58 protein-coding genes, 1 tRNA gene and 1 other RNA gene (2 of these 60 running past the window's edge) are annotated in these 54,942 nt (G+C 58.7%); 25 read left to right on the top strand and 35 right to left on the bottom strand.

Going from position 1 to position 54,942, the window contains the following annotated elements; all coding sequences use genetic code 11:
* Positions 1-509 carry the final stretch of a GcvT family protein gene (locus ACR0FB_RS07835; protein WP_171630755.1) on the top strand. Its footprint begins 1,999 nt before the window's first position, so the window shows 509 of its 2,508 coding nt (coding positions 2,000-2,508); the start codon falls outside the window, past its left edge; the stop codon is at positions 507-509.
* A 42-nt stretch (positions 510-551) separates the two neighbouring features.
* Here the strand turns inward: ACR0FB_RS07835 and ACR0FB_RS07830 are convergent, their stop codons facing one another.
* The 3 genes from ACR0FB_RS07830 to ACR0FB_RS07820 all read right to left on the bottom strand — a co-directional run bounded on the left by ACR0FB_RS07830 (position 552) and on the right by ACR0FB_RS07820 (position 2,683).
* Positions 552-887, bottom strand: coding sequence for a carboxymuconolactone decarboxylase family protein (locus tag ACR0FB_RS07830; protein WP_152458825.1), 336 nt, complete (start codon positions 885-887; stop codon positions 552-554).
* A 72-nt stretch (positions 888-959) separates the two neighbouring features.
* Positions 960-1,613, bottom strand: coding sequence for a DUF938 domain-containing protein (locus tag ACR0FB_RS07825; RefSeq protein ID WP_480485392.1), 654 nt, complete (start codon positions 1,611-1,613; stop codon positions 960-962).
* On the bottom strand, positions 1,610-2,683 hold the full coding sequence (locus tag ACR0FB_RS07820; RefSeq protein ID WP_209832397.1) for an NAD(P)/FAD-dependent oxidoreductase: 1,074 nt from the start codon (positions 2,681-2,683) through the stop codon (positions 1,610-1,612). Before ACR0FB_RS07820 ends, ACR0FB_RS07825 begins: the two co-directional genes overlap by 4 nt.
* Before the next feature lie 186 nt (positions 2,684-2,869).
* Between ACR0FB_RS07820 and ACR0FB_RS07815 the strand changes: the two genes are divergently transcribed.
* Complete coding sequence (locus ACR0FB_RS07815) at positions 2,870-3,274, top strand: hypothetical protein (RefSeq protein WP_245217997.1); 405 nt, start codon at positions 2,870-2,872, stop codon at positions 3,272-3,274.
* A complete protein-coding gene (locus ACR0FB_RS07810) occupies positions 3,271-4,503 on the top strand; it encodes an HlyD family secretion protein (protein ID WP_171630763.1) in 1,233 nt (410 codons plus the stop codon). Before ACR0FB_RS07815 ends, ACR0FB_RS07810 begins: the two co-directional genes overlap by 4 nt.
* A 60-nt stretch (positions 4,504-4,563) precedes the next feature.
* Here ACR0FB_RS07810 and ACR0FB_RS07805 read toward each other — a convergent pair whose 3' ends face one another.
* The 7 genes from ACR0FB_RS07805 to ACR0FB_RS07775 form a co-directional block, all read right to left on the bottom strand.
* Positions 4,564-5,709 carry an iron-containing alcohol dehydrogenase gene (locus ACR0FB_RS07805; RefSeq protein ID WP_480619969.1) on the bottom strand — a complete coding sequence of 382 codons (1,146 nt, stop codon included), beginning with the start codon at positions 5,707-5,709 and terminating at the stop codon, positions 4,564-4,566.
* A 67-nt stretch (positions 5,710-5,776) separates the two neighbouring features.
* Positions 5,777-7,159, bottom strand: a complete 1,383-nt coding sequence (locus ACR0FB_RS07800) for an aldehyde dehydrogenase family protein (RefSeq protein WP_480619967.1) — start codon at positions 7,157-7,159, stop codon at positions 5,777-5,779.
* Positions 7,160-7,253: 94 nt separating this feature from the next.
* Positions 7,254-8,606: a glutamine synthetase family protein gene (locus ACR0FB_RS07795; protein ID WP_171205338.1), complete on the bottom strand. Its 1,353-nt coding sequence runs from the start codon at positions 8,604-8,606 to the stop codon at positions 7,254-7,256.
* 90 nt (positions 8,607-8,696) lie between these two features.
* Positions 8,697-9,728, bottom strand: a complete 1,032-nt coding sequence (locus tag ACR0FB_RS07790; protein WP_170343589.1) for a TRAP transporter substrate-binding protein — start codon at positions 9,726-9,728, stop codon at positions 8,697-8,699.
* A 67-nt stretch (positions 9,729-9,795) separates the two neighbouring features.
* Positions 9,796-11,121: a TRAP transporter large permease gene (locus ACR0FB_RS07785; RefSeq protein WP_171205339.1), complete on the bottom strand. Its 1,326-nt coding sequence runs from the start codon at positions 11,119-11,121 to the stop codon at positions 9,796-9,798.
* Complete coding sequence (locus ACR0FB_RS07780) at positions 11,121-11,639, bottom strand: TRAP transporter small permease subunit (protein WP_152458809.1); 519 nt, start codon at positions 11,637-11,639, stop codon at positions 11,121-11,123. The genes ACR0FB_RS07785 and ACR0FB_RS07780 overlap by 1 nt, the downstream gene beginning before the upstream one ends.
* Positions 11,640-11,655: 16 nt before the next feature.
* Positions 11,656-12,417, bottom strand: a complete 762-nt coding sequence (locus tag ACR0FB_RS07775) for an N-formylglutamate amidohydrolase (RefSeq protein ID WP_480490724.1) — start codon at positions 12,415-12,417, stop codon at positions 11,656-11,658.
* Positions 12,418-12,544: 127 nt separating this feature from the next.
* Between ACR0FB_RS07775 and ACR0FB_RS07770 the strand changes: the two genes are divergently transcribed.
* From ACR0FB_RS07770 to ACR0FB_RS07745, 6 genes are all read left to right on the top strand, one after another.
* Positions 12,545-13,417: a MurR/RpiR family transcriptional regulator gene (locus tag ACR0FB_RS07770; protein ID WP_171630773.1), complete on the top strand. Its 873-nt coding sequence runs from the start codon at positions 12,545-12,547 to the stop codon at positions 13,415-13,417.
* Between the two features lie 93 nt (positions 13,418-13,510).
* Positions 13,511-13,584, top strand: a tRNA-Gly gene (locus ACR0FB_RS07765).
* Between the two features lie 129 nt (positions 13,585-13,713).
* Positions 13,714-15,534 carry an ABC transporter transmembrane domain-containing protein gene (locus tag ACR0FB_RS07760; RefSeq protein WP_480619965.1) on the top strand — a complete coding sequence of 607 codons (1,821 nt, stop codon included), beginning with the start codon at positions 13,714-13,716 and terminating at the stop codon, positions 15,532-15,534.
* 160 nt (positions 15,535-15,694) lie between these two features.
* Complete coding sequence (locus ACR0FB_RS07755) at positions 15,695-17,584, top strand: acyl-CoA synthetase (protein ID WP_171630777.1); 1,890 nt, start codon at positions 15,695-15,697, stop codon at positions 17,582-17,584.
* A gap of 12 nt (positions 17,585-17,596) precedes the next feature.
* Positions 17,597-18,520 (top strand): alpha/beta hydrolase, encoded by a 924-nt coding sequence (locus ACR0FB_RS07750; RefSeq protein WP_480485382.1) that lies wholly within the window; start codon positions 17,597-17,599, stop codon positions 18,518-18,520.
* Between the two features lie 98 nt (positions 18,521-18,618).
* Complete coding sequence (locus ACR0FB_RS07745) at positions 18,619-19,422, top strand: class I SAM-dependent methyltransferase (RefSeq protein ID WP_210092672.1); 804 nt, start codon at positions 18,619-18,621, stop codon at positions 19,420-19,422.
* A 23-nt stretch (positions 19,423-19,445) separates the two neighbouring features.
* Here the strand turns inward: ACR0FB_RS07745 and ACR0FB_RS07740 are convergent, their stop codons facing one another.
* The 15 genes from ACR0FB_RS07740 to ACR0FB_RS07670 form a co-directional block, all read right to left on the bottom strand.
* Positions 19,446-20,282, bottom strand: coding sequence for an alkaline phosphatase family protein (locus ACR0FB_RS07740; RefSeq protein WP_480619963.1), 837 nt, complete (start codon positions 20,280-20,282; stop codon positions 19,446-19,448).
* Positions 20,283-20,436: 154 nt separating this feature from the next.
* Positions 20,437-22,074 (bottom strand): ABC transporter ATP-binding protein, encoded by a 1,638-nt coding sequence (locus tag ACR0FB_RS07735; RefSeq protein WP_480619961.1) that lies wholly within the window; start codon positions 22,072-22,074, stop codon positions 20,437-20,439.
* Positions 22,071-22,886 (bottom strand): ABC transporter permease, encoded by an 816-nt coding sequence (locus ACR0FB_RS07730; RefSeq protein ID WP_171630787.1) that lies wholly within the window; start codon positions 22,884-22,886, stop codon positions 22,071-22,073. The genes ACR0FB_RS07735 and ACR0FB_RS07730 overlap by 4 nt, the downstream gene beginning before the upstream one ends.
* Complete coding sequence (locus ACR0FB_RS07725) at positions 22,883-23,839, bottom strand: ABC transporter permease (protein WP_152458791.1); 957 nt, start codon at positions 23,837-23,839, stop codon at positions 22,883-22,885. The genes ACR0FB_RS07730 and ACR0FB_RS07725 overlap by 4 nt, the downstream gene beginning before the upstream one ends.
* A 15-nt stretch (positions 23,840-23,854) precedes the next feature.
* Entirely contained in the window at positions 23,855-25,441 is a 1,587-nt protein-coding gene (locus ACR0FB_RS07720; protein WP_171167064.1) for an ABC transporter substrate-binding protein, read from the bottom strand.
* 237 nt (positions 25,442-25,678) lie between these two features.
* Entirely contained in the window at positions 25,679-26,782 is a 1,104-nt protein-coding gene (locus ACR0FB_RS07715; RefSeq protein WP_480619959.1) for a glycerate kinase type-2 family protein, read from the bottom strand.
* Entirely contained in the window at positions 26,782-27,219 is a 438-nt protein-coding gene (gene dtd, locus ACR0FB_RS07710) for a D-aminoacyl-tRNA deacylase (protein WP_209832422.1), read from the bottom strand. The genes ACR0FB_RS07715 and dtd overlap by 1 nt, the downstream gene beginning before the upstream one ends.
* 42 nt (positions 27,220-27,261) lie before the next feature.
* Complete coding sequence (locus ACR0FB_RS07705; protein ID WP_171630793.1) at positions 27,262-27,930, bottom strand: nitroreductase; 669 nt, start codon at positions 27,928-27,930, stop codon at positions 27,262-27,264.
* Between the two features lie 99 nt (positions 27,931-28,029).
* A complete protein-coding gene (locus ACR0FB_RS07700) occupies positions 28,030-29,145 on the bottom strand; it encodes a TFIIB-type zinc finger domain-containing protein (protein ID WP_480490711.1) in 1,116 nt (371 codons plus the stop codon).
* A gap of 7 nt (positions 29,146-29,152) precedes the next feature.
* Positions 29,153-29,470 carry a CPCC family cysteine-rich protein gene (locus ACR0FB_RS07695; RefSeq protein WP_171722854.1) on the bottom strand — a complete coding sequence of 106 codons (318 nt, stop codon included), beginning with the start codon at positions 29,468-29,470 and terminating at the stop codon, positions 29,153-29,155.
* A gap of 9 nt (positions 29,471-29,479) precedes the next feature.
* Positions 29,480-30,628 carry an SPFH domain-containing protein gene (locus ACR0FB_RS07690; protein ID WP_171630798.1) on the bottom strand — a complete coding sequence of 383 codons (1,149 nt, stop codon included), beginning with the start codon at positions 30,626-30,628 and terminating at the stop codon, positions 29,480-29,482.
* A 22-nt stretch (positions 30,629-30,650) separates the two neighbouring features.
* The gene (locus ACR0FB_RS07685) at positions 30,651-31,571 is read right to left on the bottom strand and encodes a DUF2927 domain-containing protein (RefSeq protein ID WP_480485372.1); all 921 of its coding nucleotides are present in this window, start codon (positions 31,569-31,571) and stop codon (positions 30,651-30,653) included.
* 49 nt (positions 31,572-31,620) lie between these two features.
* On the bottom strand, positions 31,621-32,811 hold the full coding sequence (locus tag ACR0FB_RS07680) for a toxic anion resistance protein (protein ID WP_171630802.1): 1,191 nt from the start codon (positions 32,809-32,811) through the stop codon (positions 31,621-31,623).
* A 30-nt stretch (positions 32,812-32,841) separates the two neighbouring features.
* Positions 32,842-33,756 (bottom strand): 5-bromo-4-chloroindolyl phosphate hydrolysis family protein, encoded by a 915-nt coding sequence (locus tag ACR0FB_RS07675; protein ID WP_480619957.1) that lies wholly within the window; start codon positions 33,754-33,756, stop codon positions 32,842-32,844.
* Positions 33,757-33,931: 175 nt separating this feature from the next.
* Complete coding sequence (locus tag ACR0FB_RS07670) at positions 33,932-34,747, bottom strand: pseudouridine synthase (protein ID WP_171630806.1); 816 nt, start codon at positions 34,745-34,747, stop codon at positions 33,932-33,934.
* Between the two features lie 62 nt (positions 34,748-34,809).
* Between ACR0FB_RS07670 and ACR0FB_RS07665 the strand changes: the two genes are divergently transcribed.
* Positions 34,810-35,274 carry a nucleoside deaminase gene (locus tag ACR0FB_RS07665; protein WP_480619955.1) on the top strand — a complete coding sequence of 155 codons (465 nt, stop codon included), beginning with the start codon at positions 34,810-34,812 and terminating at the stop codon, positions 35,272-35,274.
* Between the two features lie 15 nt (positions 35,275-35,289).
* Here ACR0FB_RS07665 and ACR0FB_RS07660 read toward each other — a convergent pair whose 3' ends face one another.
* Positions 35,290-35,982, bottom strand: coding sequence for a metal-dependent hydrolase (locus tag ACR0FB_RS07660; RefSeq protein WP_480619953.1), 693 nt, complete (start codon positions 35,980-35,982; stop codon positions 35,290-35,292).
* A 60-nt stretch (positions 35,983-36,042) separates the two neighbouring features.
* Here ACR0FB_RS07660 and ACR0FB_RS07655 point away from each other — a divergent pair, with 60 nt between their 5' ends.
* Positions 36,043-36,714, top strand: coding sequence for a ceramidase domain-containing protein (locus ACR0FB_RS07655; RefSeq protein ID WP_480619951.1), 672 nt, complete (start codon positions 36,043-36,045; stop codon positions 36,712-36,714).
* A 70-nt stretch (positions 36,715-36,784) separates the two neighbouring features.
* Here the strand turns inward: ACR0FB_RS07655 and ACR0FB_RS07650 are convergent, their stop codons facing one another.
* Positions 36,785-37,348, bottom strand: a complete 564-nt coding sequence (locus ACR0FB_RS07650; RefSeq protein ID WP_480619949.1) for a DUF4202 domain-containing protein — start codon at positions 37,346-37,348, stop codon at positions 36,785-36,787.
* Positions 37,349-37,504: 156 nt separating this feature from the next.
* Positions 37,505-37,663: a hypothetical protein gene (locus tag ACR0FB_RS07645; protein ID WP_170343617.1), complete on the bottom strand. Its 159-nt coding sequence runs from the start codon at positions 37,661-37,663 to the stop codon at positions 37,505-37,507.
* Between the two features lie 227 nt (positions 37,664-37,890).
* Here ACR0FB_RS07645 and gatC point away from each other — a divergent pair, with 227 nt between their 5' ends.
* The 5 genes from gatC to rnpB all read left to right on the top strand — a co-directional run bounded on the left by gatC (position 37,891) and on the right by rnpB (position 41,597).
* A complete protein-coding gene (gene gatC / locus ACR0FB_RS07640) occupies positions 37,891-38,178 on the top strand; it encodes an Asp-tRNA(Asn)/Glu-tRNA(Gln) amidotransferase subunit GatC (protein WP_117868236.1) in 288 nt (95 codons plus the stop codon).
* A 3-nt stretch (positions 38,179-38,181) separates the two neighbouring features.
* Entirely contained in the window at positions 38,182-39,669 is a 1,488-nt protein-coding gene (gatA, locus tag ACR0FB_RS07635) for an Asp-tRNA(Asn)/Glu-tRNA(Gln) amidotransferase subunit GatA (RefSeq protein WP_171630817.1), read from the top strand.
* 38 nt (positions 39,670-39,707) lie between these two features.
* Positions 39,708-40,412, top strand: coding sequence for a hypothetical protein (locus ACR0FB_RS07630; protein WP_171722861.1), 705 nt, complete (start codon positions 39,708-39,710; stop codon positions 40,410-40,412).
* The gene (locus ACR0FB_RS07625; protein WP_480619947.1) at positions 40,363-41,073 is read left to right on the top strand and encodes an N-acetylmuramoyl-L-alanine amidase; all 711 of its coding nucleotides are present in this window, start codon (positions 40,363-40,365) and stop codon (positions 41,071-41,073) included. The genes ACR0FB_RS07630 and ACR0FB_RS07625 overlap by 50 nt, the downstream gene beginning before the upstream one ends.
* A 124-nt stretch (positions 41,074-41,197) precedes the next feature.
* Positions 41,198-41,597, top strand: an RNA gene (gene rnpB / locus ACR0FB_RS07620) — RNase P RNA component class A.
* Positions 41,598-41,603: 6 nt separating this feature from the next.
* Here the strand turns inward: rnpB and ACR0FB_RS07615 are convergent.
* The 3 genes from ACR0FB_RS07615 to ACR0FB_RS07605 form a co-directional block, all read right to left on the bottom strand.
* The gene (locus ACR0FB_RS07615) at positions 41,604-41,936 is read right to left on the bottom strand and encodes a GYD domain-containing protein (protein ID WP_480619945.1); all 333 of its coding nucleotides are present in this window, start codon (positions 41,934-41,936) and stop codon (positions 41,604-41,606) included.
* Positions 41,937-42,003: 67 nt separating this feature from the next.
* On the bottom strand, positions 42,004-42,846 hold the full coding sequence (locus ACR0FB_RS07610; RefSeq protein ID WP_210092664.1) for a DUF2182 domain-containing protein: 843 nt from the start codon (positions 42,844-42,846) through the stop codon (positions 42,004-42,006).
* Between the two features lie 13 nt (positions 42,847-42,859).
* Positions 42,860-43,495 (bottom strand): DUF1326 domain-containing protein, encoded by a 636-nt coding sequence (locus tag ACR0FB_RS07605; RefSeq protein ID WP_210092663.1) that lies wholly within the window; start codon positions 43,493-43,495, stop codon positions 42,860-42,862.
* A gap of 278 nt (positions 43,496-43,773) precedes the next feature.
* Here ACR0FB_RS07605 and ACR0FB_RS07600 point away from each other — a divergent pair, with 278 nt between their 5' ends.
* The 3 genes from ACR0FB_RS07600 to ACR0FB_RS07590 all read left to right on the top strand — a co-directional run bounded on the left by ACR0FB_RS07600 (position 43,774) and on the right by ACR0FB_RS07590 (position 45,491).
* The gene (locus ACR0FB_RS07600) at positions 43,774-44,481 is read left to right on the top strand and encodes a DUF533 domain-containing protein (RefSeq protein WP_480619943.1); all 708 of its coding nucleotides are present in this window, start codon (positions 43,774-43,776) and stop codon (positions 44,479-44,481) included.
* A gap of 127 nt (positions 44,482-44,608) precedes the next feature.
* Positions 44,609-44,776 (top strand): 50S ribosomal protein L33, encoded by a 168-nt coding sequence (gene rpmG / locus ACR0FB_RS07595; RefSeq protein ID WP_037309480.1) that lies wholly within the window; start codon positions 44,609-44,611, stop codon positions 44,774-44,776.
* A 208-nt stretch (positions 44,777-44,984) separates the two neighbouring features.
* A complete protein-coding gene (locus ACR0FB_RS07590) occupies positions 44,985-45,491 on the top strand; it encodes a hypothetical protein (protein ID WP_171630828.1) in 507 nt (168 codons plus the stop codon).
* A 120-nt stretch (positions 45,492-45,611) separates the two neighbouring features.
* Here the strand turns inward: ACR0FB_RS07590 and ACR0FB_RS07585 are convergent, their stop codons facing one another.
* Entirely contained in the window at positions 45,612-46,388 is a 777-nt protein-coding gene (locus ACR0FB_RS07585) for a Bax inhibitor-1/YccA family protein (RefSeq protein ID WP_171630830.1), read from the bottom strand.
* Between the two features lie 184 nt (positions 46,389-46,572).
* On the bottom strand, positions 46,573-46,782 hold the full coding sequence (locus ACR0FB_RS07580) for a DUF1127 domain-containing protein (protein WP_171630833.1): 210 nt from the start codon (positions 46,780-46,782) through the stop codon (positions 46,573-46,575).
* 124 nt (positions 46,783-46,906) lie between these two features.
* Between ACR0FB_RS07580 and ACR0FB_RS07575 the strand changes: the two genes are divergently transcribed.
* Positions 46,907-47,788: a LysR family transcriptional regulator gene (locus ACR0FB_RS07575; protein WP_171630835.1), complete on the top strand. Its 882-nt coding sequence runs from the start codon at positions 46,907-46,909 to the stop codon at positions 47,786-47,788.
* A 6-nt stretch (positions 47,789-47,794) separates the two neighbouring features.
* On the opposite strand, the gene ACR0FB_RS07570 is transcribed toward ACR0FB_RS07575, so the two are convergent.
* Complete coding sequence (locus ACR0FB_RS07570; RefSeq protein ID WP_480619941.1) at positions 47,795-48,751, bottom strand: NADPH:quinone oxidoreductase family protein; 957 nt, start codon at positions 48,749-48,751, stop codon at positions 47,795-47,797.
* Positions 48,752-49,090: 339 nt separating this feature from the next.
* Here ACR0FB_RS07570 and ACR0FB_RS07565 point away from each other — a divergent pair, with 339 nt between their 5' ends.
* The 3 genes from ACR0FB_RS07565 to ACR0FB_RS07555 all read left to right on the top strand — a co-directional run bounded on the left by ACR0FB_RS07565 (position 49,091) and on the right by ACR0FB_RS07555 (position 51,743).
* Positions 49,091-49,462, top strand: a complete 372-nt coding sequence (locus tag ACR0FB_RS07565) for a helix-turn-helix domain-containing protein (RefSeq protein WP_152458749.1) — start codon at positions 49,091-49,093, stop codon at positions 49,460-49,462.
* A gap of 40 nt (positions 49,463-49,502) precedes the next feature.
* Complete coding sequence (gene hisN, locus ACR0FB_RS07560) at positions 49,503-50,294, top strand: histidinol-phosphatase (protein WP_171205361.1); 792 nt, start codon at positions 49,503-49,505, stop codon at positions 50,292-50,294.
* A gap of 114 nt (positions 50,295-50,408) precedes the next feature.
* Entirely contained in the window at positions 50,409-51,743 is a 1,335-nt protein-coding gene (locus ACR0FB_RS07555) for an 8-oxoguanine deaminase (protein ID WP_480490695.1), read from the top strand.
* On the opposite strand, the gene guaD is transcribed toward ACR0FB_RS07555, so the two are convergent.
* The gene (gene guaD / locus ACR0FB_RS07550; protein ID WP_171630843.1) at positions 51,740-53,026 is read right to left on the bottom strand and encodes a guanine deaminase; all 1,287 of its coding nucleotides are present in this window, start codon (positions 53,024-53,026) and stop codon (positions 51,740-51,742) included. The two genes, ACR0FB_RS07555 and guaD, sit on opposite strands and share 4 nt — an antisense overlap.
* 136 nt (positions 53,027-53,162) lie before the next feature.
* Here guaD and mgtE point away from each other — a divergent pair, with 136 nt between their 5' ends.
* Both mgtE and ACR0FB_RS07540 read left to right on the top strand, forming a co-directional pair.
* On the top strand, positions 53,163-54,557 hold the full coding sequence (mgtE, locus tag ACR0FB_RS07545; protein WP_171630845.1) for a magnesium transporter: 1,395 nt from the start codon (positions 53,163-53,165) through the stop codon (positions 54,555-54,557).
* Positions 54,554-54,942, top strand: partial view of a 5-formyltetrahydrofolate cyclo-ligase gene (locus tag ACR0FB_RS07540; RefSeq protein ID WP_480490691.1) — the 5' portion only. The gene runs 169 nt beyond the window's last position; only the first 389 of its 558 coding nucleotides appear in the window; its start codon is at positions 54,554-54,556; its stop codon lies beyond the right edge, outside the window. Before mgtE ends, ACR0FB_RS07540 begins: the two co-directional genes overlap by 4 nt.

Below are 54,942 nucleotides of genomic sequence, written 5' to 3'. Positions count from 1 at the left end.
TCGAGATGCAGAACTACCTGTTCGACCTGCTTGAAAAGGCCGGTGAGAAGCATGGTATGAAGCTGGTTGGCGCGCGAGCCCAGAACTGGCTGCGTCAGGAGAAATCCTATCGCGCATTCGGCACCGAACTGGGCCGCGACGCGACACCGCTGGAAGCCGACCTGCCGCGTTTTGTCGACCTGTCCAAGGACTTCTACGGTAAGGCCAAGCTGGAAGAGACCGGCGTGCGCGTCAAATGCTGCACCCTGCTGATCGACGGGCCGGACGATGCAGATCCGTGGGGCCGCGAGGCGCTGTACACACCGGAAGGTGAGCGCGTGGGTCGATTGACCTCGGGCGGCTACTCGGTGGCGTTCGAGAAATCCATTGGCATGGGTTACGTGAAGCCCGAAATGGCGGTCGAAGGCACCAAGCTGCAGGTCAAAATTCAGGACAAGCTGTGGGATGCGGTCGTCACCTGCGACAGCCCCTACGATCCGAAAAACGAAACCATCCGCAAGGACGGTTGATCGAAGAAAGGCCCCGGAAACCTTCGGGGCCATTTCTTTTTGTCATCCAGACAGTTCGTCGAAGCATTCCAGCGCCTTGGCCGCGTACATCATGGCTGGGCCGCCGCCCATCTGGATCGCCATGGCCAACACGTCGGACACTTCTTCCCGTGTCGCACCGGCCTTGATCAAAGCTTCGGTGTGCAAGGTGATGCAGGGTTCGCATCGCAGGGTGACTGACATGCCCAACGCAATGAATTCCTTGGTCTTGTAGTCGAGCGTCCCGCCCTCTTTGACGGCTTTGCCAAGCGCTCCGAATGCGCGTGTCGTATCGGGAATGGATCCGTTCAGGTTTCGCAAACTCTTTCGTGTTGCCGAGAGTTTTTCTTGCCATGCCATTGCTGAGTGCCCTTCTTCATATCTAGCAACTGGAATATGAATTGGGTTGCGGCTGTTTGACTTTGATCTCGATCAGACGTCAGGGCGTTCGGCAATGAACGCTAGATTGTTGGCAGGCATTTCGACCGGTGCCAGCGCGAGCAGGCCGACGTTTTCGAACAGGTTCAGAATGTCCACGTCGTTTTTATAGCCGATTTGCGGGTCTTGCTGGATCAAAGCCTTATGAAAGTGGACATCCCCGTCACTGATGAGTTTGCCCGAACGTTTGAACGGGCCGTACAAGATGAACCGGCCCATTGGTGACAGGGATTGTGCGACCTCTGAAATGATGGTTCTGGTTTCCTGCCAACTGATCAAGTGAATCAAGTTTATCAAAACGATCAGATCCTGGCCGAAAAACCGCCTGTGCCAGCCTGATGTCGCTGCATCCAGTTCTGCGACCCGCGCGACATTGGGCAGGTTGCGGGTATAGGCATCGATGCTCACGCGCCGCTCAGGGTCAACTTCCGAAGGCTGCCAGGTCAGCCCGGGCAGCACTTCGGCGAAGGCCCTGACATGCTGACCAGTCCCGCTTGCGATTTCCAATGCGTGGCCCTGGGGCGGGCCCCATTCTTGCAACACAGCACACAGGGCGTCCGTGTTCCGGGATGCTGCCGGGGCCACCAGCTTGCCATCTTCAGACGCATTGGCGACGCTTGCAGACGAGGGGAGGCTGCGTTTGATCATCGTTCCAGCCTGTCAGGGGTCAACATGCCTATTATGTCAGGTTCTAGCTCGGGTGTGTTTCCGACAACAAGATCGCACAGCAGTTGCGAGGCCGCCGGTGAGGTTTGAAAACCATACCCGCCCTGACCGCCACACCAGACAAACGAAGGGTCCAGCGGGTCGCGCCCAAGCACCAAGGTCCCGTCCGGGGCAAAACTGCGCAAGCCCGCCCAATTCGTTTCCACCCTTGTGACAGGCTCGGTCATCAGTTCCTCATACCGTGCCAGACCTTCTGCAAGCACCATATCATCGGCATAAGCATCCTGTGGCGGAACTGGATCGGCTTCGGATGGTGAAACCAGCAACTTGCCCGCATCCGGTTTGGCGTACCATGTTTCGCCGGCGCCCAGCATCATCGGCCAGATGGAAACGTCATGCCCTCCGGGGGCGGGAAGACGCGCCATCGACCGACGGCGAGGTGTGAGGCCGATACCGGGCAGCCCCGCAAGCTGTGCAACCTCATCCACCCAGGCCCCTGCTGCGTTGATCAGAGTGCGGGCTTCAAAGATCTCACCGGCCTCAACCACCCAGTGCTTTTCTTTTCGAATGCCGGTGACTCTGCTTTTCGTCGAAACCGTTCCATCGTTTTGCCGGATGGTCCGGGCGAAATCCTGCAACAGGCGATCCGTATCGATGTCAAAGGCCGCTTCGCTGATGGCTGCAAACCCGACCTTGTCCGGATCCAGAATCGGAACGCGCGATATCGCCTGATCCATCGGTATTTTCACCATGTTCAGATCGGCGCAATCGGCTTCGAACATGTCGGGCTGGTCAATTGCCCCGACCAGCATCAATCCGCGCGGGGTCAGGTAACCGCCATTCTGCGTATGAAGAAAGGCAGCCCCCGCTTTGTTCAATGCGACGACCGAAGGCGGTCCATAGCTTTCTTCGAACAACGCCGCTGACCGGCCCGAGGCGTGATAGCCCAGGGCATCTTCCGCTTCCAGAACCATCACGGTTCCGTGCTGCGACAGGCGCGCACCGGCGCTCAGCCCGGCGATGCCGCCTCCGATTATCAGGAAATCAATCATGACTTGCGATCCATCCTGTAAAGAGACGCTACAGGTTCCTTGAGTTTCATGCTGACGCCAAAGCTCCTCATTCGCCACGCGTTTGGTTTTCCGGACTATAAGCAGCCTTGAAATTGTGCTTCAACCCGGTCAAAGAAGTATCAAAATAAACAGGAGGGTAAGGTGACCGCAGCAGACGTTCATCCAATGGCCACAGGGCATATTCCAGGATATGTTGTCGCAGCTGACGGAAGCGATTACCTTTTCTCCGCCATGGTCGTTTTTTTCGTCGTTCTGGTGGTGCTGATCGGTGTCGGATACCTGACGCTGCATTCGGTTCCTGAAAAAATGGCCCACGAAAACAATCACCCGCAATTTCAGTTGGTGGGTATTCTGGCGCTGCTGGCGCTATTTACCCATAATGGGCTTTTCTGGGTTGCTGCAATATTGGTCGCAGGGTTTCAGTTTCCGGATTTTGCCACCCCGCTTCGAAACATTGCCGATGCCATTCGTTCTCTGGGTCGGTCACCTGTTCTGGAACCAGTGCCTGAAACAACGGTGCCGGCATCGTCAGAATCCGAACCCAGCGACGCGCAGGAGCAAGCCATATGATCGAGACCATGCTCTGCGCCCTGATAACGGTGCTGCCCGACTATCTGTTCCGCCGTTTTGTACAGGGCAAGCGGATCGGTCACGAGATTACCTTGTTCACCATGTGGTACGAACTGCGGTGGGGTTTGACCACCTGTGCCATTCTGGCGCTGACCGTCATTACCACACTGTTTTATTTTCATCCGGCCAGCAAAACCGCGGCATCCTATTTCCGAACGGTGACCATTCTGCCGCAATTGGGCGGTCGTGTTTCCGAGGTTTTCGTCAAGAACAACGAACTGGTAACCGCAGGACAACCGATCTTCCGGATCGAGGATTTCAGCCAGACTGCTCAGGTTCAGGCGGCAAATGCGCAGATTGCACAGGTGCAGGCCTCGCTTAAGGTTGCGGAAACCGATTTGGCCGAGGCGGAAGCTGGAATTGCAGGTGCCAAGGCAGCGCTTGCGCAGTCTCTGGAGGATCTTGAGCGCAACACAACCTTGCGAGATGAGGGTTCAAGCGCCGTAAGACTGGCCGAGATTGAGAGGCTGGAAAACCTTGTCGCCGAGCGAGAGGCCCAGGTTCTTGCAGCGGAATCCAAACGTGCTGCGGTTGAGCAGCAGATCGAAGAACTGATCCCCGCGCAGCTGGCCAGTGCCATTGCGCAACTGGATGCTGCGCAGACCGAGTTGGACAAGACGGTGATCACCGCGGGCGTCACAGGGCGGGTCGAACAGTTCGGCCTTCAGGTCGGTGACTACGTAAGCCCATTGTTGCGCCCCGCGGGCATTCTTGTGCCATCGCACACAGGGCATGATCGTTTTCAGGCCGCTTTCAACCAGCTCTCTGCCCAGGTTATCAAGCCGGGCATGATTGGTGAATTGGGCTGCATGACAAAGCCATTCACCGTGATCCCCACCGTGGTGGTCGAGGTGCAGGATGTCATCCCGTCGGGCCAGATCCGCCCATCGGACGAATTGCGGGACGTGCAGACCAACAACAATCCGGGCTCGATTCTGGTCTATATGGAGCCGCTATACAAAGGTATGGCCGATGACATTCCGCCGGGCAGCAATTGTCTGGCTAATGTCTACACAGACAACCACGAGCGGCTGGAGCACGAGGATCTGGGCTTTTGGGAGGCGGCCTTTCTGCACGTGGTCGACACGATCGGCGTGGTACATGCCGCGGGTCTGCGCCTGCGTTTGATCCTGATGCCGGTGAACACTCTGGTTTTGACCGGGCATTGATCTGATCTTGGCAATCCGAACGCGAAGGGCTCGGCAAGTTTTGCCGGGCCTTTTGGTTTCTTAAAGCGCTGCTTTGAACAGCTGCGTCAGGTTGTCTTTCGTCAACTCAATCGGGTTGCCGCCGCATGACGGATCGATGATCGCCCCTTCGACAAGCTCTGGGATAGAAGCTTCGGTCACACCCAATTCGGACAATGTGCGGGGGATGCCAAGGCTGTCGTTGAAATTCTGCACGAAGGCGCGGAAACCATCGAAGCCGCCGTCGATGCCCAGATATGCCGCAGCTTGCTGGAACCGGTCTGCAATGGCCGGGGCGTTGAAGTCCAGCACAGCGGGCATGCAGACGGCGTTCGTGGTGCCGTGATGGGTGTTGAATACCGCACCTATTGGGTGGCTCATCGCGTGGATCGCGCCAAGGCCCTTCTGGAAAGCCGTTGCGCCCATGGCAGCGGCGCTCATCATCTGGGCGCGGGCCTCGATATCGGTGCCGTCTGCATAGGCACGGGGCAAATACTCCTTCACCAGTCGCATACCCTCCAGCGCGATGCCCTGGCTCATCGGGTGATAATGTGGGCTCGAGAAGGCTTCGACACAATGCGCGAAGGCGTCCAGGCCAGTTCCTGCCGTGATGAACTTGGGCATCCCGACGGTCAGCTCCGGGTCGCAAATCACCACGGTCGGCAGAACCTTGGGATGAAAGATGATCTTCTTGGCATGGGTCTCGGAATTGGTGATGACGCTCGCGCGGCCCACTTCCGATCCTGTCCCTGCGGTGGTCGGAACGGCAATGATTGGCGCGATCACATCGGCATCGGCTCGTGTCCACCAGTCGCCGATATCCTCGAAATCCCAAACGGGGCGCGTCTGACCGGCCATGAAGGCGACCATCTTGCCCAGATCCAGACCAGAGCCGCCGCCAAAGGCGATCACCCCGTCATGACCACCTGCGTTATAGGCCGCAACTCCGGCTTCAAGGTTCTTCTCATTCGGGTTGGGGTCCACATCGCTGAACAGGCCGCGGCCCAGTCCCGCGGCTTCCATGATGTCCAGTGTCGCGCTGGTGATGGGCAGATCGGCCAGCCCCTTGTCCGTGACCAGCAATGGTTTCTTCATTCCGGCGGCGGCGCAGGCTTCGGGCAATTCCCTGATGCGCCCGGCTCCGAATTTGATGGCGGTCGGATAGGACCAGTTTCCAACAAGTGTCATGTCAGGTTTCCTTTGCAAAATAAGGCCTGCTTCGGCGAGGGGGTGGGTCCGAAGCAGGCCGTCGTCCTTAGCCCGTTACCTTTTTGAGGTGGTAGGATTTGGGACGTGTCAGGTTGTGATATCCGATGACGGACAAACCGCCGCCGCGCCCGGTATTCTTGCAGCCCGTCCAGCACAGGCCGGGGTCCAGATAATCGGCGCGGTTCATGAACACGGTCCCTGTTTCGATCCGGTCACCTACCCGCGCTGCACGATCCACATCGCGGGTCCACAGGCTGGCAGTCAGGCCAAACTCACTGTCATTCATCAAGGCGATGGCCTCCTCATCCGAGAACACTTTCATGATGCCCACCACGGGCCCAAAGCTTTCGTCCCGCATCACGCGCATGTCATGAGTGACATTGGTCAGGACTTGCGGTGTCAGGTACGCGCCACCATCGTCTTCTGCGAAGGTGTCGATATGCGCGACCGCACCGGCTGCAACCGCCTCGGCGATCTGGGCTCGCACCTCATCGGCCAACCGCACATTGGCCATCGGGCCAATCGTTGTCTCGGCATCCAGCGGATTGCCCAGCTTGTAACCCTTCACAATGTCCACGGCCTTGGCGACAAAGTCATCATAAAGGCTCTCGTGAACATAGATCCGCTCGATTCCGCAACAACACTGGCCCGAATTGAACATCGCACCGTCAATCAGCGTGTCGACCGCGGCATTCAGGTCGGCGTCGTCCATGACATAGCCGGGATCCTTGCCGCCCAGCTCGGTGCCGACGCCGGTAAACGTGCCCGCCGCGGCACGTTCCATCGCCTGACCGCCGCCGACTGATCCGGTGAAGTTCACGAAGTCAAATGCGTTGCCCGCGATCAGGTCGTTGGTCACGTCATGGCTCAGGAACACATTCTGGAACACGTCCTCGGGCACACCTGCCGAATGGAACGCCTTTGCCATACGCTCGCCCACCAGCAGCGTCTGTGTCGCGTGTTTCAGGACGACCGTATTGCCCGCGATCAGCGCCGGTGCGACCGTGTTGATCGCCGTCATATAGGGATAGTTCCAGGGCGCCACCACAAAGACCACCCCATGAGGAATGCGCTTAATGTAGCGTTTGAACGTTTCGTCTTCGCCGACGGCGATATCTGCCAGGGACGTCTCGGCAATCTCCGCCATATGGCTGGCGCGTTCGTTGAATCCACCGGACTCGCCGCCATAACGCACCGGGCGTCCCATCATATGGGCCAGTTCCGGCACGATCTCATCGTTCATGGCGCCAACGGCGGCCACACCCGCCATCACAAGATCGATCCGCTCCTGCAACGGACGGGCTGCCCATTCCGCCTGAGCAGCCCGAGCACGCGCCGCGGCCCCGAACGCGGCCTCTCGCGACAACACTTCACGTTCGGCAAAAACCGATCCGTCGATCGGCGAGACACATTTCAACATCTGCCCCATTTTCACTCCATTTCCGAAAGAAACAGGATCCCTGCTTCATCTGGCCCAAAATATCCCGGGGGTCTGGGGGCAGAGCCCCCAGCGTGACCCGACCTCACGCCCGCTCGAACCCGCGGGCAATTTCCCAATCCGTGACCACGCGTTCGAACTCCTCGATCTCGACCTCTGCGGCACGGGTATAGTGGTCGACGACGTCATCGCCCATGGCCGCGCGCAACATGACCGATCCGTGCAGCGCATCCCGCGCCGCACGAAGGTTGCCCGGGATCATGGCAGTCTCACCCTGATAAACGTCGCCCTTGGTCGGCGGTTGCAGATCCAGCCCTTCCTCGATGCCCGCGATCCCTGCCGCCAGCATGCCAGCCATCGCCAGATAGGGGTTCATATCTGAGCCCGGAATTCGGCACTCGACGCGTACGGCCTTGGTGCCGTCACCGCACAGGCGGAACCCGGCGGTGCGGTTGTCCACAGACCAGATGATCCGCGTTGGCGCGAAGGTGCCTTTCATGAAGCGTTTGTAACTGTTGATGTAAGGTGCCATGAAATAAGTGTAATCAGGGGCATATTTCAGCAGCCCAGCCATATAGCTTTTCATCAGCGCCGACATGCCCAGATCGTCCCCGGCGTCATAGAAGGCAGGCTGTCCATCCGCCCACAGTGACTGGTGCACGTGGGATGAACTGCCGACTTTCTCGTGGTGCCATTTCGGCAGGAACGTCGCTGCGTGACCATGTTGCCACGCGATCTCTTTCACAGCGTTCTTGGCGATCGAATGATACTCGGCCGTTTCCATCGCGGGCGCGTATTTGATGTTCAGCTCTTCCTGTCCGGTCTCGGCCTCACCTTTGGAGTTCTCAACCGGAATGCCCGCATCCCACAGATGGTTGCGGATCGGACGCATCACATGCTCTTCCTTGGTGGTCTGAAGGATGTGATAGTCTTCGTTATAGCCCGAGATCGGCTCCAGATCCCGAAATCCTTCCTTGCGGATCTGGTCAAAGCTTTTCTCGAACAGGAAAAACTCAAGCTCGGTCGCCGTCATGGCGTCATAACCCATGGCTTTCAAACGGCTGACCTGTTTTTTCAGGATTGAACGCGGCGCGTGCGGCACTTCCTCGTGCGTGTGATGATCCAGCACGTCACACATCACCATCACCGTGCCTTCAAGCCACGGCACCGGGCGCAGGGTGCTGAGGTCCGGTTTCATGACATAATCGCCATAGCCCCGTTCCCAACTGGTCGAGGCGTAGCCATCGGGTGTCGCCATCTCCAGATCGGTGGCCAGAAGGTAGTTGCAGCAATGGGTCTCTTCCCATGCGCCAGCCACGAAATGGCCCGCGTGAAAACGCTTGCCCATCAACCGGCCCTGCATGTCCACCATGCAGACCAAAACCGTATCAACCGAACCTTCGGATACCTGCGTTTTCAGATGTTCGAACGTGAGCATGTGCCACCTTTGTCTTTGCCGAAATCCTTCATCGGCCTTTCGTTCTTTCAGACCCGCCCCCACGCAAGGGGCGGGTCGCTTGGCCAATTCTTAGCCGTAGCGGTAGGGCCGTCCAGCCTTGAGCATGTCGGCGTTGTACTGTTTGAAGATTTCAACAACCTTCGCCTTGGTTTCGGATTCGGCTGCGATCTCGTCCCAGAAGGCAACGGCCGCGGCTTCGACGGTTGCCCATTCTTCGTCCGGAATCGACGTCAGCTGCATCTTGTCTCCGTTGACGCGCAGGCTGGCTTCGCCGCCCCAGTACCACCACTGACGATAATAGTGTGACTGATCGGTGCAGACGCGGAACAGGGTCTGCAAATCTTCGGGCAGCTCGTTCCAGCGATCCATGTTGGCAAAGAACGAACCGGCCCAGGCGCCCGAGATGTTGTTGGTCAGGAAGTAGTTGGTTACATCCGCCCAGCCGACTGTGTAGTCTTCGGTGATGCCGGACCACGCGATGCCGTCCAGCTCTCCGGTTTGAACCGCGACTTCGATGTCTTCCCAGGGCAGGGTGACCGGCACAACGCCGAACTGAGACAGGAAGCGGCCCGCGGTCGGGAAGGTAAACACACGTTTGCCCTGAAGGTCTGCCAGGCTGTTGATCGGGTCCTTCGTTGCAAAGTGGCACGGGTCCCAGGCACCGGCCGAGATGTGCTTGACGCCGACTTTCGAGTATTCCTCGTCCCAGATCTCGTTCAGCCCGTACTGGTTGAACAGAACCGGCACGTCCAGCGAGTAGCGCGAGGCAAAGGGGAAATAGCCGCCGAACACGGTGACCTCGGTGGGCGACGCCATCGAGTCATCATCCGACTGCACGGCATCAATCGTGCCGCGCTGCATGGCACGGAACAGCTCGCCCGTCGGAACCAGCTGGTCGGCATAGAACAGCTCGATCTGCATCCGGTCTCCGGCGATCGTGTTGAACATCTTGATGGCCGGGTCGATCACGTGTTCGGCCAGCGCCGGGCCGGCATAGGTCTGCATCCGCCATCTGATGGTCGATTGCGCCAGTGCAGGCGTCGCCAGAGCAGCGGCGGGAGCGGCCGCAGCACCTTTCAGAAATGTACGTCTGTTCGTCATTCTCTCTCTCCGTTGGTCAGTTTCGATTGTGCGGGGATTGCCCGCGAAGCCCCGGTTTGATCCGGGATCATTTGTTGTAGATGTATTCAGGCAGCCACAGCGCGATCTGCGGGAATGTCATGATGATCGCCAGCGCCAGCGTCATCACCATCACGAAGGGCAGGATCGAACCGTAGATGTCGCGCAGCGATATCTCTGGCGGCGCCATCGCGCGCATCAGGAACAGGTTGTAGCCGAAGGGCGGCGTCATATAGGCGATCTGGGTGGTGATCGTGTACAGAACCCCATACCAGATCAGGTCGAACCCCAATGCACCCACGAGCGGCACGTACAAAGGCGCGACGATCACCAGCATGGCCGTATCGTCCAGAAACGTGCCCATCAGAATAAAGCTGAGCTGCATCAAGATCAGGATCACCCACGGGTTGAGGCCCAGCCGTTCGGTAAACAGGTTCTCGATTGCCCGAACGGCGCCCAAACCGTCGAAAACAGCGCCAAAGGCAAGCGCAGCCAGAATGATCCACATGAACATACAGGTGATGCCCAGCGTTGACCGTACAGACGTCTCGAAAACCTCACGTGTCATACGGCCCTTGAGGATGGCCGCGGCGAACGCCGTCAACGCACCGATGGCCGAGCTTTCAACAAGCGAGGTCCAGCCGTTGACGAAGGGCACCATCATCGCGGCAAAAATACCCAGGGGCAGCAGGCCCGCGCGCAACAGGCGCAGTTTCTCTGCCATGGGCACGTCGCGCTCCTCGGCTGACAAGGCGGGCCCTAACGCCGGGTTGATGCGGCAGCGGATCACGATGTAAAGGATGAACATTGCGGCCATCATCAGCCCGGGAAGCAGCCCTGCAAGCCAGAGCTGCCCGACAGGCTGGCGCGCGATCATCGCGTAAAGAACCAGCACGACGGAGGGTGGCACAAGAATACCTAATGACGATCCGGCTTGTATCACCCCGGTCACCATTTTCTTGTCATAGCCGCGTTTCAGCAGTTCCGGCAGCGCAATGGTCGCGCCGATGGCCATGCCTGCGACACTCAGCCCGTTCATGGCCGAGATCAGCACCATAAGACCGATCGTACCAATCGCGAGCCCGCCGTTCAGGCCCCCCATCCAGACGTGGAACATCTTGTACAGATCGTCTGCAATTTTGGATTCGGCCAGAACATAGCCCATGAAGATGAACATCGGCAGGGTCAGCAGCGGGTACCATTTCATCAGCTTCATGGCGGCCGAAAAGCCAATGTCATAGCCGCCGCGATCCCCCCACAGAAACAGGGCGGCCATCACGGCGACAAATCCAATCGCGCCAAAAACGCGCTGACCGGTCAGCAGCATCAACATCATGGTCGAAAACATCAGGATGGCGATCAATTCGTAAGACATCAGATCACCTCGCGCGGGATGTCATCGCCCCTGAGGCGCAGAATATCTTTAAACAGTTCCGAGATCGCCTGAAGCAACATCAGGAACAGACCCACGACCATGATGACCTTGATTGGCCACAGATATGGACGCCACGCGGTCGGGCTGCGTTCGCCATATTGCAGCGAATAGCTCAGAGAGTCGTATCCGCCGTAGATCATCACGCCCAGGTAGATGATTAGAAAAAGGACGGTGATCGCATCCGTCCACGCGCGACGACGGTCGGACCATTCGCCGTACAGAAGGTCCATGCGGACGTTGGACCCCATCTGGATCGAATAGGGGCCGCCCAGAATGTAATAGGCGACCATTGCGAACTGGGCCATTTCCAGGGTCCAAAGCGATGGCAGGAAAAAGGTTTTTGAAATCGAGGACCAGAGCAGAATGCCCATCATGACGAAGATGCCGTACATGACGAAGCGTCCGATCCAGCGGTTTGTGCGGTCAATGACCGCCACATATCCCCGCATGAAATTCATCCCGATACCTCTGCTCTCATGGTTTCGCCTCTGCGTGCGATAAGTCTTGGATGACCGATTGCAGAATTGGCGTCAGCAATCCCGCAATGCGGTTCACGCCGTCTACTGTGTCGATCAGATCGTTTCGAACTTCGATCATGACATTTGGAAGCCCGCGCCGGACCGCGTGTTCGCGCAACGTGTGCGTGACGCCATCCGTGGCCGAGTAAGGTTCGTTCAAAGCCACGCGCAATCCCGAGCTTTCCGCGTGGCTCAGCATCAGCTGCGCGGCGCGGTCGTCTTCGTCATGAAGAATCCCCAGCTCTACCGTTCGGGGGGTTCCCTTGTAGACGGGCGTGAAACTGTGGATCGTGATGACAACCGGAGGTTTGGGCCGTTCGTCCAAAGTGGATGAAACCAGTGTTTTGAAAGGTTCATACACGTCGCGAACCCGCTGGGCGCGCTGAGCATCTGTCAGGTTCATGTTTCCGGGAATGGAAAACACTTCGCTGACCTGCGGCATGGCATCGTCGCGTTCGGGCGGGCGGTTGCAGTCATAAACAAGGCGACTGACGCGCGAGTGGACCAGCGGCGCATCCAAAGCGCCCATCAGCTCCACCGACAGGTCCAGCGCGCCGATGTCCCAGGCCGCGTGTGAGCTGGCCGCCGCCTCATCCAGCCCCAATCCATCCAGCGCGGCCGGAATAAACCGGCTTGCATGTTCGCATATCAGCACGGCAGGCGCGCAACCGTGCGCATTGAGCACGCGGGCTGCCGGGGCTTCGGTCGGCAAAAGCAATGATGACTCGGTCTCGTGACACATAGGTAGCATTTGTTACAGCAACTTCTCACCTGTCAAGAAAATTTCTGTAGACAAAATTTCAAACGAACATATTCTGTAACAAATTCAAGAAACGAGGGCGCCGATGGCCACCGTTGCCAAACTTGTCAAACAGCGGATTCAGGATGAACTGGACGATCTGACACGGTCTGAACGTCAATTGGCCTCGGTCCTGTTGCAGGATTATCCCATGGCCGGTTTGCAATCGATCACCAAGCTGGCCGCTGCGGCGCAGGTTTCGACCCCGACCGTCATTCGCATGGCGCGCAAGCTTGGGTTTGACGGGTTCCCCGACTTGCAGGATGCGCTGCGCGAAGAGGTTGCGGCGCAGATCAAAAAGCCGATCTCGAAACGGGACGCCTGGGTTGTGGATGATGAGGCAGAACATCCGACAACGCGCTTTGCCCAGGCCGTATGGACCAACATGCGCCACACGCTGGAACGTTTGGACAAAGAGATGTTCGACGCCGTCGCGCGTCTTTTGGCCGAGACAGAGCGCCATCTTTATGTCGTTGGTGGCCGCATCACGCGGTCAAATGCGGATTATCTGTTCAATCACATGCAGATCATCCGGCCCAACGTGACGATGCTGGGCAATTCGGCGAATGTCTGGCCGCAATACCTTTTGGATATGGATAAATCATCCGTTCTGGTGATCTTCGACATCCGCCGCTACGAGGCGCATCTGGAGAAGCTGGCACAGGTTGCCTCGGGCCGCGGCGTCACCGTTGTTCTGTTTACGGACCAATGGGGATCGCCGATCGGAAAGACCGCCAATTATTCCTTCCACGCATTGGTCGAGGCGCCATCCAGTTGGGATTCGACCATTGCCTTGCAGTTGATCTCGGAAACGCTGATTGCCGAAGTGCAGGAGGCGCGTTGGGAAGAAAGCAAGGAGCGGATCGAAGAACTGGAGCGGTTCTTTTCCTCGACCCGGATATTTCGCAATCAGGACTGACGGGCCGAGCCGTGTCGGAAAAATTGCGCCACTAAATTTGCCACTTCCGGCTTGACGATCCCGAAAGCATGACTTAACCAGCGCAAACCATTTGCGGGTATAGCTTAATGGTAAAGCCCCTGCCTTCCAAGCAGGCTATGTCGGTTCGATTCCGTCTACCCGCTCCACGCCTTCCCTGAAATTCTGCGTCAAATGGCCCTTTCGACCTGCCGATTGCGGTTGTGATGCTTGACCATACCTGCCGCTACCTCCAAGAAAGCGGTCACTCAGTACGGTTCAGGACACAAGGGCCAGACATGGCAAGACAAGCCGCCAGCAAGCCAACGCATACCGCCGCGCCCGGAGCTTCCGAGGAACGCGCCCGTTCAAAGAGGATTGGGGTTCTGGCCTCGCTTTGGCCGTTCATGAAACCCTACAAATTCCTGATGATCGGCGCGACGCTGGCGTTGATTCTGACGGCCAGCATGACCCTCACGCTGCCATTGGCGGTGCGGCGCGTGGTCGACAATTTCCGAATTCAGGATGGAGAGCTTCTGGATTGGTATTTTCTGGCAGCGCTGGTCATCGCTGCCGTTCTGGCCGTGGGCACCGGTATTCGGTATGCGCTTGTGACCCGTCTGGGCGAACGGGTGGTGGCCGATATCCGCAAGGCGGTGTTTGATCGGGTCATCGGTATGAGCCCGGAATTCTATGAGCGAATCATGACCGGAGAGGTGCTAAGCCGGATCACCACTGACACGACGCTGATCCAATCTGTTCTCGGCTCGTCCGTGTCCATTGCCCTGCGAAACATGCTGATGTTCATTGGCGGACTGGTTCTGATGCTGCTGACATCCGCCAAGCTGACCGGGTTGGTGTTGTTGCTGATCCCAGTGGTCATCGTGCCGATCCTTGTACTTGGCCGCCGTCTGCGCGTGATCAGCCGCGAGAATCAGGACTGGATCGCGGCCTCGTCCGGCAACGCGGGTGAGGCATTGGGCGCGGTACAGACCGTTCAGGCATTTTCTCATGAACTGGCCAGCCGCCAGCAGTTCAGCGAGATGACCGAGACATCTTACGCCGTCTCGCTGCGCCGTATTCAAACCCGCGCGGTGCTGACTGTCATCGTAATTTTTCTGGTCTTTTCCGGCATTGTCGGCGTTCTGTGGATGGGTGCCAATGACGTACGCAATGGCGTGATGACCGAAGGTGTTCTGATCCAGTTCGTCATCTATTCGATCATCATGGCGGGTTCGGTCGCCGCCCTGTCCGAAATCTGGAGCGAACTTCAGCGTGCCGCGGGGGCCACCGAACGTCTGGTCGAGCTACTGCATGCAGAAGATACCGTGACCGACCCTGCCAATCCCAAAGCGCTTCCCAAGAACATTCAGGGCGAAATCCGGTTTGAAGATGTCAGCTTCCGCTATCCCGCGCGGCCCGATACGGTTGCACTGGATCATCTGTCGCTTCTGGTGAAACCTGGCGAGACGGTCGCATTCGTCGGGCCATCCGGGGCGGGAAAAACAACCGTGATCCAACTGATCCAACGGTTCTATGATCCGAACTCGGGCCGCGTGACGCTGGACGGTCTTGATCTGCGCGACATCAACCGGTCTGATTTCCGCCGCCACATGGCTCTGGTGCCTCAGGATCCTGTGATCTTTGCCGCATCCGCGCGGGAAAACATCCGCTTTGGCCGTCTGGACGCCTCGGATGCAGAAGTCGAGGCCGCCGCGCGGGCCGCTGCCGCGCATGATTTTATCGCGGCCTTGCCGCAAGGATATGACAGCTTTGTCGGCGAACGCGGTGTCATGCTGTCTGGGGGGCAGAAGCAGCGTATTGCCATTGCCCGCGCAATCCTGCGCGACGCGCCGGTTCTACTGCTGGACGAGGCGACTTCGGCGCTGGATGCGGAAAGCGAACGCGCAGTGCAGGGCGCGGTGGACAAGATGCGCGCCGGCCGCACGACCCTAATCGTCGCGCACAGATTGGCGACGGTTAAGAAAGCCGACCGCATCGTCGTGCTGGAGGAAGGCCGCATCGTGGCACAAGGCCGCCATGAGGATCTGGTGTCTCAGGACGGGCTGTATGCACGCCTTGCCCGGTTGCAGTTCACCGATGGTGTCGCCGCAGAATAAGAGTGACGCTCCGGCACTTGCGAATTCGCCGTAGCGTCATTCTACATTTTACTCCCCTTGAAGGCTAAGGCCTCGCTTGCGCGAGGTTCGTTTTGCTTCCATCTTGGTTGCGAACAACAAGCCCGCGCAAAACGCGGGAGAATAATACGGGAGGAACCACATGGCCTTTGTGGGTTTGGAAGACAAGAAGCGCATGGAACAGGAAATGCCGTGGGAGGATCGGGATTTGCCTGTCACCTTCCACCAGCTTTTGTCGCGCACCGCAGGGAAGTTCCCCAACCACAATGCCATGAGCTTCCAACTGTTCTCGGGCCCGAAGGACAAGGCCGAGACCCTGACCTGGTCGCAACTTCTGGCTCAGGTCAACCAGGCGGCGAACCTGTTCCGCTCGCTGGGTGTGGGTGAAAAGGACGTGGTCGCCTATGTGCTGCCCAACTGCAACGAGACACTGGTCACGATGATGGGCGGCGCGGTTGCGGGGATCGTGAACCCGATCAACCCCTTGCTTGAACCGGAACAGATTGCCGCGATCCTGCGCGAGACCGGTGCCAAGGTCGTGGTGACGCTGAAATCTTTCCCGAAAACAGATGTCGCGCAGAAGGTCGAAGAGGCGGTGCGCCACGCACCCAAGGTCAATACCATTCTGGAAATCGACCTGAACCGGTATCTGACCCCGCCCAAATCATGGCTGGTGCCGTTTCTGCGCCCCAAGATGGGCGACAAGGAAAAGCTTGCCCATGCGGATTACAAGAACTTCCACACGGAACTGGCCAAGCAACCGACGAAGCTGACGTTTGAAGACAGCAAGGAAGATCGTGTCGCCTGTTATTTCCATACCGGCGGTACCACGGGTATGCCGAAGGTGGCGCAGCACAAGTATTCCGGCCTGATCTACAACGGCTGGTTGGGGAACACGCTTCTGTTTGACGAAAACGACGTCATCATGTGCCCGCTGCCCATGTTCCACGTTTTTGCGGTGCATGTGATTGTGATGGCGGCCGTATCATCCGGTGCCCATGTGGTTTTCCCGACGCCACAGGGATATCGCGGCGACGGGGTGTTCGACAATTTCTGGAAGCTGATCGAGCGTTGGAAGGTGAGCTTCATCATCACCGTGCCAACCGCGATTTCAGCCAAGATGCAGCGCCCGGTCGATGCCGATATCTCAAGCGTAAAAACGGCCTTCTCGGGCTCGGCTCCGCTGCCCGTGGAACTGTTCCGCCGCTTTGAAGAAGCGACCGGCGTCACCATTGTCGAAGGGTACGGTCTGACAGAGGCCACGTGTCTGGTTTCGTGCAACCCGGTGGATGGTGAGAAAAAGATTGGATCGATCGGTATTCCGTTCCCCTATACAGACGTCAAGATCTTGCAGGATGGGCCAGATGGACCGACCGAGTGCGACACTGATCAAATCGGTGAGATCTGCATCTCGAACCCTGGTGTCTATGCGGGCAATACTTACACTGAGGCCGACAAGAACGTTAACCTGTATCACTTCGACAAGTACCTGCGCACGGGCGATCTGGGGCGCTTCGACGAAGATGGATATCTGTGGATCACCGGTCGCGCCAAGGACCTGATCATTCGTGGCGGTCACAACATCGACCCTGCCGAGATCGAAGAGGCTTTGCTGGGTCACGAGGCCGTTGCTTTTGCCGGTGCCATCGGCCAGCCGGATGCGCATTCCGGTGAAGTTCCCTGCGCCTTTGTCGAGCTGGTCGAGGGCGCGTCTGTCACCGAGAAAGAGCTGATGGATTACTGCAAGGTTCACGTGCATGAACGCGCGGCGCAACCCAAGCACATGACCATTCTGGATGAGCTGCCCAAAACGGCCGTTGGCAAGGTGTTCAAGCCTGATCTGCGGAAACAGGCCATCACTCGTATCTACAACGGTGCCCTCGAGGATGCCGGTTTGGCGGCGCGAGTGGTTTCTGTCATTGATGATAAGAAACGCGGCCTCGTCGCGCAGCTTGACGCGAACGGATCTTCGGAAGACGATGTTGCAAAAGTGCTGGGCGTATACACCCGGCCATGGGAGTGGTCTGAATAAGCCGGAGGGACAATGGACTATGAACGCCTGATCGACGAAGAAACCTGGGCGTTCATACGTCGCACGGCCGAAAGCTATCCCGATGACGCTGTCGAGCTGTCGATCGAGGATCAGCGCCGTGTCTATGACTCCATGTGTCAGGACTTTCGCCAACCACGCCCGGCTGGCGTGGAAACAGAAGACCGGGCGGCCGATGGTGTTCCGGTTCGAATTTACTCTGCCGGGCAACCAACCCGAACCGTCATCTATTTTCATGGTGGCGGGTTCGTTGTTGGTGGTCTGGAAAGTCACGACGATGTTTGCGCTGAATTATGCGCCCAAACCGGGTATCGGGTCGTCGCCGTCGATTACCGGCTGTGCCCTGAACATGTGCACCCGGCACAGTTTGACGACTGTTGGAGCGCTGCGAACTGGGCCGCAAACGAATTCGGAGACCCTTTGATTTTGGCCGGTGACAGCGCCGGTGGAAATCTGGCTGCTGCTGTATCCCACTACGCGCGCGGGCGTTTGGACGGGATTCTTGGGCAGGTGCTGATCTATCCGGGCCTCGGAGGGGACCGCAGTCAGGGGTCCTACCAGGAACATGCCCAGGCCCCCTTGCTGACGCTGGACGAAATCAGGTTCTATGAAACCATCCGATGCGCGGGCGATCCGCCCCAGGGCGATCCGACCTATGCGCCATTGCAGGACAGTGACTATTCAAACCTGCCACCGACCGTGGTTGTAACGGCTGATTGCGATCCGCTGCGTGACGACGGGCAAGTTTATTGCAGTCGGATCAATGCGGCGGGCGGGCAGGCCCACTGGATCAATGAATTCGGTCTTGTGCACGGATATCTGCGCGCACGAACTGCGGTGAAACGTGCGGCCGACAGTTTTGAGCGTATTTCGGTTGCGATAGAAGCGCTGGGGCAGGGGATCTGGTCCTACGACTGATGCAATGATTTGAAGGCTCAGGTCCTTTTGAGGCCTGTATGCCGAAAATCGGCTGGCTGTGGTAAGCTCACTCAAAATTTCCAAGGAGATCTTACCTTATGGCCGACCCCTTTCAGAACGTCGATGCCGCAGGGCCGGAATTCATCAAGCTGTTTGCGGATTCGATGGACCAGCGGCAAGCGGACCCGACGATGGAACAGATCGTTGCCGCGTATCTGGGCCACCTGAACGTCACGGATGCATCGACGGTTGTTGAGGTTGGCGCCGGTGCAGGCGCCGTCACACGTCGCATCGCATCACACTGCCACCCGGCGAACGTCATAGGTTTCGAGCCTTCAAAAGGATTTGTCTCGGAAGCCAGCACGCGGGCCAAGGAATATTCGAACCTGACTTTCAAGGTTGCCGACGGTGCCGCGCTTCCGCTGGAGGATGATGCCGTCGATGCGGTCATCATGCACACGGTGCTCACGCATGTAGAAGACCCCAAATCGTTGGTTGTCGAGGCCTTCAGAGTGCTGAAACCCGATGGGATCTTGATCGTCTGTGACGCTGATTTCTCAAAAGCGACCTTCAGTGCTTTTCCGAATGATCCACTGGATATGTGTGCAAAGGAATTTGTACGCGAGTTTGTGACCGATCCTTTTGTCGTCGCAAAACTCAGGTCAATGATTTCCGATGCCGGACTTTCCGTGCAACATTTCGACGTGCAGAGCAGAGTTGTCTCGACACCCGAGCAGATGTTGCCTTGGGTCGACCTGACCACCAAGCAAATGTACGAGCGGGGTGATATCGGAAAAGAACTGGCAGAGGGGCTTGTAGCCGAGCACGAAAGACGTGCTCGAAACGGGTCACTTTATGGATATCAGGTGTTTGCGACAGTGGTGGCTGCGAAGGCCGCATAAGTGACCCCGAAGCTGCGTGCGCATTACCGCAGAAACGGTTCGGCCTTCATTGTCTCAGCAATGGGGGCACCCATTCGGCTCAGGATGGTCGGGGCCAATTGCAACTGGCTTATGACGGTATCTGAGTCTGGCCCTTCGGCGTCGCCGAAATAGTACAGCGCCGTTTCCTGTTGCAGCGGGCCGCGCCCGCCGTGGTGCCCACGCTCGTCCTGGCCGTGATCCGCGGTGACGATCACTTCATATCCCAACTGGCGCCAGCGGGGGATGAAAGGGGCGAGCATTTCGTCGGCGACAAAGCAAGCGTGATCCATTTCTTCACAATCGTGGAAGAAACGGTGGCCCATACTGTCCAGCGTGCAGGTGTGCAGAATGCCATAGCCCAGCCCGAAACGCAGGCACAGATTGGTCAGAGTGGCATACAGGTCGACATCGGATGGCGTCATCTGGTTGGCTTTGCCATAGCCCGTCATGCTGTGAAAACGGCCATGGTTGATCGTCGCGCTTTCGGGTTCGTCATATTCGATGTCGCGGACGTAATCGAAGGGATGACGGTTGAAGAATTGCGACCAATAGCTGTGTGTGACCGCCCCGGTCACACCACCGGCTTCACGCACCTGGCTGAACACGTCCTTATGGTTCAGCCGGAAGACGTTTCCATTTCCGGTGCAGCCATGCTCTTGCGGCGTCACGCCGGTGTGGATCGACGCATAGCAACTGGCCGATATCGAGGGCAGCACGGCATGCAGTTTCCAGACGCGTGCTTCTCCGCTGTCGACCCAGCCTTCGAGATTGCCGAACAGGCGGCGAAAGTTGCGATAGGGGACACCGTCCAGAATGATAAGGAGTAGCTTGCGGTCCATGTCGAGGCCCTTTGAGAGACATTGCATTCCGGCGACCCTAAGAGATTCGACGTCCTCGGGCTGCCACTTTGCGCCCCCAATAGCAAAATCCCGACACCTGTCTTCACACAAGGTGCCGGGATTTCAAACCTTCATCGAAATGTCACGAACCGGATCAGTTGCCGGCGCTTTCCATCTTGCGATGGGCGACAACCTCTTCCAGCCAGCCCAGGTGCATTTCAGGCACCGAACTGAGCAGCAGGTCGGTATAATCGTCGAAGGGCGGGCTCAGCACCTGGCTCTTCGAGCCATAACGGGCCACGCGACCCTGATACATCACCGCGATGCTGTCGCTGATCGCGCGGACCGTCGCCAGATCATGGGTGATGAACAGATAGGCCACATCTTCGATCTTTTGCAGGTCCAGCAGCAGCTTGAGGATCCCGTCTGCCACCAGCGGATCCAGAGCCGAAGTGACCTCGTCACAGATGATCATCTTGGGCTTGGCTGCCAGTGACCGGGCGATACAGACACGCTGTTTCTGACCTCCGGACAGTTCCGCAGGATAGCGGTCGATGAACTTTTCGCCCAACTCGATCTCATCCAACAGCTCGATGATCCGCTTGCGCTTTTCAGCGCCACGCATGTTGAAATAGAACTCCAACGGGCGGCCGATGATGGTGCCGACGGTCTGACGTGGGTTCATTGCCACGTCTGCCATCTGATAGATCATCTGCAACTCGCGCAGATCCTCCCGAGAACGCCCCGCAAGGTCCGGCGACAGCGTGCGACCGGCAAAACGGATCTCGCCATCGCGCGGCGGCAACAGGCCGGTGATCACCCGGGCCAGCGTGGATTTGCCCGAACCGGATTCGCCCACGACCGCCAGCGTTTGCCCCGGATGAAGCTCGACATTGACGTTGTGCAGCACGTCGAAGTTCAGCCCCTTGTAGCGCGCGGTGATCCCGTCAACGGTAAGCAGCGGTTCCGGTGTGGGCTGCTTTTCTTCGTGCTCGATCGAACGCACCGAGACCAAAGCCTGAGTATATTCTTCCTGAGGGTTGTTGATGATCTGATCGGTGCTGCCGTATTCGACTGTGTCACCCATCCGCAAAACCATGATATCGTCGCTGACCTGCGCAACCACGGCCAGGTCATGGGTGATGTACAAAGCGGCAACGCCGGTGTCGCGTATGGCATCCTTGATCGCCATAAGAACATCGATCTGGGTGGTAACATCCAGCGCCGTGGTCGGTTCGTCGAACACCACCAGATCGGGTTCAGGACACAGTGCCAATGCGGTCATACAACGCTGCAACTGACCGCCCGAAACCTGGTGCGGATAACGGTTGCCGATGTTGTCAGGGTCAGGCAAACCCAGCTTTGCGAACAGCTCGCGCGCGCGGGCCTCGGCCTCTTTGCGCGAAAACTTCTTGTGCTCGACAGCCGCTTCGACAACCTGATCCATGATCTTCTTGGCCGGGTTGAACGACGCGGCGGCAGATTGCGAGACATAGGCAACCTCGCCCCCGCGCAGATTCCGAATATCGACATGCGATGATTTCAGGATGTCGCGCCCGTTGACCCAGACTTCGCCGCCGGTGATTTCAACGCCACCCCGGCCATAGGCCATCGAGGCAAGACCGATGGTGGATTTCCCAGCGCCGGATTCACCGATCAGACCCAATACCTTGCCGCGCTCGAGGTCAAAGCTGACCCCGTGCACGATTTCGATGTCATGGGGTTTCTCACCCGGTGGGTAAACGGTTGCACCGATCTTGAGGTCACGGACCTTGAGAAGGGAATCACTCATCCCCGACCTCCTTTCAGCGATGTAGTACGGTTCAGGATCCAGTCAGCCACAAGGTTGACCGAGATCGCGAGCGTCGCGATGGCCACCGCGGGGTACAGGGCCGCGCCAATGCCATACACGATGCCGTCCTTGTTTTCCTTCACGATGCCACCCCAGTCGGCCAGCGGCGGTTGAACGCCAAGACCCAAGAAAGACAGGGTAGAGATGAACAGCACCATGAAGATGAACCGCAGGCCGAACTCGGCCACCAGCGGTGACAATGCGTTCGGCAGGATTTCCCGGAAGATGATCCATGTCCGCCCCTCACCACGCAGTTTCGCGGCTTCGACATAATCCATCACGTTGATGTCCACGGCGACGGAGCGCGAAAGGCGATAAGGGCGTGTCGCATCCAGAAGGCCCATGACGAGGATCAGGATCGGGACAGTTACCGGAACGATGGCCAGAATGACCAGCGCAAGGATCAGGGTTGGGATCGACATGATCAGATCGACCGTCCGGCTAAGCGCCTGATCCGCCCAACCGCCCAGAACGGCGGCCAGAAGACCAAGCGATGTACCGGTCAAGAAGCTGAGCAATGTCGCGGCGGCGGCAATGAAGATCGTCGTGCGCCCGCCATAGATCATGCGGGTCAGCAGGTCGCGGCCGATATTGTCGGTGCCCAGCAGGTGTTCGGCGCTGGCCGGCTCCCATACATCGCCGACCACTTCTGCCATCCCGTAAGGCGCGATCAACGGGGCAGCAATGGCCACGAAGAAATAGGCGCCGGTGAATATGAGGCCAATCAGAGCCGAAAGAGGGATGTTTTTCATTTCGGATGCCTCAGTCTTGGGTTGGCGAGGATCGAGACGATATCCGCGACCATGTTCAGGCCGATGTAAACAGCCGCGAATACCACGCCGCAGGCCAGAACAACCGGCACGTCACGCTTGGTCACGGCGTCCACAAGGTACTGCCCCATGCCGGGATAGACGAACACCACTTCAACCACGACGACGCCAACAACGAGGTAGGCGAGGTTCAGCATGACAACGTTCACGATGGGTGAGATTGCGTTGGGAAAGGCATGCCGCGCGATGACCTGAAATGTGCTCAGGCCCTTGAGTTCGGCCGTTTCGATATAGGCTGATTGCATGAGGTTCAGAATTGCAGCGCGGGTCATCCGCATCATCTGCGCGAGGACCACCAGTGTCAGAACGAAGGCCGGCAGCGCAATCGCGTTCAGCTTTTGCCAGAACGACATCGAGTCGTTGATCATCGCAAGCGAGGAAAACCATCCCAGTTTGACCGAGATATAGTAGATCACGACGTAGCCGATCAGGAACTCGGGGATGGAAACCGTTGTCAGCGTGACGGCGGAAATCAGTTTGTCGGGCCAGCGATTGCGGAACCGGACAGCCAGCAGACCCAGAAAGATCGCAAGCGGGACGGATACGATTGCCGCGACACAAGCCAGGAACAACGTGTTTCCGAGGCGTTTTCCGATGCTCTCGGCAATATCAAGCTTGTTGGTCAGCGATTGGCCAAGGTCGCCCTGAACGATGCCGCCCAGCCATTCAAAATAACGGGTCAGGGCCGGGCGGTTCAGGCCCATTTCTTCGCGAAGGTTGGCCAAGGCCTCGGGGGTTGCGGACTGCCCCAGGACGGCTTGCGCGGCGTCTCCGGGAAGAGCTTCGGTCAGGCCAAAAATCAAGGCCGAAGCGCCGAACAGCAATAGAATTCCCAGCGCGAGGCGCTGGGAAACCAGTTTTATGATAGGATGCATTATCCGATGCCCGTATCAGACGAACCACATTTTGCGGGACATGTTGCCGTTCATCATTTCCTGTGTCGGGTCGCTTTCCCAACCATCCAGTTGGTTGCTGACACCTTCAACAAAATCGTTGAACATCGGGCAAATCAGACCGCCTTCATCACGGACCATGCGGCCCATCTGGCTATAGATGCCCTTGCGTTTCTCGACATCCAGTTCTGCACGAGCCGCGAACAGCAGGTCGTCAAATGCCTGAACTTTGAAACGTGTATCGTTCCAGTCAGCCGTCGACAGATACGCGGTCGAGTACATCTGGTCCTGCACCGGACGACCGCCCCAGTAAGAGGCGCAGAAGGGCTGCACATTCCAAACCTCGGACCAGTAGCCATCATTCGGCTCGCGCTTGATTTCCAGCGGAATTCCAGCCTGGGCCGCTGTCTGTTGGAACAGGGCTGCAGCATCCACCGCGCCCGGGAAGGCGCCGTCTGCAACACGAAGGACAATCGGCGAGCCGTCATGACCGGACTTCTTGTAGTGCTCGGCTGCTTTTTCCACGCTGAACTCGCGCTGTTCGATTGTCTCATCAAACAGTGGATAGGCTGCGTTAATCGGCATGTCGTTACCGATCGAGCCATAACCGCGCAGTACTTTGTCCACCAGATCCGCACGGTTGATGGCATACTTCAGGGCCGTGCGCAGTTCGTTGTTGTCGAACGGTGCGGTATCGCAGTGCATGATAAAGACATAGTGGCCGCGGCCAGCGGTCGAGTGCACGGTCAGATTGGGTGCGCGCCCCAGCAGGTCCGCGACCTTTGGTTCAACACGGTTGATGGCGTGGACCTGACCCGATTGCAATGCAGCGGTACGCGCAGTTGCGTCATTGATAACCACGACTTCAACACTGTCGAAGTTACCAAAATCAGAGTTCCAGTGATTCTCGTATTTTGTGAACAAGTGGCGCACACCGGGTTCGTCCACTTCCACCTTGTACGGTCCGGTTCCGATACCTGCTCCGGGATTGTCCATGCCGCCATCGGGCTGAATGATCAGGTGGTAGTCGGCCATCAGATACGGAAGGTCAGCGTTTGGCTCGGACAGAGTGACCTGGAAATTGTCGCCATCGGCTTTCATTGACTCGATGCCCTTCATGATACCAAGGGCACCGGACTTGGAGTCTTCGTTCGAGTGGCGCTGCATTGTCTTCAGCACGTCCTCGCTGGTCATGGTTTTGCCGTTGTGGAATTCGACACCCTGACGCAGTTTGAAGGTCCAGACCTTGGCATCCGCGCTGCCTTCGACGCTTTCCGCCAGGCGCGGTTCGATGGACCCATCGGGTGCAACTTCTACAAGCTGGTCGCCAAACTGCTTGCCGTTCTGGAACGGAACCGAGCTGGCATAGGTCGCCGGATCCAGCGAGTTGGTCGACTCACCGCCTTGCAGACCGAACTTCAGATCACCACCCTTTTTCGGGCCTGCTGCGCGTGCTGCGTCCGCGAACATCGTGCTGGCCACGGCAGCCGAAACGCCCAGGGCCGCGGCTTTCCCCATGAATTCGCGGCGAGTCATCTTCCCGGCTGTGACCTGACCGGCCATATGCGTTATTTGTTCATTCATTGAGTGTTCTCCCTATTGAGTGGTTCCAGCCCCTTTGGGGGCTTTTTGTTGACGCATGAGTCAACGTTGGCTTATTTCCGCGAACCGGGCAAGGTTATTTCTCTTAAATACCGAAGGCCAAAGCCATCGCTTTGTTGTCCGGTGTGCGGCAATTGCTGAGTGGGTGTTCAGGTACATTCTGCATTTTCGGGTAGTTTCCGGTCGATTGCGGGCCAAAGCGGCATGATAAGCGTCAAATCATCCACGTATCGCGACAACCAGGTCCATGACGTTGGTGCCGGTTGGTCCGGTTGTCAGCAGGCCGTGCGCTTTTTCCAGGAATGATCCGCTGTCGGCTTTGTGAAGAGCGCGTTCGGCGCCATCACTCCAAGTCTTTCCTGTTATGATTCCACCCGCCGCATTTGTCGGGCCATCCGTGCCGTCGGTGCCGCCCACGATCACCGCGAGATCCGTCTGCCCCGCGATCTCTTTTGCCAAAGCAAGCGCAAGGGCTTGATTTCTGCCGCCACGTCCCGGGTGATCAGGCAAGACCACGGTCGGTTCTCCGCCAAAGATCATCACGCCCTTTTCCATTCCACGCAGCAAGGGCCCAAGACGCGCCGCGACCTGCAAATAGTCGTCGTGCAGAGCCTCATCATTGATCAAGACCCTCAGCCCCATTGTTTCCGCTGCTTTGGCAGCGGCACTGCGGGCATGCGCGTTCGAAGCAACGATCCGGGTGCTGGCGGCAAAGGAATGATTGTCGGGCAATGCTCCGATTCCCGAACCGATGACGTTCAGATCGTCTCCGGGCACATCCGATATCGCCAGAACAGTGGCGCGGTCTCCGGCGAAATGGGACAGCAGGCCGCCGCCCTTGATGCGCGACAGCTTGCGCCGCTCGGCATTCATTGCGCGGATATCCAGCCCTTTGGACAGCAGTTCGCGGTTCAACGCCTCGAGATCCGCCAGCGATGTTCCGGGAAGCAGGTCTTCGGCCAGGGATGACGCGCCGCCCGAGACCAGCAGCAGAACATGTGATCCGGGCCCCATCTGATCCATGGCCAGGCGCAGCGCCCGCCCGCCCGCCACGCTGCGGTCGTCCGGAACGGGGTGTGATGCTTCGATCACCTCGACCCCAGCCGGCAGGTCGTGGCCATGCCCGTCTTTGGTGACCACAAGCGTGGGGATGGCGCCGAAATGTTCCAGCGCAGCCCACGCCATGGCTGCGGCGGGTTTGCCCACGGCCAGAATACGGTCTGGTTTCGGGACATCAGGCAAGGCGGCCAGGGTGGCCTTATACCCGCCGACGGCATCAACACCGGCCTGCCACAACCTGACAGCTTGCTTTTCAATATCCATCAATTCTCCACCCAGATCGTGACCGGCCCGTCATTTACAAGCTCAACCGCCATGTCCGCGCCGAACTGTCCGGTTTCCACCGCGATCCCCTGCGCGGCAAGGTGCTCTGCGAAGACCTTGTACAATTGCTCTCCCAACTCGGGCGGGGCCGCGTTTGAAAATCCGGGACGATTGCCGCTGGAGGTGTCCGCCGCCAGTGTGAACTGGCTTACCACCAAAGCAGAGCCTTCAACATCCAGAAGCGAGCGGTTCATCTTGCCGGCGTCATCCTTGAAAATCCGCAGTTTTGCGGCTTTCTCGGCCAATTTTTCTGCCTGTGCCTTGCTATCGCCCTGCATGGCGCAGACAAGAATCATGAGCCCGGGACCAGTTTTGCCGATGACGGTGCCTTCGACCGACACTTTGGCCTGTGTCACCCTTTGCAGCAATGCGCGCACTTGGTTCCTCCCCCGAAACGTTGAGCCTGCCTGAGCGACGGTTTAGCCGCGCCAGTCCACAAAGTCACCCAATGCCGCGCGTTCCGTACGGAAGCTGTTTGCAGGATGATCCATATCCGAATAGCCAAAGGAAATTGCGCACAGGATCAACCGGTCATCGGGGATCTGAAAATACTGATGCAAAAACGGGCTGTACGCCGCCAATGCCGCTTGCGGGATGGTCGCCACGCCCAAAGCCTGAGCGGCGAGCGCAAAAGCCGTGACAAAGCCGCCGCAATCCATTGCACCATAAGGTCCCAGCTCTGCCGGGCTTGAGATGATGGCACAATGTGGTGCGCCAAAAAGGGCGAAGTTCTGCATCATTTGCTGCGCCGATCCTTTACGGTCCCCCCGTTCTACGCCAACCGCGCGGTAGAGCGCCCAGCCGCACGTCCGGCGGCGGTCTTGATACACGCCGGAGTAGGAAACGGGAAAAGGAAGATCGGGGGCCGGCGTGCCGTTCCTGGCTTCGTTTGACATCGCGTCGCGGAACCTGTCGGTTTCGTCTCCGCTGGTGATGACCAATTGCCAAGGTTGCGCATTGCACCAGCTCGGCACCCGGGACGCGCTGGTCACGATCTGTTCGATGTCACCACGCGGCACCGGGTCAGGCCGAAAGGCGCGGCAGGAATGGCGCGCAGTCAGAAGCGTGTTCAGATCAGCCAGGGTCACGTCGTCTTCTCCTCCGGGGCAGCCGGCGGCAGGATGGGTGAGAAGCCGGGGATGTTCAAGGGGTTCCGCCGCACAGATTTTGGCTGCGGCCCCCGAAGGTCATTGCTGTCCGGTCGCCATGAGGTATCCGATGCCTGCCGCAACCAGCAGGCCAAGCACAACGGCGATCGTGACCTTGATTGCCGACCAGGGGCGTTCTCCCTGAACCCGGCCGGTCCGGCCGTTCACCACGAAACGATAGGTCTGACCGCGATACTTGTACGCCGCCAACCAGACCGGCAGCAGGATATGCTTGAACGTGACATCGCGCACATCGGTGTCCACTGCATGGATGCGTTGCCTGTCGCCCCCAATATCAAACCGCACGTCCCGCTCGATCACGCGGGCCATATAAGCGCGTGCCTCGGCATATCCATCTTTCAGCTCGACCGTATAGGCCTCGGCCCGAAAACCGGCGAGGTACTCTGGCTGGTAGGGTTCCAGAGCCGGGAGATCCCAAGGCTCCAGAGCATCCGTGTAAGCCTTGGGCAGGGACCTTGAGGCCAACACCAACACGTCGTCAAAAAACCGCGCCACCCGGCCGGACTTGGGCGTCCAGCGGACCTTGGGCACCTGTTGTTGCACCCGTTTGCCATCCCGCATGACGGTGCGGGTTTCATAGTAGACTATTCCGCGCTCTCCGCGATAGGCCGACTTCGTATCGGCGTCGAAGGTCCAGTACGGCACATAGATGCCCTGCATCCTGCGGCCCTTGCGGGCATAATCCTTCAACCCGTTCGGCGCGAACCACAGCCGCCCCAGCCAGTCGCTCATGGCTTTGTGGGCGGCGCGTTCGTCCAGCGCAAAAGGCAGAACGCCCTTCGGTTTGATATGCCGGTTCATCCCGGTGTCCGTCACGACCGGGGTGGCGCAGAACGGGCATTCCGAAGCATGGGTGTTGGGATCGAATTCAACCTGCGCTGCACAGTTCGGGCAGGACAGAACCCGCGTCTCTTCGATTTCGCTGTCGGGCAGGCGGTCGGCGATGGCAGCGTCGAAATCCAGCTCGCGCAGGCTGGCGCCGCCCCAGGGGCCGGCACCGATCGGTTCGGAATGGCCACAGTGATCGCAGATCAGCGTGCCGGATTTTGGATCGAACCGATAATCGGCGCCGCACTGGTCACACGGGAAACGATGTTCCGCGAAATCAGGCGATGGGGCAGGGGCATCCGTCATGCTACGCTCAGTCCTTGAGAGGGAAGTAGAGATAGTCCGCGCGGTCTTCCGCAGGCAGGACATGCGGCAGCATCGCGGCCTCGCAGGCCCCGATCGTCTTGAAGTTTTTACGCCCCTCAGCCAATGTCAGGCCGTGATTGGCCGCCGAAGGCTCGCGCAGGTTCGTGTCATATTGGATGTCCTCGTCCTCCCAGAAACAGATCGGGCAGATCAGGTACTGTCCACGTTCCGAAAGGGTGACATAGTCGCAGCAGGGGCAGACGAAATGCGGTTCGGGCCGCGTTCTGCGCCTGCCCTTTTTCGAACGCTTTCCAAGGCCGGCCATGCGGTGCCCTCATGCGCCGGGCGGGGGCGGAGGCAGAATGGTGAACAGCTGCGCCAGTTCCTGCACCTCACCCGCCTTCTTCCAGCCGTCCTGACCGGGCGTCCACACGTAGGTGTCGCGCGTGATCTCGCCCTCACTGGCCATGCGGCCCATCTTGGCCTTCGAGAACGGGCCGCTGGTCTGTCCGTCCACCGCAATGTGCCAGACATGCTCGACCGGCGGCGGAGGCGGCGGGGCCACATGTGCGGCCGGTTGCGGGGCAGCGGGCGCGGGCGCGCCCCACGGGCCTGACGACTGACCCGCTGCCATGTTCGACATCTGGTTCGCCATCGCCATGCCCATTCCCATACCAAGGCCAGCGCCCATGCCGCCGCCTCCGCCCGGGGAACTGGCTGCCGCCGTCATCGCCTCGGCCGCGGAATACTGGGTGAACTTGCCCAGATCCCCCGCCAGACCCATCGAGGTGCGCTTGTCCAGCGCCGCCTCGACCGCCGGCGGCAACGAGATGTTCTCGATGTAGAATTCCGGCATCTCCAGCCCATAGCCGTCCAGTACGGGCGAGACCTCGGCCGCGATCAGCTTGCCCAGATCGGCGGTGTTTGCAGCCATGTCCAGAACCGGGATGCCCGAGCCCGCGATCACTCGGCTGAATTCCTGCACGATGATGTTGCGGATCTGAAAGCTAATCTCGTCCATGGTGAACTCACCGTCGGTGCCCACGATCTCGACCAGGAAACGGGCCGGGTCCTTCACCCGGATCGTGTAGGTGCCATAGGCGCGGATCCGGGTGGGGCCGAATTCGGGATCGCGCAGCATGATCGGGTTCTTGGTGCCCCATTTCAGGTCGTTGAACCGGGTCGTGTTGACGAAATAGATCTCGGACTTGAACGGCGACTGGAACCCGTGATCCCAATGTTGCAGCGTCGTCATGATCGGCATGTTGTTGGTTTCAAGCATGTATAGGCCCGGCGTGAACACATCGGCCAGCTGGCCTTCATGCACGAATACGGCCGCCTGGCCCTCGCGCACGGTCAGCTTGGCGCCATACTTGATCTCGTGGCCCTCACGTTCGAACCGCCAGACCATCGTGTCACGGGTGTCGTCCACCCAATGAATGACATCAATAAATTCTCCGGTCAGAAAATCGAAAATTCCCATCTGGGTTCTCCTGTCATCGGGGTCAGAGCGGCTGCCCCATCAATTCATGTGCGATTATTCGTACAATGGGTCGCGCTTCATCGACGTCTATGCCGGGCTGCAACCGTGGGTCATACAACATCGTCAGCAGCTTTTCGTCGTGACTGGTCAGCAGGGCAAATTCGTCATCATCATTGAAAATCGAAGGCCGCGCTGCCGGGCTGTCATTGGACAGGCCAAGACCCTGAGCTATTTCTTCGTGAATGCAGCTTTGGCGGCCCAGATCCGTCAATTCGGCCCGGATAAGGGAAACGGCACGCACGTATCTGTGTGGTGAAGACGTCGTTGCCGATGCAATCACCAGGCAATCGAAATTGGCGCGTGGATTGGCCACCAGATTCAGCGAGTCCTGACTGATATTTGGGATCAGCTGTTTCAGGCGGGATACGATATAGGCGCTGTCGTCCTTGCCTGCAATAAAGACATGGAAATTGGCGTTGCGAGAGACGACGGAAACCGGATGATCCGTCAATCTGGCCAGTCGGGTGGCAAAGGACCGAACCTGATCCGCATCATGCTGCCGTGCAGAAGGAAGCACGGAGGGCCCGAACTCGGTCTGTATGCGGACAGAGCCGGACCACCGGCTGAGTTGCCCGTCGGTCTGACGCGAGCCAGCCGAGACGCTTTGCGTCGGATATTCGCTGTAGAACGCAATCGCTTCGAAATTCCGCGCTAGATCATCGGCATCATAGGGAGTGTCCGGACCGCCCCCATCGGTGCGTAAAAGCCCTCGCACCAGCAAATCCCGTTCAACCCGCTGATAAAAACGCGCCAGATCCTGACTTGCGGCTGACGGTGGCACATAGGCATTGGCTGCCACGGGTGCGGGTGTCGGGCGAGGTTGCGGAACAACAGATGACGTCAGGGTTTCATCGCAATTGGCCAGAGCCAAAAGCGACACCATCCCCAAGGTTCCTTTCAAGTAACCGAAGGCCCGCACGCCGATCCCGCCCTCAGCCGGGAACCGCCGTACCGGCATTGTCGCCGGTTCCGTCGCGGCGCGCTTTGGCGGCCGCCAAAGTGTCGCGCAGTTCCTTTTCCATCTTCTGCAACTCAGCCTCGGCTGCGGCGCGTTTGGCTTTGCCTTCGTCCGCAATGGCAAGGCTTTCGTTGATGGTGCCAATCAGGTCGGCATTGGCCTGCTTGACCGCTTCGATGTCGAACACGCCGCGCTCCATCTCTTGGCGGATCATCTTGTTCGATTCGCGCAGGTTGGCCGCATTCGAAGTCAAAAGCTCGTTCGTCAGGTCGTTGGCGTCCCGCACCGCGGCGGCGGCTTCGGCGCTGCGTTGTATCGTAACCGCCTGGGCCAGCTGCGTTTCCCACAGCGGTACCGTGTTTACCAGCGTCGAGTTGATCTTGGTGACCAGCGATTTGTCGTTTTCCTGAACCAAACGGATCGACGGCAGCGACTGCATCGTGACCTGTCGTGTCAGTTTCAGGTCATGAACCCGGCGTTCTAGGTCGTCACGCGCCGCACGGATGTCACGCAGTTCCTGTGCCTTCATCACTTGCTGGTCTTCCGGAGCGGCCTGAACTTCGGCTTCCTTTTCAGGGATGTCGTGGCTGTCCAGCTCGGTCAGCTTCTCTTCGCCCGCAGCGATGTACAGCGCCAGTTCGTCATAAAAGCCCAAGGTCTTCTCATACAGCAGATCCAGAGATTTGATATCCTTGAGCAGCGTATGCTCATGCCCCAGAAGATCGTCGGTAATGCGATCGATCTGGCCCTGAACCTCTTCGTACTGGGCGGTAAATTTGGCAAAAGGCGCAGCCCTGCCCAACAGTTTCTCCCACCAGCTGCGCTCGCGCCGCACGTCAAGTTCACTGACCGAGAAACCGCGGATCGTAGTTACGATATTGCGCAGGCTGTCACCGGCCGGGCCGACATCCTTGTTGCGCACATCCGCAAGCATGGCCTGGCTGATCTCCTGCAACTCGGCCTGCGCGGACGAGCCGAACGCGACAATCGAATTGGTGTTGCCCATGTCGATTTCATCCATCCGCTTGCGGATTTCGGCGCTGACGGGTTCGTCGGCTTCCTCCAACGACACGACCTCGGCCTGCGGTTCGGGCAGGGCAACTGCGGTGACTTCCTGTACCAGTGTTTCGGCCTGAACTGCCTTGTTCTTGATCTCATCGGACATGGGTATGTTCCTCGCTCAAATAATGGCCGGTCAGTCCAACCGGACGCCTTCGCGCTGCAGTCTTTCACGCAACACGTCAATTTCGACCGTCAGATCACTGCGGTCATCCAAAAGCATTTTCCGCGTTCGCGCGGCGAAATTCTGTTCCAGATCGTCCAGCAAAGCAGAGTAATCCGCAAGCGCCTGCGCATCGCGGGTTCGGGCGTAGACATCAGCAAACTTAACGGTCGCGTCGCGTGCGCCCTGCAAGTACACGGTCAGGTACTTTCTAGCACCGGCCAGATCTCGCGGGTCTTCCTCGACCGTGCGAAACAAATCCCGCGCGGTGTTCTGAAACCGTTCGACGCGGGCTTCGACCCTGCGGTCACCAGCGCGTTTTATGGCATTCGTCATTTCCGACAGATGCTTCTCGGCATCATCGACCACGCGGGCCACGCGGTCCTGCTGAAAAGTGTCGACCCCCTCCATGCCCTTGTTCTTCATCGGATCAAGCCCGAATGAGACAGAATGCAGAACGGTCGCTGCAACACCAAACAGCACGGGGGCCAACAAACTGACCTGCGCTGCCGCTTCAGCGTCCAGAAACTCGGACCTGTAAGACGCAAGGCCAGCGCCAAGGCCGGTGAGAACACTGGCAAATATCTTCCGCGGAAAAGCAGGACTTCGGGCGGTTTTGCGGGCATTGTACGCGGCCTCAGCTCTCAGACCTTCTCGCAGCAAAAATGCGGCCGCCGTCAGAAAACCAGCGGCGACCAGCCCCAGTGTCATGCCAATCGCGCCGTCGTTCAGGGACAGAAACACCAATGGAATGGCGGGTAGAAACAGAATATTCGCACGTGCGCCAGCGGGCTCGACCCGTGCGCCGTCAAACTGACCCCTCGGCAGTGGGGTGTTTTCCGATTCATCTCCCTGTGGGCTGTATTTGCCGCCGAACCGCTTTGCCATGGCTTACAGACCTCCGAGCAAACCAGTGCAGACGCCAAACAACAGCACCAACAGCACAGCGTAGGCCAGTTTTTGCACTCCGCTTCCGGACATCACGCCCCCCAAATAGCAGCTTTCACTGAAAATTTAGGGTATGCGCGGGCTTAGCGCTAGGGGGAAGGTTGCCGAACCCACATCACTTACGGGGATTCTTGCCGATCAGAGGCCGTTTTCTTTTGGGCCGTGACGGGCGTTTGGGCGCGTTGCCGGGTTTGTCTTCGGCGTCCAGACCCAGCTGGTCCCGCATGACCCGGCGACGGACTTCTTCGACCTCGCCCTGTTTCAGCGTCCCAAGCTGGAAGGGGCCGTAGGACACGCGCAACAGACGATTCACGGTAAAGCCGATATCTTCCATCGCGCGGCGGATTTCGCGGTTCTTGCCTTCGCGCAAGCCGATCGTCAGCCATGCATTTGCGCCCTGCTGGCGATCCAGTGTGACGGTCATTGGCTGGAACCGTTCTCCCTCGATCACCAGCCCCTTGCGCAGCGGTTCGAAATCCTCGTCCTTCGGGCGACCGTTCACCCGCACGCGGTACTTCCGCAACCACCCGGTCGAGGGCAGTTCCAGCTTGCGCTTGATGCCGCCATCGTTGGTCAACAGCAGCAATCCTTCGGAATTCAGGTCCAACCGACCAACGCTCATCACTCGTGGCATGTCGTCGGGCAGCTTGTCGAATATTGTATCTCGTCCTTTTTCGTCGCGGGTCGTCGTCACCAACCCGGCGGGCTTGTGATACAACCACAGACGCGACGGTTCCGGTTCCGAGACCGGCTTGCCGTCGACTGCGATCTTGTCTTTCGCGGTCACGTTCAGGGCGGGGCTGTCGATGGTCTTGCCATTCACTGCCACGCGGCCTGCTTCTATCATGCGTTCAGCCTCGCGCCGGGATGCTACGCCAGCGCGGGCCAGGACTTTGGCGATCCGATCGCCGGGGGGTGGGGTCTTGTTCATGTCAGGGCCATACCGCATCCCGGGCGCTTGCGAAAGGCGGGTTTCTGCGGCAGTCAGGGGGCATGGTGTTCAAATCGCATATGCAACAGGCCCTGGCCGAGGCGCGCGCAGCCGTTGACCGCGGCGAGGTGCCCGTGGGGGCCGTCGTCGTCGGACCGGACGGAACGGTCGTGGCCGCGGCCGGGAACCGGACGCGCGAGTTGAATGACCCCACGGCCCATGCGGAAATCATGGCCTTGCGTGCCGCCTGTGCGCAGGCGGGCTCTGAACGGCTGCCGGATCATGATCTCTACGTCACGTTGGAGCCTTGCGCGATGTGCGCCGCGGCCTTGGCGGCCGCGCGCATCCGGCGGATCTATTACGGTGCGGCAGACCCCAAATCCGGGGGCGTGGCGCATGGCGCGCGCGTGTTTTCGCATGCCCAGGCGCATCACGTGCCCGAAGTCTATGACGGGATTGCAGGCGAAGAGGCTGCCGCGCTTTTGAAGGCCTTCTTCGAAGCGCGCCGCCAGGACAAGCCGGGCTGACGCGCTGCGCTGTCGTCAAACGGTGATGGCTTTCATGACTTCAGGTTCGATCACGTCGACCCCGGGCAACCCGTCGATCAATGCCTGTGCGGATTGTTCCAGAATAGGGAACGTCTTGTAGTGACATGGGATGACCGTCTTGAAGTCAAAGTACCGTTTCGCGGCATAAGCGGTGGCTTTCATATCCATGGTGAAATGCCCGCCAGCCGAAAGGATGCCGATATCGGGTTTGTAGTAATCCCCCATCCATTCCATGTCGGCCATGATGTCGGTATCGCCCGAGACGTAGAGCATACGCCCCTCGGCCGCGATCATGAAGCCGACCTCACTGCCACCAGTGCGCAGACCGTCCGGTGTTGAAAAAGTCGAGCTGTGAGAGGCCGGTACCATTGTCACCATGACGCCGTTCAGGTCGACGGTGCCGCCTTTGTTGAAACCGATGGTCTCAATGCCTTCCGCTTCGCTCCAGTATCCCATCAGGTCATACTGTCCGACAACGGGGATTTTCAGGTGCTTTGCCAGAGGAAGTACATCGGCCACGTGGTCAAAATGCGTATGGGTCAAAAGAATGTGGGTCGCCCCTTCCAGCACGGCATCATGCCGATCTTCGGGCAAGACCGGGTTGCCGGTCAGCCACGGGTCGATCAACAGAACCTGCCCCTGAGTTTCTATGCGAAAACTGCCATGGCCCAGCCAGATAATGTTCATTCCGGAATTCCTCTCAAGTCTTGTCTTGGCTCCAGCCTAGCATTGGCTATGTAAATTTCCATGGACTGGATTCGAGAAATTGATGGCTATTGCGAACGCGTGTCGCCGGAGTATTGGGCCGAGCCGATCAACGCGATCACAAATGCGGCTTTTCTGATTTCCGCATGGGTCATTTGGCAGCGCGTGCGCGATCAGGACATGCCGCTGGCCAAAGGTCTGGTCGTGATTTTGGCCATGATCGGGGTTGGAAGCTATCTGTTTCACACCCATGCCCGGGTTTGGGCGGCATTGGCGGATGTGGCGCCGATCCTGCTGTTCATATTGGTCTATATATTTGCGGTGAACCGGAACATCTGTCGCATGTCGTCCGGAATGGCGATCTGCGGTACGCTTCTGTTTCTTCCCTTTGCGGCACTTGTTGCGCCTTTGTTCCAGCTTGTGCCGGGGTTTGGCGGGTCGGCGGTTTACGCGCCGGTTCCTTTGTTGATCCTGATCTATGCGTTCCTGCTGCGGGGCCAATACATGATCCTGGCCAAAGGGATGACAATCGGGGCCTTGATCCTGATTCTGTCGATCACGTTCCGGGCGCTGGATTTGCCATTTTGCGGGCAATGGCCGGTGGGGACGCATTTCATGTGGCATATCCTGAATGCCATCATGCTGGGATGGATGATCGAGGTGTATCGCGCAGCTCTTGTCAGGGGCCGTTTTAGCAAAGGCCCGGCGCCTTGAGGCGCGGAAGGATCGCGTGTGTCTTCCGAGCCTCATGGCAAGAAGCCAACGAAACCGCCCCGGTCCGATTCTAGTTCTGAAAGGCTGCGGCCAGATGGTCGGGCAGATCAAATTCGCTCAACACCCGAGCGCGGCCTTCGGGCGACATCTTGCGGGCCGTTTTTTCAACGATGTTCTGGATTTTCTCGGCCGAGTGTTTTGCGGCAAAGGGCTGGAAATACCATTTCAGAAACACAAAGCAGATCACGTCTTCCAACGCCTGCACTTCCGCGTCGCGCTTGATGCCTTGTTTGCGCAACATGCGCCCTGCGGCCTCGATCTGTTCTGAATCGTAACCTTCGCGGGCCATCAACCCCATGACCACGTCGGAATGGTGTTCGCCCTGCGCCTTGCGCCATGACAGATATCCAACCCGGCCTTCGGGGTATTCACTGCGGGCAAGTTTCCAACGTTCCACATGCTGCCCGCGCGCGGCGATTTGAAGGGCGTCGGAAGCATCCGGAAACAGGCGGCCCAGCTCGGCACTCATGCGTTCGCCATACAACAGTGCCGCGGGGCGGCCCTCGTCTTGGTTGGGGTCATTTGCATTGGCTGCGTCGATTGCGTCCAGAACCGCTTGTTTTTGCGCGCTCATCATCTGCTCCACTGGCTTGCCTGAACTACGAAACCTCGGCGCAGTTCTGTTCTGTATTCGACGTCATGCTAGCGGCTTGCTCAGGGATGTGCATCCTCGAAAATGCAAAACAGCCGGGTCAGAGAGGGGATATCTGACCCGGCTTGGACCTGCGCGTTACTTGGCAGGTTTAACCTGATCCTGCGTGACCGGTTCCGCGATAGGGGACGGGAAGGTCAACGTGCGTGTCAGGTTGCTTGTGTCGATACCCAAAGCCATGGCCGGTGCGGCCAAAATCGTGGCGGACAAGACTGCGGCTGTTATCAGGGGTTTCATGTTTTTCTCCGGTTTGCGTTATGTCGCATAAATAAAATGAACAGTACAGTACAGTTTTCAAGATCGATAATGAACTATTCGGTTTACTTTTTTGCATACCAGTCATTCAGTTTTGAATAGCCTCAGAAGAGGGGGGAATTCCAAACTCGGACCTGCCCAAGGCACCCCGGTCTTGCGACTGCCGCTGCAGACGGGTAAACGCCCCCTAACGTAGATGAGGGAAGCCGATGTCGATTGACCAAAGCACCGCCGCCAAAGTGGCCAAACTGGCCCGGATCAAGGTCGAGGATGACGCGCTGCCGGCGCTGGCATCCGAGTTCAACACCATCCTTGGGTTCATCGAACAGCTGAACGAAGTGGATGTGGAAGGTGTCGAGCCGATGGTTTCGGTCACACCCATGCGCCTCAAGCGTCGTCAGGACGAAGTCACCGATGGCAATCAGCAGGACAAGATTCTGGCCAACGCCCCCGACGCCCGCGAAGGGTTCTTCGCAGTCCCCAAAGTGGTGGAGTAAGACATGAGCGATCTGAACAAATTGGGCCTGGCCGAGGCCCGCGACGCGTTGCGAGCCGGCGACGTCACCTCTGTTGAGCTGACAGAAGCCTGCTTGAAAGCCATTGATGAAGCAGATGCGCTGAACGCATTCGTCCACAAGACGCCCGAGATCGCGATGGAGCGCGCCAAGGCTGCGGATGAACGGATCAAGGGCGGGGACGCTCCGTCAATGTGTGGCCTGCCGATCGGCATCAAGGACCTGTTCTGCACCAAGGGCGTGCCGTCACAAGCCGCGTCGGGCATTCTTGAAGGCTTCAAGCCGGAATACGAATCCACCGTGTCACAGCAACTGGCCGACGCAGGCGCAGTCATGCTGGGCAAGCTGAACATGGACGAATTCGCCATGGGCTCGTCCAACGAAACATCGGTCTATGGCAACGCGGTCAGCCCGTGGCGTCGTGGCAACGATGATGCGCAGCTGACACCGGGCGGTTCGTCGGGCGGGTCCGCGGCCGCTGTGGCCGCCGACCTGTGCCTTGCGGCAACGGGCACTGATACCGGCGGTTCCATCCGCCAGCCCGCGGCTTTTGTCGGGATCACCGGCATCAAGCCGACCTATGGCCGATGCTCGCGCTGGGGCATTGTGGCGTTTGCGTCCTCGTTGGATCAGGCCGGTCCGATGACCAAAAACGTCCGCGACGCCGCGATCATGCTGGAAACCATGTGCGGCCATGACGCCAAGGATTCGACCAGCGCGGACCTGGCCGTCCCGAATTTCGAAGCGATGTTGACTGGCGACATCAAGGGCAAGAAGATCGGTATCCCCAAGGAATACCGCATGGACGGCATGCCCACCGAGATCGAAAAGCTCTGGGCCGATGGTGCCGCGATGCTGAAGGATGCGGGGGCCGAGATTGTCGATATCTCGCTGCCGCACACCAAGTATGCGCTGCCTGCCTACTATGTGATCGCCCCGGCCGAGGCGTCTTCGAACCTCGCCCGCTATGACGGTGTCCGCTATGGGCATCGTGCACAGATGGCGCAGGGTGATGGCATCACCGAGATGTACGAAAAAACCCGCGCCGAGGGCTTTGGCCACGAAGTGCAGCGCCGGGTCATGGTTGGCACCTATGTTCTGTCGGCTGGTTTCTATGACGCCTATTACAACCGTGCCCGCAAGGTGCGCACGCTGATCAAGAAAGACTTCGAAGACGTGTTCGCGGCCGGTGTCGACGCCATCCTGACCCCGGCAACCCCATCGGCGGCCTTCGGTCTGGGCGAAATGACCGAAGCAGATCCTGTTCAAATGTATTTGAACGATGTCTTCACCGTGACCGTGAACCTGGCCGGACTGCCCGGTGTCTCGGTCCCCGCAGGGCTGGACACACAAGGTCTTCCGCTGGGATTGCAGCTGATCGGACGTCCCTGGGAAGAAGGCGACCTGCTCAATACCGCCTATGCGCTGGAAAACGCGGCCGGTTTTGTGGCCAAGCCCGGGAAATGGTGGTAAGCCTCGGGCAACTGAAGCACTAGACACGGAGCCAAACTATGCGCGTTTTGCTTTTGGTCCCCGCTCTTGCACTGGCAGCGGCGTGCACGGATGTCGCACCGCTGACCAGCACGGGTTTCAACACGCCTGAATACCAGGCGCAGCGCGAGGCTCAATTGGCAGGTCAGGGTGCGGCCGGCAACCCTCTGCTGGCCCCGGTCGAAGTTTCACAACAACCGCTGGGCGCCCCTGGTACGGCGCCTGTTGCCACGGGTGAAAACGCGGATATCGCCAACCAGACCGCGGCGGCATTGGCCAGCACATCTGGCCAAAACCCAGCCGCGGTTACGGCGGTTCCCGTGGCGAACACTGGCGCGATTTCGGATGAACAGGACTTTGCCGCCGTGTCCGAACGCCGCAGCATCGAATCCGACGCCGCCCGGATCGAGCAGAACCGCCAGACGTATGAACTCGTGGCCCCGACGGCAGTGCCCGAGCGCACGGCGAGCGGCCAGACAAACATTGTGCAATATGCGCTGAGCACGTCCAATCCGGTAGGTGTGCAACTCTACAGCCGCTCGGGCTTCAACCTTCAGGCCAAGGCTCAGAGGAACTGCGCGCAATTCCCATCCCCTGATCAGGCTCAGATCGAGTTTCTGTCCAATGGCGGCCCCCAGCGCGACCGCAAAGGTCTGGACCCGGATGGGGATGGTTATGCGTGTGGCTGGGACCCGAGCCCGTTCCGCAGTGCCGTCAGCAACTGACCCCCTGAACCCGATCTGGCATCCGTCACCCAATTTTGGTGAACGCCGAGATGGTCTGACACCATCCTTGATCGTGATCCATTACACGGCGATGGACAGCGCGCAGGCGGCTCTGGATCGTCTGTGCGACCCAAAGGCCGAGGTCTCGGCCCATTACCTGATCGGCAATGATGGCACGCTGTGGCAGATGGTACGCGAAGAAGACCGGGCCTGGCACGCGGGTGCCGGAGAATGGCACGGTCGGGCCGACATCAACTCTCGTTCCATAGGCATCGAGCTGGACAACGCCGGCAAGCATCCGTTCCCTGAACCCCAGATGCACCGGCTGGAACAGCTGTTGCGCCAGATAATGCACCGTTGGGCCATCTTGCCAAACGGTGTTATCGGCCATTCGGATATGGCGCCCGGGCGCAAATTTGACCCCGGTCCGCGATTTGACTGGTTGCGGCTCGAGCGCAACCTGCTGGCCGCGCCCCGCGGATATGCCGCTGGTCCGCTAACTGCATCAAAGGGCCAGTTCCGAAGCCTGGCTCGGGCCGCCGGTTTCAGCGCTGATGCAGACGATGATACGCTGTTGCATGCCGTCCGCCTTCGATACCGCCCATGGGGCAGGGGGCCTTTGCAGCAAGCCGACCTCGCTCCGTTGATCCCGCACTCCTGATCCGCCCTTCATCTGGCTGAAAATATCCCGGGGTTGAATTGGCCGCAGGCTAAGAAGGGGCTGGCCCCTTCTCTGAACCATCCACCCTTGACGCCGCCGACCGCAGAGCCTACCCAACTCACGCGCGGAGGGCCGGATGGCCGCTGGGGTCGCAGGGCCCGAGAGGAAAGTCCGGACTCCACAAGACAACGGTGCCGGGTAACGCCCGGGCGGGGCAACCCGACGGAAAGCGCCACAGAAATCAGACCGCCCGGAACCTAGGTTCAGGGTAAGGGTGAAACGGTGGGGTAAGAGCCCACCGCGCCTCTGGCAACAGGGGCGGCACGGCAAGCCCCACCGGGAGCAATGCCAAATAGGGTCCCCGCGCGGGCCGGTCGGCGCAAGCCGATACCGCCGCTAAGCGCGTCTTGGCCGAGAGGGACCGGGTTGGCAGCTTGAGCCGCGCAGCAATGCACGGCCTAGAGGAATGGTCATCGAAGGGGGCAACCCCGGAACAAGATCCGGCTTACAGGCCCTCCGCGCGTATCCGCCTATCCTCCGGGAGGTGTGTAGGAACCGGTCAGCGCCGCCGCTTTCTCGGTTATCGACGTGAACTCGTCTGCGGTCCAGGCGCGAACGGTTTCGATGTTCGTCACTGCACCCGACGCGGCGACAGCCATGCCAACGGCCACGGCGTCTGTCTCATCTGGGGCTTCGCTGATCACAACCACGTCGTTGCTGCCGGTTGTCATGTAGAAGGACAGCAGCCTGCCACCTACTTTTTCCAGCAAGGCTTTTACTGGGCCGGTGCGGTTCTCGGGTTTCTGCAACATGCCTTTGACACCGGCTTGCGAGTAAGATGCGTAAGTAATGAAAATGGGCATTGATACCTCCTGTTACATCAAATCGTTTTAGGGTCTTCAAGTCAGCCGACCCCAGGGCCGTTCAAAATCAGGTGCCAGAAAACAACAGTGCCGTGATGAACCAAAGGCCAGCGCCGATCAGCGCAAAACCTGTCACCGGCACAAGCCACCGGGCTCCGGGCAAAAGTTTTTCCAGCGCGACGTACGCGGCAATTCCGACAATCCAGTAGAGGTTCATGATCCCTCCGACGAAAAGCAGCAGCATCAGTGCCCAGCAGCATCCCAGACAATACGTGCCGTGCAGGATACCGGTGCGGAATGCACCGAATGTTCCGGGTCGGTTGTGATCGGCCAGAAAACGTGCGGGGCTCTGACAGTGGCGCAGGCATGCGTTTTTCAAAGCTGAAAACTGATAGGCGCCAGCCGCCAGCAGGATGCTTCCTGCGAAGACACCCGAACTAATCGTCATCATCGGCCCGTCGGACAACCCGATTTGTTCCAACCCCCATTGCAATGCGGTTGCAATCAGGCTGAACGCCCCCCAGGCCACCAGATAGCCGGATAAAAACCACAGGCTGAACGCAACCGTCCGGTGCTTTTCAGGCCCTGTCCGCTTGACCGCGATGAACAGAAGAACGGCAGGCGCAGCGCTTGGGGTCATCATGGCGATCATCATGACCCACCACATCAGAAAAATCAGCAAGGCATAGCTTGCGCTCCACGCTGCTGCCGGGCCCATTTGCATCGGGTCTCCGACAGGGCCGGCCATCCGGGTCATCTCGACCGCGGACATGTTCATCCCGACGCCAGCTATCGTGTACCAGGTTGCACCGAGGATGATCAGAAGAACGCTTCCCAGAACAATCGCGCTGTCCTGTCTCAGCAACCACTCAACCGTCCCGCCCCGGGGCGATGCGTTCTGTTTGGTCATGGGTGTTCTCTGATTATGCGCCCAAGACGCCATGGCCCGAGATGTTCAGATGCGCCAGATGAGCATGGGTTGCGTCAAAGGTCAGCCGGATCTGACCACCCGTTGTAGTCGCACTGCCCGATGCCGCCTCGGCATGGCGGTATTCAAAGCCATTCGGCAACTGTATCGACGCGCGGTGAGGTGCGCCCGATACGATATGAGGGATCGGATTGACCTCAACATCGAAAACTCCGGTAACTTTGGCGTATCCGCTGCGCTCTTCGCGGTTCCAGTTCAGTTCAATCGGAACAAACAGAGTTTCATGTTTCAAAGGCGCCATGGCGCTGAAGACATACCAGAACGTGGCCATTTCATCAGTATCCTGACCGGTCATGATTGCTTGCAACGCAGCCCGCTGTTCAGCTGTTGCGCTGTCATCAATGATAAGCTGCATCTGACCGTTGCCCTCATGAATTGGTCCCGGCCAATGATAGACCCCTGCCGCCCGAAGACCGCCCAGATCAGTTTCACCGTAGTGACCGCTTTGAATGTCAAAGACCACAACCGCCTCGCAATTGCCGTGTGACGGCAGTACGCTGAACTGACACGGGCAACCAAAGTTGCAATTGCAATTGGCCAGTTCTTCGGCCTGAATAGCCCATTCTGTCATGATAGCCCCCCAAGAAAAGTCGCCTAAAACAACTCTGCTCGTTGCAGGTTTAACGCATTCACGCTGCCTCGGCCTTCGAGCCTGAATTCGGCTTCTTGGATGGGCGAACCTATCACGAATCCGTGATATGTACAAACAAGATCGCAAATTACATGCCTTCCTTGGGCTTTATCATGTGCCGGGCTATGGGCCGGTCGCGTTCAGGTTGAGCACGGTATTCGCGATTGCATTCGGCTGTTAGACTTTCGGAACCAATTTGAAGATATGGGAGGTTGATTATGAGCTTTATGAAAACGCTGGCGTCCGTGGCCATTGGATTTGCTGCGGCCAAGGGCATGGAAAAATATCAGAAGATGGGCGGCATGGCCGGACTGCAAAACATGATGCAGGGTGCCGGCGGTGGTTTTGGCGTGGATCAGCTGAGCAAAATGGCAGAACAATTTGGTCTGCCCGGTGGCGCGTCAGGCTTGCAGGACATGATGAGCAAGATGGGGGTTGGCGGCAGCACAGCCGGAGCCGCTGGTTTGGGTGGGTTGTTGAACGCCATGCAAGGGGCTGCCAAAACTGCCAATCAACACACAGGTGACATGATGGAAACCGTGTTCGGCGGCACGCCCGCGGGTGCAGCGATGGAAGAGCAGGCAAAACTCATGCTGCGCGCAATGATTCAGGCTGCCAAGGCAGATGGTGAACTTGACGAACAGGAAAAGGAAATCATCCTGGGTGAATTGGGCGATGATGTCAGCGAGGAAGAGCGCGCATTCGTGCAAGAGCAGCTGAACGCACCGATTGACGTCATGGGATTGGCGGCTGATTCTGGTGCGCCGCTCAAGACGCAGATCTATGCAACTTCCCTGGCTGCGATCCGTCTGGACAATGCGCGCGAGGCGTCTTACCTGCGGCAATTGTCCACCGCTCTGGGTCTTTCCGACGCGGAAAGGGACCAGATTCACACGTATATGGCCGCGCCAACCTTGCCTAGTTGAACCTGCATCAGATTCCTGTGCCTGTATCATCCGATTGGCCTTGACATAGGCGGTGCAGCGCGTAAAAGCGCACGCTCATAGGAATTCAACCGAAAGGCCCCTGCCTTTTCGGACGCAGGAGATAACCATGGCGAAGCCGACGACAATCAAGATCCGTCTGAACTCGACCGCGGGCACGGGCCACTTCTATGTGACCAAGAAGAACGCGCGCACCATGACTGAGAAAATGACCATTCGTAAATACGACCCGGTCGTTCGCAAGCATGTCGAGTATAAGGAAGGCAAGATCAAGTAATCTGCCATTCCATTTGGAAATTCCGAAAAAGGGCTCTGTTGCACAGAGCCCTTTTTCAGTTCCGGTTTCCTGATTTCGGCGGATGGCAGGCTGCGGCGGTCCGTTGCAGTGGCGCATCAGCGTTTGGGACAATCGCATCCCCTGCGGCTTGCTTTTTATGGGAACCTGCAAGTACGCTTCAGCAAACCGCCACAAAATGTTGACCGCCATGAAAAAAATCTTGTTATCCACAATTGCCGTTCTGACCCTAGCGGCCTGTGAAGACCCGTTTAACCGCGAAGGTGTCGGGTTTACTGGAATCGATGGCGAACCGCGCACGATTTCGGACGTACCCGGGGCCGTCGCCTTTCTGCCAGACGCGACCAACGTTCCGGCAGAGCTGGCGGAACTGCGGACAGTCACGCTTTTGAGTGATGAGGTTGACCCGTCCAAGGTGGCTTCGGTTGCAATAGACAATGGCGGGCAGACGCCAAACACTGCTGTTCAACTGCAAGGAAGCGACACAAACCTGTTCCTCAGCACTGTCAGCGTCAACGGCACCTTATTTGGTGTGCTGCGTACGCGCTCTAACAGTGTGAAGGTCGACAATTCGGTCGGTGTAGGCTTTGCGGAAGAAGCAGAGCGTTTTACCGGCTGTCTGCCGGCTGGTCAGGTCTACCGCAAAGGCACCTCGGAAAAGAGCTCGGGCTTTGCCGTTCCGCTGAATTGCAGCTAACAGATTTCTCTCTCAAGTCCAAAACCCCCGCCGAATTCGGCGGGGGTTTTTGTTTGGTTTACGGCAAACAAAAAGGCGGACCCGTAAGGCCCGCCCTTGGAAGTCGGCTATCCCGGTCGCTTATTCTCGATTGCCAAACAGTTGCAGCAGGAACATGAACATGTTGATAAAGTCCAGATACAGGCTCAGCGCGCCCATGATCGCGGCTTTGCCCAACCATTCTTGATCGCCCGAATGGGCCATTTGCAGATAGGTGTTTTTGATGTTCTGCGTGTCATAGGCTGTCAGGCCGGCAAAGATCAGTACGCCCAGAACCGAGATCGCAAACGCCATCGCCGACGAGGCGATGAAGATATTCACGATCGAGGCGACAATCAGGCCGATCACACCCATGATCAGGAATGTGCCCATTGCCGACAGGTCTTTCTTGGTCGTGTAGCCATAAAGCGACAGACCGGCAAAGGCGATTGCAGTGATCAGGAACACCTGAATGATCGATTCACCGGTGAACACAAGGAAAATCCAGCTGATCGAGACACCCATGACCGCAGCAAAGGTGTAGAACACCAGCTGAGCAGCCGCGGCCGACATACGATTGATCCCGGCGCTAAAGCCAAAGACAAACAGCAGCGGGGCAAACATGATGACCCATCTCAGAGGCGACGCAAACAGCGAGTAACCAAACGACGTCAGGTACTTGCTTTCGCTCAGTTGAGCGGCGGCTGCCGACGGATCGGTTGTGGTTGCCAGACCGGCAATTGCCCAGGCCGCTGCAAAGGTGATCAGCATGCCGACGGACATCGTGCCGTAGACTTTATTCATGTGGGCGCGCAGGCCCTGATCAATCTCGGCGGCGCGCGCGCCGGATGCCGTCCGGATCGTGTCGAATTGTGCCATCAAAGGGTCTCCCTAGTCGTCAAGTTACAGCGCCCCGGCAGAGCGGGGCGGTTTTCCCTCTAAATATCGGCAACAAGGGGCTGTGTTTCAAGAGATTCCGGGCGAAAACCGACTAAAACACGCAACAAAAATGCCAACAGGCGACTCACGGTCGCCCATCGCCATAAAAATATGAGAGTCACAGTTACCTTTTCCAGAATTGAGGTGCATCCCAGAAAAAGCGTTTTGCTTCTGCGGATGCTTCCTCGCGGGTGACTCCGATATCGTCCAGCACGGCGGCATCCAGCTGTGCCAGCTTTCGCCGCTGTCTGGACAGTTCGAACGCTTGTGAGATCAGGGACACCAAAGAACGTTTGGCTGGTTTGCAGGGATTATGGATTGCGAGTTGAGTCATAACGTGTCCTTTCCGAATTTTTGATGGTTTCGATGGGTGTCATCAATTTCCTTGATTGATATGGGTGAGTATGACATATTTTTAAAACGAATATTATTGATGGAACGCATAAGGAATCGTGAAGATGCGAAATCTGGACATTACAACCCTGCGATCTTTTGTGGCGGTGGCGGATCAAGGCGGTGTAACCCGCGCCGCCGGATTTCTGCACCTGACGCAGTCTGCGGTGTCCATGCAGCTGAAGCGGCTGGAGGAGCTGCTGGGCCTGGAGTTGCTGGACCGAAGCGGCAGGACAATTGCATTGACCGCATCCGGTGAGCAGCTGCTGGCCTACGCGCGCCGCATGATTGCCCTGAATGACGAGGTAATCTCAAAACTCACCGATCAGGCCTTTGAGGGCGAAGTGGTTCTGGGCGTTCCCCATGACATCGTCTACCCCGCGATTCCCCGGGTCCTGCAACGGTTCAATGCCGATTTTCCCCGCGTCAGGGTGCAGTTGGTGTCGTCCTATTCACTGCAATTGAAAGACATGTTCAAGCGGGGCGAATGTGATGTGATCCTGACGACCGAACCGTCTTCGGCCGATGGCGCAGAGACCATCGCAGAGCTGCCGTTGCGCTGGATCGGCGCGCCGGGCGGGTCCGCATGGCGCAAGCGCCCGTTGCCTCTGGCGCTGGGGCGGCGCTGCTTGTTCAGACCGCAGGTCATATCGGCACTGGATGCGGCCGGAATACCGTGGGAGCTGTCCGTTGAAACCGAAAACGACCGTACCATAGAAGCCACGGTCAGTGCCGATCTTGCGGTTCACGCAATGCTGGACGGAACCGAGGCCGCACATCTTGAACAGATCGACTCGGGTGGGGCCCTGCCGGATCTACCTGCACACATGATCAACCTCTACGGTGGCGAGCAGGGCCGGGATGCGGTTGTCGAAGCTCTGGCACAGTTGGTGCGACAGAACTTCAGATTGCTGGGCGGTACCCAGTTGCGGGCTGTGGTTGGATGATCGCGATCAGGGCGTGATCACAATCTTGCCCGTCGACTTGCGCTTTTTCAGCAACTGCATTGCATGTGCGACATCTTCAAGGGGCAGAACATGACTGATATGCGGTTTAATCCTGCCCTCAGAATGCCACTTGAACAGGGTGTCAAAACTGTTGCGCACAGCTTCGGGGCGGAACTTCAGATAGCCGCCGATATACACCCCGATCACGGTCAGGTTTTTGACCAGCAGATGATTGGCCGGAATCTGCGGGATATCGCCCCCGGCGAATCCGATGGGCAGCAAACGCCCTTCGGGATTGGTGGCCCTGAATGCGGCCTTGAACACATCCCCGCCGATGACGTCATAGACGACATCTGCGCCACCCAGCGATTTGACCCGCTCGCGCAGGTCTTCGGAAGCATCGATCAGATGATCGGCACCAGCGGCACGGGCAACGGCAAGCTTGTTCTCGCCGCGCGCCTGCGCGATGACCGTGGCGCCCATGAGCTTGCCGATTTCGACGGCAGTCAGGCCGACGCCTCCCGCTGCGCCGGTGACCAGAAGGGTTTCACCCGGTTGCAGGCGTGCCCTGTGATCAAGGGCCATGTGACTGGTGGCATATGCGATCTGGATGGCAGCGGCGTCTTCGAATCCGGTGTCGTCCGGCAGCACGATCGCACGATCCGCGTCGAATACACCGTACTCGGCCAACCCACCCTGACCGGAATAGACTGCGATCCGGTCGCCTGGGCTGAGTGTTGAAACGCCGGGTCCGACTGTCTCCACGATACCGGCGATCTCCATGCCCAGGGTGAAAGGGGCAGGTGGCGTGTCCTGATACGCGCCCGTCTGCATCAGCAGATCGGCGAAATTCAGGCCGCAAGCTTTTATCGCGACCCGCACCTGACCTTCGCCCGGCTCGGGTATTTTCACGTCACAAAGCTGGGCAGGCGCCCCGTCGGATGGAATGCAATAGGCCCGCATATTGTTCCTCAAGAGTTTCCGACATAGGCGCGTGCGCCGTCAGAAAAGTCAATCCGTTTGCTGCGCGGGCTCAAAAGGCACCCGATTTTGAAGGAGGATTCAGTTGCAGGAAAACGGTTCTGTAAAGGCTTTGGGTAATACAACCACAAATCCCTGTCAGGGGCGTTCGATTCAACCAGCTTGAAAAAAATCTCAAAACCGGCATTATAGATAATCAGTGCTGTAAACGGGGGGCGGTACAGTCCGTATTAGGGAGCGGTTAAGGGGAGCTCTCTAAAACTGCGATATCGGACGTCGCAAAATCCCGTGCAGATGTTTGTGTAGTATAGGAGAATACCAATGACTCATCACGTCGATGTCCATGTGGGCAAGCGCGTTCGGCATCGCCGCTGGCTGATTGGGATGACCCAGCAGCAGTTGGCGCAGCAAGTTGGTATCAAGTTTCAGCAAATCCAGAAATATGAGACCGGTGCCAACCGAATCAGCGCATCCCGCCTGTGGGACATCGCCGAGGCGCTGGATGTTCCGGTCAGCTTTTTCTTCGAAGGTCTGGAAGAAGCCCAGAAAGGCGATGCGGACAAGAAATCCGTCCCTGCCGACTTGATGGGTGACAAAGAGGCTTTGGATCTGGTGCGCTCTTACTATGCGATTCCGGAAAATCAGCGTCGCCGCCTGTTCGAGCTGGCGCGGGTTCTCAGCGACGTTGCCTGACTGACTTGACTTTGTCGCGGATTGCTCGCACCTCAGGGTCATGCAACCGACGACACAGAGCGATATCGAAATTGCCGAAGAAATGGCCGAAGCTGCGCGTGAGGCCATACTCCCCTTTTTTCGTCAAACAAATCTGGAAACTACGAACAAGCTGGCCGATGGGTTCGACCCGGTCACAGTGGCTGATCGTGCGGCTGAACAGGCGATGCGGGACGTTCTGGCGCGGCGGCGCCCGGATGACGGTGTGCTGGGCGAGGAGTTCGGCGCGCATACGGGCACCAGTGGCCGCACCTGGGTACTGGACCCCATCGATGGGACCCGCGGGTTTATCAGCGGCACGCCAACCTGGGGTGTTCTGATTGCGCTGAGTGATCAGGACGGGCCTTTTATGGGTGTAATCGATCAGCCGTATATCGGAGAGCGCTTTGTCGGATCGTCTTCCGGTGCTCACATGACCGGTCCGCAGGGCACCAGAAGAATGCAAACGCGCGATACCAGGGCGCTGGATCAGGCGACTTTGTTTACCACGTTCCCTGAGGTTGGAACCCCGAAGGACCGCGCAGGGTTTCAGGCGGTGTCCGAGCAGGTACAGCTGACGCGCTATGGAATGGATTGCTATGCCTATGCGCTTCTGGCTGCCGGGCAGGCGGATTTGGTGATCGAGGCGGGCTTGAATTCCTATGATATCCAAGCGCCGATTGCCGTTATTCAGGCGGCCGGCGGTATTGTGACCGATTGGCAGGGCGGCCCCGCACATCAAGGCGGCCGGGCCCTGGCCGCAGCAAACGCTGACCTTCACGCCGCAGCGCTTGAGATACTCCGCCAATTCTGAATTCTGTTGCCCGGCGCATCAAAGCCAACTACACCGGTGATGGCCGGTTCTTGCGCCCGTTTTCCACCGGCCGACGCACTTCTTGCATGAGACGGGCAGATGCAGGAGCGCGAAATGACGGAAACCCTACTCAAGAATGCTGATCTGATCCTGACGATGGACGAGTCCCGGCAGGAATTGTCCAAGGCCGATATTCTGGTCCGCGACGGGCAGATTGCCCGGATCGGGCAGCGACTGGAAACACAGGGTGAGGTGCATGATGTTTCAGGTTGTCTGGTGACGCCTGGCCTGGTGAATACCCACCACCATCTTTACCAAACCCTGACACGGGCGGTGCCGGGCGGGCAGGATGCGCTGCTGTTTGGGTGGCTGCAAACGCTCTATCCGATCTGGTCGCGTTTCGGGCCGGAGGAAATGTTCACCTCGGCTCAGATCGGTTTGGCCGAACTGGCGCTGTCGGGGTGCACGCTCAGTTCCGATCACCTTTACCTCTATCCCAACGGCGCGCGGCTTGAGGATACGATCGCGGCCGCGTCCGAGTTGGGGATGCGGTTTCATCCGACACGCGGCGCGATGAGCATCGGCGAGAGCGACGGGGGCTTGCCGCCGGATCACCTGGTGGAAAACGAAGCCGCTATTCTGGACGACATGGTACGTGTCGTGGACGCGTTTCACGACCCGTCGGAGGGGTCCATGTGCCGCGTTGGCCTTGCCCCGTGTTCACCATTTTCCGTCAGCCGCGACCTGATGCGCGATGCGGCGTTGCTGGCGCGGGACAAGGGCGTGATGTTGCATACCCATCTGGCCGAGAATGATGAGGATATCGCCTATTCGCAGGCGCAATTCGGCTGCCGCCCGGGGCAATATGCCGAGGAACTGGGCTGGACCGGCCCGGATGTCTGGCACGCCCATTGCGTCAAGCTGGACGGGGCCGAGATTGATCTGTTCTCGCGCTCGGAAACAGGCGTGGCCCATTGCCCCTGTTCAAATTGCCGCCTCGGATCGGGTATCGCACCGGTGCGGGCGATGCGCGATGCGGGTGTCAAGGTCGGCCTCGGCGCCGATGGATCGGCCAGCAATGACAATGGCAACCTCATGCTTGAGGCGCGCCAGGCCATGTTGCTGCAACGGGTCGCCAATGGTGCAGATGCCATGTCGGCCCGCGAAGCGCTCGAGATCGCGACGCGCGGCGGCGCGGATGTGTTGGGACGTTCCGATTGTGGACGGCTGATGCCCGGAAAACGAGCCGATATTGCTGTGTGGGATACCCGCGGCATCGAAAGCGCGGGCAGTTGGGATCCGGCGGCGCTGCTTCTGGCGGGGCCGATGTCTGTGAAACATCTGTTCGTCGAAGGCCGCCAGATCGTGCGTGACGGGCACATAACGACCATCGATCTGCCCCGCGTGATCGAACGCCAGAACACGCTTGCCCGGGCGTTGCAGGCCTAAGCCGCCTGTTGTCCGCCGATCCAGACCTCAGCCACGGCGCGATCATCGCCCATCATGATGGTTGGGAAGATCGCTTCCCAAACATCTTCTGCATGGGCCTCGCGCTGGGCGATGGCGGGGGTCGAGGCGAGGTCGATTACCACCAGATCCGCCTCCATCCCCTGAGCGATGTTGCCGATGCAGTCGTCCATACGCAGGCTTCGGGCGGATCCGACCGTGCCCAACCACAGCAATTGCGCCGGATGCAGGGGACGGCCGCGCAATTGGCCGATCTCATAAGCGGCGGCCATGGTGCGCAGCATCGAAAAGCTGGACCCGCCGCCGGTATCCGTGGCCAGACCGATCCGGTGGCCATCATGGATCAGCCCGTTCATGTCAAACAATCCCGATCCGATGAAGGTGTTCGACGTGGGGCAATGGATCAAAGAGGCATCGACCTCGCGCAGCCGATCCCGTTCCCGGTCTTCCAGATGGATGACGTGGCCATACAGGCCGTTCTGGCCCAACAGGCCGAATTTCTCGTAGGTATCCAGATAATCCCTTGCTTCAGGGAACAGGGATCGAACCCATTCGATTTCATCTGTTTGCTCGCTCAGGTGGGTTTGCATGAGACAATGGGGATGCTCGGCCCAAAGCGCGCCCATGGCCTCGAGCTGTTCCGGGGTCGAGGTCGGTGAAAAGCGCGGCGTGATCGCATAGGACAAGCGGTCGACGCGATGCCATTTTTCCAGCAGGGCGGCGGATTGGTCGTAAGCCGTCTGCGCGGTGTCGCGCAGCCCTTCGGGCGCGTTCCGGTCCATGCAGGTCTTGCCGGCGACGACACGCTGCCCACGCTGTTGCGCCGCGGTGAAGAAGGCATCGACGCTTTCAGGGTGAATCGTGCAAAAACTGCACATAGTCGTGGTGCCGTGGGCGGTCGTCAGGTCCAGATACCGGTTGGCGATCTCGGTCGCATAGTCGAAATCGCCGAACTTCATCTCTTCCGGGAAGGTGTAGGTGTTCAGCCAGTCGATCAGCCGTTTGCCCCAGCTGGCGATCATCGCAGTCTGTGGATAATGCACATGTGGATCGACGAACCCAGCCATGATCAGGCGCGTTCCGTGATCCTTCGTAACCGCGTCAGGATGGGCTTTATTCAGCGCATCGGCGGTGCCGACCTCTGCAATTCGCCCGTGTTCGATCACGACCGCTTCGTCCAGCCGGGTCGCCTCGGTCGGCTCTCCGTCGAAGGGTGATCCTGTGAAACTCAGAACACGCCCTTTCAAAAGCGTCTTTTGCGCCATTTTCCCTGTTCTCCACCTGTTTGGAACCGCACACCAGCATAGGCGGACGAAAGAAGTGGGTAAATCGGCGCATTGTCATTGTTTTCCGGTAGCTGCTTCTTCTATTTAAGGGCAAATCGTAAAAAAGGGGCAGAGCATGACGACAGGCAGAGACGAAGCCGGACACGATCAGCCCCGGGATGAAGACGCCTATGCGTTGGACCCCAAGGCAGTAGCGGCAATTCTGTACGCGGTGGACATAGACGACCGCGACAAGCTGGTTGAGTTGATGGAGCCGCTGCACTCGGCCGACATTGCCGACCTTCTTGAACAGATCAATCCGTTTGACCGGGCGCGCCTGATCCGCCTGTATGACAAAGAGTTCGACGGCGACATCCTGTCTGAACTGGATGAATCGGTTCGTGAAGAGGTGATCTCGGTTCTGAACCCGGATGTTCTGGCCGAAGCCGTGCGCGAGATGGAAAGCGACGATGTCGTTGACCTGCTGGAAGACCTTGAGGAACCGCAGCAGGAAGCCATTCTGGACGCATTGGAGGTTTCCGAAAGGATCGCAGCCGAGCAGGCACTGTCCTACCCCGAGAACTCGGCCGGTCGTCTCATGCAGCGGGAAGTCGTCATGGCGCCGGAACATTGGAGCGTCGGGCAAGCTATCGACTTCATGCGCGCCAATGACGATTTGCCCGAGCAGTTCTATCATGTCGTTCTGGTCGATCCGCGCCTGAAACCGGTTGCTCAGGTGACGTTGGGCAAGCTTATGGCGGCGCGTCGTGAAGTGCCGCTGATTGATCTGGCAGAAGAAGAGTTTCACATCATCCCCGTCGATCAGGATGAGGAAGACGTGGCTTATGCCTTCAACCAGTATCACCTGATCTCGGCCCCGGTGGTGGATGCAGATGGTCGTTTGGTCGGTGTCATCACCATTGACGACGCGATGGTCGTTCTGGATGAAGAGCACGAAGAGGACATTCTGCGTCTTGCCGGTGTTGGCGACGAAAGCTCGTTGTCTGACAGTGTGGCGGCAACCAGCCGGCGAAGGTTGCCCTGGTTGGCGGTGAATCTGTGCACGGCGATTTGTGCCTCTTTGGTGATTTCGCAATTCGAGGCGGCAATTGATCAATTGGTCGCGCTGGCCATCCTGATGCCGATCGTTGCGTCAATGGGCGGCAATGCAGGAACACAATCGCTCACCGTGGCGGTGCGTGCGCTGGCGACGCGCGACCTGACAAATTCGAACGTGATGCGCGTTATCAGGCGGGAACTGCTGGTGGGGATGCTGAATGGGCTCTGCTTTGCCATCGTGTTGGGGACCGTGGGGATGCTGTGGTTCGATTCCCCGCTGCTGGGTGTCGTGATCGGGTCGGCCTTGGTCGTGAATATGATCATCGCCGGGTTCGCAGGTACGGTAGTACCGGTGGTGCTGGATCGTCTGGGAATTGACCCGGCTCTGGCTTCAGGAACCTTTGTGACAACCACGACGGATGTCATGGGTTTCTTCATATTTCTTGGGCTTGCCAGCGTGGTGCTACTGTGACCGATCTGACCGATATCAAAGCCGCAGCGCGCAAAGCGGCATTTGCCCGCCGCAAGGCCGCGTTTGATGCCCGCTTGCCGGGCGCAGCCGGGCGCTTGTCCGAGGTTCTGGCAGGCTATCGCGGCGTGCCCCTGTCAGGTTACATGCCGATCCGGACCGAGATCGACCCGGTGCCTGCGATGGCCGAAGCATCGGCTTATGGCCCGGTGGGGGTACCTGTCATTCAGACAGCCGGTCAGCCGCTGAAATTCTCTCGCTGGACGCCGGACGGTGTGCTTAAGGACGGCCCGTTCGGTGCAAAAGTGCCCCAGGTGGATGACTATTTCGAACCCGAAATTCTGATCGTTCCACTGGTCGCCTTCGACGCAAATGGTGGCCGCCTGGG

The sequence above is a fragment of the Ruegeria sp. P10 genome (assembly GCF_056534925.1).
The sequence above is the reverse complement of the archived record's forward strand: the minus strand, read 5'-3'. Positions and strand labels throughout refer to the sequence as shown.

Bases quoted from the DNA above. Each gene is read 5' to 3' on its own strand.
- ACR0FB_RS07675 (WP_480619957.1), bottom strand. From the start codon at position 33,756: ATGGCAAAGCGGTTCGGCGGCAAATACAGCCCACAGGGAGATGAATCG.
- guaD (WP_171630843.1), bottom strand. From the start codon at position 53,026: ATGGCGCAAAAGACGCTTTTGAAAGGGCGTGTTCTGAGTTTCACAGGA.
- ACR0FB_RS07715 (WP_480619959.1), bottom strand. From the start codon at position 26,782: ATGGATATTGAAAAGCAAGCTGTCAGGTTGTGGCAGGCCGGTGTTGAT.
- ACR0FB_RS07825 (WP_480485392.1), bottom strand. From the start codon at position 1,613: ATGATCAAACGCAGCCTCCCCTCGTCTGCAAGCGTCGCCAATGCGTCT.
- ACR0FB_RS07590 (WP_171630828.1), top strand. From the start codon at position 44,985: ATGAAAAAAATCTTGTTATCCACAATTGCCGTTCTGACCCTAGCGGCC.
- ACR0FB_RS07610 (WP_210092664.1), bottom strand. From the start codon at position 42,846: ATGACCAAACAGAACGCATCGCCCCGGGGCGGGACGGTTGAGTGGTTG.
- ACR0FB_RS07770 (WP_171630773.1), top strand. From the start codon at position 12,545: ATGGCCACCGTTGCCAAACTTGTCAAACAGCGGATTCAGGATGAACTG.
- ACR0FB_RS07580 (WP_171630833.1), bottom strand. From the start codon at position 46,782: ATGACTCAACTCGCAATCCATAATCCCTGCAAACCAGCCAAACGTTCT.
- ACR0FB_RS07790 (WP_170343589.1), bottom strand. From the start codon at position 9,728: ATGACGAACAGACGTACATTTCTGAAAGGTGCTGCGGCCGCTCCCGCC.
- ACR0FB_RS07725 (WP_152458791.1), bottom strand. From the start codon at position 23,839: ATGCATCCTATCATAAAACTGGTTTCCCAGCGCCTCGCGCTGGGAATT.
- ACR0FB_RS07810 (WP_171630763.1), top strand. From the start codon at position 3,271: ATGATCGAGACCATGCTCTGCGCCCTGATAACGGTGCTGCCCGACTAT.
- ACR0FB_RS07655 (WP_480619951.1), top strand. From the start codon at position 36,043: ATGGACTGGATTCGAGAAATTGATGGCTATTGCGAACGCGTGTCGCCG.
- gatA (WP_171630817.1), top strand. From the start codon at position 38,182: ATGAGCGATCTGAACAAATTGGGCCTGGCCGAGGCCCGCGACGCGTTG.
- ACR0FB_RS07605 (WP_210092663.1), bottom strand. From the start codon at position 43,495: ATGACAGAATGGGCTATTCAGGCCGAAGAACTGGCCAATTGCAATTGC.
- mgtE (WP_171630845.1), top strand. From the start codon at position 53,163: ATGACGACAGGCAGAGACGAAGCCGGACACGATCAGCCCCGGGATGAA.
- ACR0FB_RS07785 (WP_171205339.1), bottom strand. From the start codon at position 11,121: ATGTCTTACGAATTGATCGCCATCCTGATGTTTTCGACCATGATGTTG.
- ACR0FB_RS07760 (WP_480619965.1), top strand. From the start codon at position 13,714: ATGGCAAGACAAGCCGCCAGCAAGCCAACGCATACCGCCGCGCCCGGA.
- ACR0FB_RS07685 (WP_480485372.1), bottom strand. From the start codon at position 31,571: ATGGTGTCGCTTTTGGCTCTGGCCAATTGCGATGAAACCCTGACGTCA.
- ACR0FB_RS07830 (WP_152458825.1), bottom strand. From the start codon at position 887: ATGGCATGGCAAGAAAAACTCTCGGCAACACGAAAGAGTTTGCGAAAC.
- ACR0FB_RS07800 (WP_480619967.1), bottom strand. From the start codon at position 7,159: ATGGGGCAGATGTTGAAATGTGTCTCGCCGATCGACGGATCGGTTTTT.
- ACR0FB_RS07690 (WP_171630798.1), bottom strand. From the start codon at position 30,628: ATGGGAATTTTCGATTTTCTGACCGGAGAATTTATTGATGTCATTCAT.
- ACR0FB_RS07575 (WP_171630835.1), top strand. From the start codon at position 46,907: ATGCGAAATCTGGACATTACAACCCTGCGATCTTTTGTGGCGGTGGCG.
- ACR0FB_RS07820 (WP_209832397.1), bottom strand. From the start codon at position 2,683: ATGATTGATTTCCTGATAATCGGAGGCGGCATCGCCGGGCTGAGCGCC.
- ACR0FB_RS07585 (WP_171630830.1), bottom strand. From the start codon at position 46,388: ATGGCACAATTCGACACGATCCGGACGGCATCCGGCGCGCGCGCCGCC.
- ACR0FB_RS07815 (WP_245217997.1), top strand. From the start codon at position 2,870: ATGGCCACAGGGCATATTCCAGGATATGTTGTCGCAGCTGACGGAAGC.
- hisN (WP_171205361.1), top strand. From the start codon at position 49,503: ATGCAACCGACGACACAGAGCGATATCGAAATTGCCGAAGAAATGGCC.
- ACR0FB_RS07570 (WP_480619941.1), bottom strand. From the start codon at position 48,751: ATGCGGGCCTATTGCATTCCATCCGACGGGGCGCCTGCCCAGCTTTGT.
- ACR0FB_RS07650 (WP_480619949.1), bottom strand. From the start codon at position 37,348: ATGAGCGCGCAAAAACAAGCGGTTCTGGACGCAATCGACGCAGCCAAT.
- ACR0FB_RS07630 (WP_171722861.1), top strand. From the start codon at position 39,708: ATGCGCGTTTTGCTTTTGGTCCCCGCTCTTGCACTGGCAGCGGCGTGC.
- ACR0FB_RS07625 (WP_480619947.1), top strand. From the start codon at position 40,363: ATGCGTGTGGCTGGGACCCGAGCCCGTTCCGCAGTGCCGTCAGCAACT.
- gatC (WP_117868236.1), top strand. From the start codon at position 37,891: ATGTCGATTGACCAAAGCACCGCCGCCAAAGTGGCCAAACTGGCCCGG.
- ACR0FB_RS07670 (WP_171630806.1), bottom strand. From the start codon at position 34,747: ATGAACAAGACCCCACCCCCCGGCGATCGGATCGCCAAAGTCCTGGCC.
- ACR0FB_RS07780 (WP_152458809.1), bottom strand. From the start codon at position 11,639: ATGAATTTCATGCGGGGATATGTGGCGGTCATTGACCGCACAAACCGC.
- ACR0FB_RS07795 (WP_171205338.1), bottom strand. From the start codon at position 8,606: ATGCTCACGTTCGAACATCTGAAAACGCAGGTATCCGAAGGTTCGGTT.
- ACR0FB_RS07730 (WP_171630787.1), bottom strand. From the start codon at position 22,886: ATGAAAAACATCCCTCTTTCGGCTCTGATTGGCCTCATATTCACCGGC.
- ACR0FB_RS07735 (WP_480619961.1), bottom strand. From the start codon at position 22,074: ATGAGTGATTCCCTTCTCAAGGTCCGTGACCTCAAGATCGGTGCAACC.
- ACR0FB_RS07720 (WP_171167064.1), bottom strand. From the start codon at position 25,441: ATGAATGAACAAATAACGCATATGGCCGGTCAGGTCACAGCCGGGAAG.
- ACR0FB_RS07755 (WP_171630777.1), top strand. From the start codon at position 15,695: ATGGCCTTTGTGGGTTTGGAAGACAAGAAGCGCATGGAACAGGAAATG.
- ACR0FB_RS07740 (WP_480619963.1), bottom strand. From the start codon at position 20,282: ATGGACCGCAAGCTACTCCTTATCATTCTGGACGGTGTCCCCTATCGC.
- ACR0FB_RS07665 (WP_480619955.1), top strand. From the start codon at position 34,810: ATGGTGTTCAAATCGCATATGCAACAGGCCCTGGCCGAGGCGCGCGCA.
- ACR0FB_RS07660 (WP_480619953.1), bottom strand. From the start codon at position 35,982: ATGAACATTATCTGGCTGGGCCATGGCAGTTTTCGCATAGAAACTCAG.
- ACR0FB_RS07745 (WP_210092672.1), top strand. From the start codon at position 18,619: ATGGCCGACCCCTTTCAGAACGTCGATGCCGCAGGGCCGGAATTCATC.
- ACR0FB_RS07555 (WP_480490695.1), top strand. From the start codon at position 50,409: ATGACGGAAACCCTACTCAAGAATGCTGATCTGATCCTGACGATGGAC.
- ACR0FB_RS07680 (WP_171630802.1), bottom strand. From the start codon at position 32,811: ATGTCCGATGAGATCAAGAACAAGGCAGTTCAGGCCGAAACACTGGTA.
- ACR0FB_RS07695 (WP_171722854.1), bottom strand. From the start codon at position 29,470: ATGGCCGGCCTTGGAAAGCGTTCGAAAAAGGGCAGGCGCAGAACGCGG.
- ACR0FB_RS07615 (WP_480619945.1), bottom strand. From the start codon at position 41,936: ATGCCCATTTTCATTACTTACGCATCTTACTCGCAAGCCGGTGTCAAA.
- ACR0FB_RS07645 (WP_170343617.1), bottom strand. From the start codon at position 37,663: ATGAAACCCCTGATAACAGCCGCAGTCTTGTCCGCCACGATTTTGGCC.
- ACR0FB_RS07750 (WP_480485382.1), top strand. From the start codon at position 17,597: ATGGACTATGAACGCCTGATCGACGAAGAAACCTGGGCGTTCATACGT.
- ACR0FB_RS07565 (WP_152458749.1), top strand. From the start codon at position 49,091: ATGACTCATCACGTCGATGTCCATGTGGGCAAGCGCGTTCGGCATCGC.
- ACR0FB_RS07600 (WP_480619943.1), top strand. From the start codon at position 43,774: ATGAGCTTTATGAAAACGCTGGCGTCCGTGGCCATTGGATTTGCTGCG.
- rpmG (WP_037309480.1), top strand. From the start codon at position 44,609: ATGGCGAAGCCGACGACAATCAAGATCCGTCTGAACTCGACCGCGGGC.
- ACR0FB_RS07700 (WP_480490711.1), bottom strand. From the start codon at position 29,145: ATGACGGATGCCCCTGCCCCATCGCCTGATTTCGCGGAACATCGTTTC.
- ACR0FB_RS07805 (WP_480619969.1), bottom strand. From the start codon at position 5,709: ATGACACTTGTTGGAAACTGGTCCTATCCGACCGCCATCAAATTCGGA.